Genomic DNA, 57,671 nt, shown 5'->3' on the forward strand with positions numbered 1-57,671 from the left:
CAGGCGAAGTAACGAAGAAAGCGAGCGTTTGTCAACAGTCTGAAAAGAGGAAATATCCTCTTTTTACATTTGTTCAAATATTGACTGAATTCTAGCTTTAATCTCTTCAGGACTTGAACCTTCTATTTGTTCACGTGGTATAAATCCAACAACCTCTTTCCCTTTAAATACAGCCATTGATGGTGAAGATGGTGGGAATTCAGCTAAATATTCTCTTAATGTAGCAGTAGCATCCTTATCTTGTCCTGCAAAAACTGTCATGCAATGAGCTGGTTTATTTTCAGCCTCAACGATTGCTTGTACTGCTGAGGGTCTAGCTAAACCAGCTGCGCATCCACAAACTGAATTAATTACAAAAAAAGCTGTATCATTTAATTGATTCATAAATGATTCTACTTCTTCTCCAGTCGTTAACTCTGTAAAACCATTAGATGTTAGTTCCTCTCTCATTGGTTTTACAATCCCTTTCATATACTCATCGTATGCATTCATTGTTTTGTTTCTCCTTTATCATTTTCTAGTTTCATTCGTTCAGTCATTTGTTTCCATACAGATCCTAATGCTTCTTCGCCATTTTCAATTCTATGTAGTGCAAGTTGAACTTGTAACTTCACTTCGAATTCTGGGTCATCTAAAGCAGCTCTTAATGCTGGAATTGCACTTTCATCTCCAAGTTCAAAAAGAAACATTGCTGCACGCCATCTGACTATTTTACTTGGATCTTTTAATGCTTCAATCATAGCGGGCATTGCCTCTTCAAAACCTAAGTCTGATAGACAGTCTCCAGCAATACGTCGAACACCTACTGCTTTATCATTTAATGCCTCATATAAATATGGTAACACTAATTTAGATTTTAACATACCTAAATAAGCTGTAGCTAATCTTCTTATCGAAACATGCTCATCTTCTAGCGCTATTTTTAACAATGGTAAGTCTTCAATTTTTGGATCGATTTTGACAAACCTTGCATATCTTTTTTTCCAATCTTTTTCTTCAAAAATATCCGCTGTAAATGGTTCAAATTTTGGAACTTCTACTTTCTCTGAAATAGATGAATCATTCGTCAATACTTGATCAACAATATTCTTTATGTCTGTTTCAGTATGTGTTGCAGTCAATTCATCAATAATTTCTTTTTCAATTGTCGCTAATTCTCCATACCTTATTCCATAATCAATCCATTGTCTTTCAAATACAACATTCAACGATGAAGTCGTTAACTTCATGATTGCTTCTTTATAATATGGTGGTAAAGCAGCACGTTGTTCTTCACCATTTACAATTAATTTTAATTGCATTGGAATGTTATGGTACATTTGAACAAATACTTGGACCTCTCCAAAGTGGTTATCAATAACCGCTTCTTCTGAAGTCTCATCGGTAAGCTCTTCTCCAAACACATTGCGGACTTGTAGTAAGATTGTTTGCCAATTTGCATTAGACTTACGATCAATCGCAATAAAATCAGCAACATGATATACACTTTTTATACCTTCTATTGCTAAGATTTCTTTAATGATAATCGGTGCCTTTTCAATATTATCAAGAGAATAATGATTTCTGCTTCCTGATGGCAATTCTTCATCTAATAACACTTTCATTGTATTAGGACTCGGTGTTGGTTCGATTGATTTAATCTTCATTTTAATCTCCTCTTTTTGTTATTTTAATCCATTTTATCAAAAAGAGGAGATTCTCACTATTGTAACGCCTTCACAAATTGTTCAAATTCTTTTAAATTTGCGTTACCTTCATCATGATTTAACTCTTCTATTTGACTTGTAAAGAGATGAAATTTCTCGACTACAATCTCAGTAACATAAACCGGTTTTTCGGTTTCGTTAACATAACTAGAAGTTTTAATAACCCCTGAGATTGATACCTCCATACCTTTTTTGCCTTTGCTCGCAGCGTATTCAGCGATCTGACCCCATAGTTTTACGGAAACATAATTTGTTCTACTTTTCCTCAAATACTCTGAATAGACATTCGTAGCAATATTAATAAAAGTAGTTTTCTTACCGTTTGATGTAGTTTGTAAAATCGGTTGTTTCGTTAATCTACCTACAATCACTACACTATTAATCATTATTACCATCTCCTTTACTTTTTTACTACAATACAAAATTATTGTACGTTCGTAAAAAAGAGAAAACGGTATTTTTAGTAGCTTCTTGAAACAAAATTATCATTATGAAATAAAAATGATTTATTAATTAAGAGTGTAACTTACTTAAAACTCAAAATTAATGTTTTACTTTAAACTTTCAACAAGGTCACTTAAAATCGACCATCGTTCCATCTTAAACTCTAATTGGGCTTCTTTTTCCTCGATTTCTTTAGAAAGTTTAAAAGCCTCTTCAAAATTTGAACCTACTTCAAGAAGTTTTTCATTTAATAATTCGATGTCATTTTCAATTTTCTCGATATCTGACTCGATATTTTCCCACTCTTTTTGTTCTTGATAAGATAATCGTTTTTTCTTTTGTTCTTTTTGATATACAGGTTTTTCAATCGCTACTTTTTCCAACTCTATTTCACGTTTTTCATTTGATAGACGTTCTAAATACTCTGTGTAGCTTTCTAAAGTAGTTGAAACTTTTCCATTTCCTTCAAAAATTAATAATTTATTTGTAACTTTATCAAGGAAATAACGATCATGTGAAACAGTCACTACTACTCCAGAAAAATTCTCTATATAATCTTCTAACACTGTTAATGTATCTATGTCTAAATCATTAGTAGGCTCATCTAGTAATAATAAATTAGGAGCAGTCATTAATAGCTTTAATAAATATAATCTTCTCTTTTCGCCACCAGAAAGCTTCCCTATTTGTACTCCGTGCGAATGTGGAGGGAATAAGAAAGTTTCGAGCATTTGTGAAGCAGAAATCGTTTTTCCATCCGGGGTATGAATGACCTCTGCTTCTTCTTTTATATAATCAATCATCCTCATTGTAGGATTTATATTTTCTTGAATCTGAGTATAATAGGCTACTTTAACTGTTTGCCCAACTTCAATTTCTCCTTCATTAACTTGTTCATCTCCAACAAGCATTTTAAGTAAAGTCGTTTTCCCAGCACCATTTTCGCCAATTATTCCAATGCGATCAGTTTGTAGCAATAGTAAATTAAAATTATCTAAAATCTTTTTCTCGTTAAATGATTTACTAACATGTTTAAATTCTACAACTTTCTTTCCTAAGCGCGTTTGTTGAAAGTTCATTTCCATTTCTGCTTTTTCATTTTGACCAATCTTACCAGAAAGATCCTCAAAACGCTGGATTCGAGCTTTTTGTTTTGTTGTTCTAGCCTTAGCCCCTCTGCGCATCCAGGCTAATTCTCTTCTAAATAAATTGTTTCTTTTTTCGTTAGTTGCAGCTTCTTGTTCTTCTCTAGAAGCTCTTTGTTCAATATAATATTGATAATTTCCTTCATAACGATAAATATTACCGTTTGAAAGTTCTAATAATGCAGTAGTTACTTCGTCTAGGAAATAGCGATCGTGCGTAACAAATAAGACTGCATTTTGAAGTCTTTTTACATATTCTTGTAAAAACACAATACATTCATAGTCCAAATGGTTAGTTGGTTCATCTAATATTAATAAATCACAAGGATGTATTAATGCCTTTGCTAAGGCTACCCTTTTTTTCTGACCTCCAGAAAGCAAAGAAACATCTAAATTTAAATTAGTTAGTCCTAATTTAGATAAGATTGTTTTAGCATTTGCCTCAAGGTCCCAACCATTTGTTGTATCCATTTCCGCCTGTAGTTTTAATAATTCATTCTGTAAGGTTTGATTAGAAGGATCTTCTTGAAGAGATTGTAATGTTTTTTCATAAGATTGTACTAAAACCATTACTTTATCTTCACTCTCAAAAACTGCTTCAAGAATCGTTTGGTTTTTATTAAAATCCTCATGCTGAGGTAAATAACTAATCACATAATCTTTAGGCGTTGTTATTTTTCCGTCATCGGCTGATTCAACACCCGCAATAATTTTTAATAAACTTGATTTTCCGGTACCATTTATACCTAATAAACCAATTTTTTGACCTTCACTTACGGTGAATGAAATTTTATCAAATAAAGTTTTTTCACCATATGTTTTCATTAAATTTTCTACACTTAAAATCTTCATATCTTGAAATTCCACTCTTTCATAAATTGGTCAATAAAATTTTCTACAAATTGATGTCTCTCATTTGCAATTTCATATGCTACTTTTGTATTCATTAAATCTTTCAGTTTTAAGATTTTTTCATAAAAATGATGTAATGACGAACTTTGATCACTTCTATATTCCTCGATCGTCATATTTTCCCTTATTTTAAAATCAGGATTATACATACTACGATTTTTTTTACCTCCGTAGGCAAAAGTTCTAGCTACACCAATTGCACCGATTGCATCCAAACGATCAGCATCTTGCACAATTTTACCTTCTAAAGAAGTTGGAATAACCCCGTTCCCCCCTTTATAGGAGATATTTTCAATTATGTACAATACTTCATTTACTTCTTCGCTATTATTTAAAAGTTCCTTTAGGATATTTTCTAATTGAATTTTTTGTGAAGCTAAATCATCATGTAATTTATCATCGATTACATCATGTACAAGTGCTGCACATTCTACAATAAATACATTGGCATTTTCTTTTTCTGCTATATGGACGGCTAAATTTCTAACACGGTCTATATGATACCAGTCATGACCACTACTATCCCCTTGATGTAGATTACGAACATATTGCTCTAATTGTAAAATGATTTCTTGCTTATTCATACTACGTACCTCCATATATTGACTAGTGATATTATAACATTTTTCTATAATCGTAAAACAATTGAAACCCGCAAATTTTGTAATGAAAAAGACTAAGTGAATGTTATTGTTAAAACTGAACTTCGTAGAAATTAAAATAGTTCAAAATAAAGTATTAGAACTGAGGTTAATTTATTTAAAAGAAATAACCTTAATTTATAACAAATTGAATGGAACGAAAGGATGCTCGACTCCTGTGGGAGATGCGGGAAGGCTGAGACCCCGCAGGAACGAACGTGACGAGGAGGCTCAGGTCTCGCCCCACGGAAAGCGAGCATCCTGTAGTGGAATTCAAGGTCGCATGCTTGATTTAAAACAGATAGAGAGAGAGTAAAAAAACCTTCACAAAAGTGAAGGTTTTATGCTTTTAACAATTTTTCAATTACTGATCTCATTTCTTGTGGGTTCGTTTGAGGAGCAAACCTTTCAATTACTTCACCTTTTTTATCAATGATAAATTTAGTAAAGTTCCATTTAATTGATTTTAATCCCATAATTCCAGGTGCTTCCGCAGATAAATATTTAAATAAAGGGTCTGCTTTTTCGCCATTTACATCAATTTTTCCGAAAACCGGGAATGTAACACCATAATTTAATTCACAAAAGCTTTGAATTTCTTCATTTGAACCAGGCTCTTGATTCATAAATTGATTACATGGGAATCCAAGGATAACTAATCCTTGCTCTTTGTATTCTTCATATAATGCTTGTAAATCTTTATATTGAGGAGTATAACCACATGCACTTGCAGTATTTACAACAATAACCACTTTATTTTCATATTTTGAAAGAGCTATACTTTCGCCTTTGCTATCTTTAACTTGAAAATCATAAATACTCATTTTACATTCCTCCTACTTCCTTATATAGTAATAGTAATTATTTTCCATGAAAAAGTCTAATTCTAAATACCAATTTAATTAAAAAACTCTTCAAACCTATGAATATTTATTTTATAGTAAAATTAAACCAATTTTTCGAGCTTTTTAATCATAAATGGAGGTAGATCATGCAAAATTTAGGATTTAGTACATATTTAATTGATTTATTCGATTTATCATTTCAAGAACGAACAGGTAGTTATTTTATATTAGATAATGATGTAACGATTATTGAAACAAGTGCAAGTCCTTCTCATGAACATTTGTTAAAAGGCTTAAAAGAATTACAAATTCCTTTTGAAAGAATAAAAAATATCATTGTAACTCATATACATTTAGATCATTCAGGTGGCGCTGGCTTATTAATGGAGAAATGTCCTAATGCTACACTTTTTGTACATCCTAAAGGTGCACCTCATTTAGAGGATCCAACAAAACTAATTGCGAGTGCAAAACAAGTTTATGGTGATGATTTTGATCGTTTATTTAATCCTATCCTTCCGATTCAAGCAAGTAGGATTCGTCAAGTTGAAGATGGAGAAGAGCTTCAACTCAGTAAAAATCGTATACTTACATTTTTATATACACCTGGTCATGCAAAGCACCATATTTCTATATTCGATTCAGCTAGTAAGTTTATGTATACTGGGGACACACTTGGCATTTATTATCCTCAACTTCAAAATGAAATTGGAACCTATATTTTACCATCTACATCGCCTAATCAATTTTCATATGAGTCGACGCTTAATTCATTAAGAAAAATTCAAGAATTTAATCCAGATGCTATTTGCTTCGGACATTATGGATTATCGAGTAATACACAATTTATATTTGAATCTCTCATCACTAAGTTAGATCGTTTTATGAATGCTGCTACTCGCATAATCAATGAAAATCAAGGTCAATCATTTAATGAGAAAAGTAAATTGCTTTCTACTACATTATATAATGAAGTAAAGCAAGAACTTCAAAGTAGAAAAATAAGTGATACTCATCCCGTTTATAAAATAATTAAATTGGATTTAGAAGTTTCAGCAATGGGTTTAATCTTTTCTCTTGATCGATAATAAAAAAACTTCAGCCTTTGAGCTGAAGTTTTTTTACGCTATTGGAAACAATCTTGTTAAAAAGTAGAGTGATGTTAATTTCCACTACAGGATGCTCGCTTTCCATGGGGCGAAACCTGAGCCTCCTCGGCAAGCCTGCGGGGTCTTTAGCCTTTCCGCATTTCCCATAGGAGTCGAGCATCCTTTCGTTCCAATCAACTTATTGTTTAAAATTATAAAAAGATGATCTACGTAATGATTTGAGCTTGACGTATTTATAAATATTGCTAATGATATTAACATTTATATTCTTTAATAGAACATCAAAAAATACTAACTTATCATCAATAAAGTTCACTATGACCTTTTTTTATATTGACCGTTATATATTTCAACACTCTGACCTATTTCAATTGAATAAGGTTCTTATATCATTCATTAACTTGTTGAATTCTTCTCGCAAAATCGACAAACTTGAACTTATCAGGACGATGTCTTGATTGGCCATATTGTAATAGTGAACCGTCATCTAAGTAAACGAAAGTATTTACAACAACTACCATATCATATCCATCTAAATCCAAATATTTCTGATCATCCTCTGTGCAAGATTGAACAACGATTTCTTTTTTTGCAAAGCCAATATTTAAATGTAATGTATTTTCAATGTAGTCGAAGATTGATCCTTCACAGATGGCTTTTGTAAGTAATTCAACATATTCAGCATTATAGTACTCTTTATCTAAAATAATCCTTTTTCCATCAATTTTTCTAGCACGAACAACTTTCCAAATAGCTGTTTGATCGTCAATTTGTAATTGTTCCTTTACAAACTTACTAGGTTTTTTCTTTTCAAGAATCTCTACAATTGTTTCTGCTTTTCTACCAATTTGGTTTGATAATTCTTTAAAACTAATTAAACCTGTAACGGGAAAATTAAATTTGGCAGTATCCAAAATAAACGAGCCTTTACCTTTAATCTTATTTATATACCCGTTTTGTTCAAGCATCTGTAATGATTTTCTAATTGTATCTCTGGAAACATCAAATTGTTCCATTAAAGTTTTCTCAGAAGGTATTTTGCTTCCGACAGCAAATATACCCTTTTCGATCTGCTCAATTAGCTTGTGATAGATCGAAATATACTTTGCGTTCATTCTCATCACCTAGAAAAATTTTATTATATTCTCACATTTTTCTCAAGAAGATAACAAACGGACTCGTATGGACGCAGCGTCAATTCATTTAAATTTAGACTAGAATCGTTATAGTTAGATAGTAATATCTTCTTTTCACATCCACTAATGTCAATATGATCTGGCAACTTAAATACAGTATCGTGGCTATAAAAATTATTGATTACTAGTAACAACTGATTTCCTAAACTACGCGTATAAGCAAATATTTGATGATGATCCATTAAAATTGAATCATAAGTACCTTCTGCAATAATTTTATATTCTTTTCTTAGTTTTATTAGTTTTTTATAGTGATTAAACACAGAATCATCTTCATTTAATGCCTTCTCAACGTTTATGTGTCTATAATCTTTGCCTGTTGAAATCCATGGTCTACCTGTAGTGAATCCAGCATTTACTGAATCATTCCATTGCATAGGGGTACGAGAATTATCTCTAGATTTACTTTTTAAAATTGTCATAATCTCGTTTTCTGGAATTCCGTTTTCTTTTAGAATTTTATAGTAATTTAAGCTTTCAACATCTCGATAGTCTTCTATTTGATCAAATTTAGGATTAGGCATCCCTATTTCTTCACCTTGATAAATATACGGTGTCCCTCTTAACAAATGCATTGAAGTAGCTAGCATTTTAGCAGATTCCTTATGGTACTTTTGATCATTTCCTAATCTAGAGACAATTCGTGGTTGATCATGATTACACCAAAATAAAGCATTCCAACCATTCCCTGACTGCATCCCTTTTTGCCATTCATCCAAAATCGTTTTTAACGCTTTAAAATCAAAATCCATTAATGACCATTTTTGTCCATCTTTATAATCAATTTTCAAATGATGGAAGCTAAAGACCATTGATAACTCTTTTTCATCAGGATTGGAGTATTGGATACAATGATCAATTGAAGTTGAGGACATTTCACCAACTGTCATAATCTCTTTGCTTTTTCCGAACGTTTCTTTATTTAATTTCTTTAAATACTCATGTATTTTAGGACCATCTGTATAATATTTTCGACCATCACCAATTTCGTCATCAATAAAGGTTTCAGGCTTTGATATAAGATTGATTACGTCCAAACGGAATCCTTTTACTCCTTTATTGATCCAGAAATTAACGATATCAAATACTTCATTTTGTACATCAATATTTTCCCAGTTCAAATCAGGTTGCGTTTTGTCGAATAAATGTAAATAAAATTCATTTGAATTTTCTACTTTTTCCCATGTAGAACCACCAAATTTGGAAATCCAATTAGTAGGAGCTCGATCATTCTTACCTTCCCTAAAAATATAATAATTTTTATATTTTTCTTCCCCTTTAAGGGCTTTCTTAAACCATTCATGCTCAGAAGATGTATGGTTAAACACCATATCTAGCATTATTTCTATTCCACAACTTTTAGCAGCTTCCACCAATTCATCAAAATCTTCCATTGTTCCATATGCAGGATCAATTTTTCGATAGTCTGCGACATCATAACCATTATCATTTTGAGGAGATACATAAAATGGAGTAAACCAAATGTAGTCGACACCTAATTCTTTTAAGTAATCAAGCTTTTCTGTAACCCCCCTTAAGTCTCCATAACCATCTCCATTTGAATCATAAAAAGACTTAGGATAAATTTGGTATACAACACTGTTCTTAAAATCCTTCATTTTGTTAAACTCCTTGATTGTAAATAATCTGAAAGGAAGGAAAATTACGCTTTCCTTCCTCTTAAATAATTATGATTTTTTTACTAGCAACTTCTTTTTGTTAAAGAGTATTGTTAATACGAACGGAATAACAATAGCAACTAACATAGAGAGAGAAAACATGCCCATATGTTTCGCCTGTATAGATAAAATTGCAGGAAGGCCTCCCACACCGATTGAATTCGCCATTACTCCTGAACCAACTGAAACAATCCCTGCGATTCCAGAACCAATCATCGCCGCTAAGAAAGGATAAGCGTACTTTAAGTTAATCCCAAACATGGCTGGCTCAGTTACCCCTAAGAAACAAGAGATTGCAGCTGGAATTGATACTTGCTTTTCTTCTTCATTTTTACGGTTTAAGTAAATAATTGCTAATACCGCTGATCCTTGTGCAATATTTGACAAGGCAATCATAGGCCAAAGGTTCGTTCCACCAAGCTCACTCATTAATTGAAGATCAATTGCATTTGTCATATGGTGTAGACCTGTTATAACAAGTGGTGCATAGAAGAAACCAAATACTAAAGCGAATAACCATCCAAATGATGAAGTTAATCCTGAATATACTACGTGAGAGATAGCTGAACCGATTTTCCAGCCTATTGGTCCTAATACTACATGTGCGATTAACACAGTTGGTACTAGTGCAAAGAATGGAACAACAATCATCGAAATTGCACTCGGAACAATCTTTCGGATATTTGTCTCTAAAATTGCTAATGTGAAACCTGCTAAAATAGCTGGAATTACTTGAGCTTGGTAACCAATCATGTCGATTTTAGCAAAACCGAAATCCCAGACTGGTGGCACTGCTCCGCCAGCAACTGCATAAGCATTTAATAATTGCGGTGATACAAGTGTTATACCTAGGACAATCCCTAATATTTGAGTAGTACCCATTTTCTTTGTAATTGACCAAGTGATACCAACAGGTAAGAAATGAAAGATTGCTTCTCCAATTAACCATAAAAATGAATGGGTTCCTGCCCAAAACTGTGAGGTTTCAACAAGTGTTTTTGTACCATGGTCTAATAGTTTCATATCCCCAATAATATTACGGAAGCCTAAAATAAGACCCCCTACAACAATTGCGGGAATTAGTGGTGAGAAGATTTCTGCCAAATGTGCAAGCAATCTTTGTAGCCATGTCATATTTTGTCTTGCAGCTACTTTTGCTTCATCTTTTGAAGTTTCCTCTACCCCAGAAATATTAACAAAGTCATTATAGAACATTGATACTTCATTACCGATGATTACTTGGAATTGACCGGCTTGCGTAAAAGTACCTTTTACTATTTTGATTTCTTGAATTTTCTTTTCATCAGCTTTTTTAACATCTTTTAATACAAAACGCATACGTGTTGCACAATGAGTTACGGTTGCGATATTTTCTTTGCCACCAATACTTTCTAGAAGTTGTTTTGCATCTTCACTAAATCGTTTCATAAGTATCCCCCTCCTCTAAAATCGTCTATTTTTCTATTTCTTCTATAACTTTACATCCTGTACGTACAAGATTAGTATATTCTTGTACGTACAGGATTGCAAGCGTTTTTTGAAAACGTTGCCAATTCTTCTATCTTCACTTGATCTTTACGGTCGGTCACTATCTATTCTTTTCGTTTTATTTAGATTACCCATTACAATCAATGGAAAGGACTTTGAAACAAATAAAAACCGTTAATAACCATCCATTCTAGATGTGTTCATTAACGGTTTTTATCAGTTATGACAAAAGTTCCTCTGTAAAATAATCAAGTACCATACACCCTGCACCTTGTGCAACGATATGATAAGCTGTTGTTGATTTAATAATTTTCACAGGACTATTTGGATATTTTTTCATTCTTGATTGTGCTATTTCAGATGCTACATCAAAAAATAACGGTTTCGGAACTAGAGTCCCACCGCATATAACGATATCTGTTCGTACTAAATAGATTAGATTCGTTAAACCAATTCCAAAATAATACGCAGCCTCTTTTATTACTTCTAAACAGAGCGGATCTTCTTTTTCTAATGCTTCAAGCACTTGATGATAACTTATTTCTTCCAAATCATTCACAATATCCTTCAAATAAGAGGTCTCACCACGCTTAATACGCTTAACCACTTCTTCTCGAATAGCTGGTAAACTACTGTAAGCTTGAAGACAACCATACGAACCACATGAACAACGTTGCCCATGAATATCTATAATCATATGTCCGAAAGCATCATCCATTTCATTTTTATTACTGATTAATTTTCCTTGTTGAATCATACCGCATCGTATTCCCATATCACTTGAAACAAAAACAATGTTTTTATTTTCTTTACTATAATTTAGACGGTATTCTGCTAAGGCAGCTAAATTAGTGCCGTTATTAATTAAAACTGGGCATTGGTTTGCTTCACTTAAATAGTCAACAATGTTTAAATCTTCCCATCCACCAGCTACAAATGAATCTGAATTCGTCATTACGCCTTTTTCTTCATCAAATGGGTCTAATATTCCAATACCAATCCCTAATAATCTTTCCCTTTGGATATGATTTCGTGCTAATAGTTCACTTACACTTTTCGTTACAAAATCTATCGTATATTCCCCGGTACTTTGGCTGTCCATTTTTAATTTTTTTGTTTCTAAAATTTTTAAATTTAAATCCAGTAGCAGAACTGTTGTAAATAAATTCGTAATCTCTACACCAATTAAGTAGAATGCAGTTGGATTGATTACATACATTACTGGTCTCCGTCCACCACTTGATTCTCCTAAACCACTATCATATACAAGACCAGCTTGTACTAATTCATCTATTAATCGAACACAAGTTGTATGTTTATAACCAGTCATTTCAGTTAACGAACTAACCTTAATTGGTCCTAACTTTCGAATCAAGCTATATAAAAGCTTCAAACTTTTAGTTTTAGGCGATTGATAGCCCACAAAATCTCTTATCATGGATAGCCTCCAAAACATTTAATCAAACGTGTTTATTTATTATCCAGGTTCAACTTTTTATATTTTATGAATTAAGTATAGCTATTTATACTGTGGTTTTACAATGTTTTTAGTCAATAAGCAAAAACTTTTTACCAAAATGAATTTTAGTTTATTTACAAGCTAGAAAATATCATTTAGACTAAGGATGTAAACAAGCAAACTTTCATCATATTTTTAACTCATTTTAGGAGGAAAAATTAATGCATAAAACTGAACATATTTTAGAAACTAAAGATTTTATTTTAAGTAAAACGAATTACCGTCCTACGGTAGGATTAATATTAGGGTCAGGTTTAGGAACTTTAGCTGATGAAATTGAAAACTCAATTGTAATCCCTTACAGCGAAATCCCTCACTTTGCAAAATCAGAAGCAGTTGGACATGCAAATGAATTAGTAATTGGTGAATTAAAAGGACAAACTGTTGTTGCGATGAAAGGCCGTTTCCATTATTACGAAGGCTTTACTTTAGATGAAGTAACTTTTCCTGTTCGTGTAATGAAAGCTCTTGGTGTTGAAAAATTAATCGTAACAAATGCATGTGGTGCAGTTAATACAAGCTTTAACCCTGGTGACTTAATGTTAATTACTGATCACATTAACTTAGTCGGAACAAATCCTTTAATTGGACCTAATAATCCTGAATTAGGAACTCGCTTCCCAGATGTTTCAGAAGTATATAATAAAGAATTACGTAGTCTTGCTCTAAACGTTGCTGAGAAACAAGATATTAAATTACAACAAGGTGTATATGCTTGGTGGAGTGGTCCTTCATACGAAACGCCTGCAGAAATTCGTATGATCCGTACTCTTGGCGCTGATTCTGTCGGAATGTCAACAGTTCCTGAAGCAATCGTTGCAGTACATGGCAGTATGAAAGTGTTAGGTATCTCATGTCTAACGAACATGGCTTGCGGTATTTTAGATCAACCGTTAAACCATGAAGAAGTAATCGAAGTAGCAAGCATGGTACGTTCTAAATTTGTTAACCTAGTTAAAGGTATACTAGAAGAAATGTAATGATTAAGCTCTGAAAGGTTTATTACCGGAGAAATACTTACAGAGATGGATTAATATGAAACAGTCTGAAAATCAGATAAATAGGACTTTGTCTACACACTAAAGTAAAGAGGATTCCCCTCTTTACTTCTTTTTATTTGATTTTACTGAGTTAGCAATAGCATACACAAAAATAGCATTTTAAAGTGGGGTGTCATTTTGAAGGGAATATTCTATATCATCATAGGCTCTGCCTGTTATGGTGTTTTATCGACTTTTGTTAAATTAGCTTATAATGACGGATTTATTGTAAATGATGTAGTTGGAATTCAAATGTTTATCGGAGCTATTCTACTATGGTCAATCGTGCTGATTAATAAAAGTAGAAAGTCTAAATTAAAAAGTGAACAGTTTATAAAACCGACTAAGAGGGATGTTTTATTGCTTATCGTCTTAGGGTCTACTACCGGTTTAACAGGTATGTTTTATTACTTAGCTTTACAATATATTCAAGCTTCTTTAGCGATTGTATTGATGTTCCAATTCACATGGATCGGTGTTTTATTAGAATCAATATTTAATCGCAAGCTTCCTGAAAAGAGCAAATTACTCTCATTAATTCCACTTCTAATTGGTACGCTATTTGCAACAAATGTATTAACAGAAGGAATTAGTTCATTAAATTGGTTTGGCGTTTTATTTGGCTTACTATCAGCTATTTCATATAGTATTTTCGTTTTACTTAGTGGTAGAGTTGCTTTACGAACAAATCCAATGACCAAAACAGCATTAATGATCACTGGTGGCTTTATAATTTGTGCGATCTTCCTACCGCCTACCTTTTTCACTAATGGACGTTTATTTGTTGAATTGGCGATAAAATATGGTTTAATACTTGGATTTCTTGGACCTTTTTTCTCTACATTAATGTTTTCAAAAGGAGTACCTTTAACAGGCTCAGGTCTTGCTTCAATTTTAGGAGCTGCGGAATTACCTACAGCCACCCTAATGTCAGCTCTTGTATTAAAAGAAACGATTGGAATTTCTCAATATGTAGGGATTATCTTAATACTAATTGGAATTGTTTTACCTGAACTATTGAGAAAAAGGTCACTTCAAACAGCGTAAAATACAGCATTATTTTTCTCTAATAAGGCTTACGCTTTTCATGACAGACTGCCCCATTACACGATTAATATTCTGAATAATAAATTTGATATTCCAAATAATATCTTTGTTATTTCAATGGAGGTGTTTTCATGAAAGTAAGAGATGTTATGTCAAAAAATGTTGAATGTTGTACAAATCAGGATTCTTTACAATCAGTAGCAAGTAAAATGGAGTCATTAAATGTCGGTGCAATTCCAGTTGTTGAAAATGGGCAAGTTGTTGGAATGATCACAGATCGAGATTTAGCTTTACGAGGAATTGGGAATGAAAGCTCAAACGCTTCTCAAGTAATGTCAAATAATATTGTGACAATCGACGGTAATGCAAGCCTTCAAGAGGCATCAAATTTAATGGCTCAACATCAGATTAGAAGATTGCCAGTCGTTGAAAATGGAAATCTTGTTGGTATGCTTTCATTAGGTGATTTAGCTGTTCAACAGCAGTCAGACGAAAGCGCTGGAGAAGCATTGTCACAAATCTCTCAAAACGATATCCAATAATAGAAATAAAGAATGGGACCGAACAACGTTATCCGGTCCCATTCTTTATTTATTCATTTGAGCAAGAAACTCTCCAAGAAGATCATCCATATCTTCTTCTAATTCTTGATTAGAATCAACTACATCCTTACTTGCAGTGTCCCAATCAAATTGATCTAGATCATCATGGTTTGTACTTACTACTTCATCCTCTATATCATCCATTAGATTGCTATTAACGGACTGGTTATTCATATAATTTTTTTCTTCCACTAACTCATGAATGGCTGCAACTTCTTCATTTAAATAAAGCGCCTCATCAATTTCCAATGAATTGCTATTAATGGATGTAAGAAGGGCCGCGGTTCTGACTGGATTCGTTAATAATTGATAGACAATACTCCCTAATAATGCCTCAGAATGTTCATGCTTTAACCAATCTTTTTGAGCCTTACTGAGGCTTTTTGGAAGTGGAATCGTAATTGTTTGCTTTTGTTTTGAAAGAGCTTGATTTACTCCTTCAATAACAAACTCGGCAATTTTACTTGAAAAATTTCTCCTTTCAGATTCCTTCAAATGTTGTAATTGCTTAACGATTTGATCAGGAGTATCTGAAGGAATACGAAAGGTTATGGGTTGCCCCCTCATTATTTCTTTTTCCTTCATAAAATCACCTTATTTCGTTTTAGCTAGTTTTTGTTCTTCAGGCTGTTTTTCTTTTTGAGTTCTTCTATTATAATCTGCAATTAGTTTGAAATATGCATTCGCCATCATCCAAATGCTCTCTTTTTCATCTTCAAAGAAGTCTATATTGTAGCCATCTAGATTATTGTTTAATGTCTTAAGATAGTCCTTTAAGATAAGGGACCCACCACCAATAAAATAGCATATTTCCGTTTGCGAATTCTTTTGCCATATATTACGCAAATGGCGATACTGTTTCTTTGCCAATTCTAAAAGGACTCGATCAACAATATCATGAACGCTTGTCCGACTACCTTTTACCATGATATGGTTGCGGTCACTTTTCTTTGTAATTATTTCAACTACATCTCTACGACTATCTAACTCTATTCCATGCTTTGAACGAATTTCTTCACGAATCGCTTCAAGTGATTCGGCTACTCCTAAATTAAAGCCCTGCGCTTTATCGTCATCTACTTTCCTATTTTTAATAACAGCTATGTCTGTTGATAATCCCCCAATATCTTGGATAAGGATTCTCTTATCAATTAGTGCTTTATTAATAATATTTAGTTCATTATCCATTACTAGATTGATAAAAGCAGCAAATCCTTCTGGATAAACTTTAACCTCTTCAAATCGAATGTTCACCTTTAATCCTTGGTGTTTTGGAGTCACTAGAAACTCCACTTGATGAACTGAGCTTAGTAGTCTCGAGCGGTACCCTACATCCTTACCTTCCTTAACTTCTCTAAGTGGAAGGCCTGTCCCTAAAATATATGTAACATCAATCACATTGTTTGAAGTTTTGTTATTTTTATTTTCATCTCGAGCTGCGTCTAATGCTAATGCAGCAAATAACATAATAAGCGTTTGGTCTTCTTCTGATTTATTGCTTCCCGGGTCTAATTCGGTTGCATTGCTACTTTTTGTTGCCAAATATCCTACCCGATAGATTGCATTATTATCCTTTAAAGTAGGGGAATGCACTCGAATATGAATCCCATCAACCGGATCTTGGTTGTCTAATTCCTCTACCCCAATGATTGGACGATCTTCCGTATCTCTTGCAATAATATTAGGAATATTAATTTCAGCTTCCATTTTCCCAAAAATTCCTTTGAGTGAATCGTTTCCTACATCAATCGCCGCAATACGTGCTTTTACCATCAAAATCATCCCTTTCATTTGTAGGTTCCTATATTTATAGATAATTCTGATAATAGATTATCTAACTTTCCCCTTCAGGTCAATGTTCCCTACAGAACTATTATAAAAATGTAATTAAATTGACATCTTGTATACAAAACCGTAAACACATAAACTTGTGTACAGATTTGTACACTGATGTTTACAAAATGTATACTTGTACACAAAAATGTATACATTTGTTTACAATACGTGTACTTGTACACAAAAATGTATACCGGCTAGTTTAGATTATTTTTCCTTAATACTTTCTTAATAAAGAAGGTTGATTTCCGTTACAGGATGCTTGCTCAAGAGCAGGATCAAGGATTTAAGGAAAAAGATTTAAAAAACATTGGAGAATTTTATTAACCTCTAAATATCTCCTGTCCTCCATGCCTCTCCCTGCATTCCCTGTTCTTCCTGTTCTTCCTGCTCTTCCTTTGATAAAAGACTTGTAATTTTTTACTTTCTTACAAAAGTTTTTGTTCTTTTGTCACGAAACGATTATAATGGGAATGTTGATTGTGCGCTGAACGTACAATCTAATAAAAGATAATTAAATAAAAAAATCCATAAGTTTTTTAACTTATGGTAGAGGTCGCAAACTCCCCTCTACAAAAAAATAAGGCGAAAAACAATATTTGTCGTATTGTTTTTATTTTTGTTATTTGGGATGCCCTCTTCTTTTTAAACATGTAAAGGAGAGAAGAAACATGAAAAATGAAAAAGCAATCGTAGTATTTAGCGGTGGCCAAGACAGTACTACTTGTTTATTCTGGGCTATGCAACAATTTGGTGAAGTTGAAGCTGTGACTTTTAACTACAATCAACGTCATAAACTAGAATTAGACGTAGCTGCAGATATATGTAAGGAATTAAATATTCCTCATCATATTCTTGATATGTCCTTGTTAAATCAGCTTGCTCCAAACGCTTTAACAAGATCGGATATTGATATAACGCATGAAGAAGGCGAATTACCTTCTACATTTGTCGATGGACGAAACTTATTATTCTTATCTTTTGCAGCTGTACTTGCTAAACAAAAAGGCGCAAAGCACATTATTACTGGTGTTTGTGAGACTGACTTTAGCGGATACCCTGACTGCCGAGATATCTTTGTTAAATCATTAAACGTAACTCTTAATCTATCAATGGATTATCCATTTGTTATTCATACTCCACTGATGTGGATTGATAAAGCTGACACTTGGAAATTAGCTGATGAATTAAACGCATTTGAGTTCGTTAAAAATAAAACTCTTACTTGCTACAATGGCATTATTTCTGATGGTTGTGGAGAATGTCCAGCTTGTGAACTTCGTCAAGCTGGTTTAGATCGTTATCTACAATCGAAAGGAGCCTCAGAGCATGTTTGACTTTCGGATTGTAGAGAGACTTCATAAAATTGATGAGCACATCAAAAAAGAAGAGTTAAAATATCATCATAAACGTGTCCTTGTTAATAAAGAATTTACTTTCGATGCTGCACATCATCTTCATTGCTACGAAGGTAAATGTAAGAATTTACATGGACACACATATAAAGTTATTTTTGGTATTAGCGGCTTTGTTGATGAGATTGGTTTAGTCATTGATTTCGGTGATATTAAACAAATTTGGAAAGAAAAAATTGAAATCTATTTAGATCATCGTTATTTAAATGAAATGCTTCCTCCAATGAATACAACAGCTGAAAACATGGTTGTTTGGATTTTTGAGCAAATGGAAAATGCGCTTAAAAATGAAACAAATCCTGACCAAGATATTAGAGTTGAGTTTGTTCGCTTATATGAAACGCCTACAAGCTACGCAGAAGCTCGTAGGGAGTGGATGATCAATGAATAAAATTCCTGTACTTGAGATATTTGGACCAACTGTTCAAGGTGAAGGTATGGCGATTGGTCAAAAAACAATGTTTATTCGTACTGCAGGTTGTGATTATTCATGTAGTTGGTGTGATTCCTCATTCACATGGGACGGTAGTGAAAAAGAAAACATAAAATGGATGACCGCTGAAGAAGTTTGGGAGAGTTTAGTGAATTTAGGTGGTGACACGTTTTCACATATAACGATTTCCGGCGGAAACCCTGCCCTACTTCCTTCTTTAGGGCCTGTAGTTGAGTTTTTAAAAGAGAAAAAAATGACTTTGGCTCTTGAAACCCAAGGAAGTAAATGGCAATCTTGGTTACCTTTTATTGATGAAGTCACACTATCACCTAAACCACCTAGTAGTGGAATGAATACTGACTTTGATCTGTTGGAAAATATTATTCAAAACTTAGAAAACCATCCAAAAGTTTGCTTAAAAGTTGTAATTTTTGATGAAAAAGATTTCGCTTATGCAGAAACTGTTCATCAAAGATTCCCGCAAATCCCGTTCTTTTTACAAGTCGGAAATAGCTGGCTGAACGCGGATAATGAATCATTATTACAACACATGTTAAAACGTTATGAATGGCTTATAGATGAAACAATGAAATCAAATGTGTTTAAAAATGTAAAAGTTTTACCTCAATTACATGCATTTGTTTGGGGAAATAAGAGAGGAGTTTAACTCAAATGGTAGGAAGATCAAAAGGTTCACTTGAAGATGTATCATTACTTGGCAGCAACAATACGAAATATTTATTTGAATATGACCCAGGAATTTTAGAAACATTTGATAATACTCACCCTGACCGTGACTATTTCGTAAAGTTTAATTTCCCAGAATTCACTTCACTTTGTCCAAAAACTGGCCAACCTGACTTTGCGACAATTTATATTAGTTACATTCCTGAGAAAAAAATGGTTGAAAGTAAATCATTAAAGCTATACTTCTTTAGCTTCCGTAATCACGGCGACTTCCATGAGGATTGCATGAATATTATTATGGATGACTTAATTAAATTAATGGATCCTCGTTATATCGAGGTTTGGGGAAAATTCACTCCACGTGGTGGAATCTCAATTGATCCTTATTGCAACTACGGTCGCCCTGGTACAAAATACGAAAAGATGGCTGAACATCGTATGATGAACCATGATTTATATCCAGAAAAAATTGATAATCGATAAAAAGATTAAAGTACACTGTAAATTTTTACAGTGTACTTTTTTAATTGGCTCTGTCTGTTAATGTTAATTATATATATCATAAAAGACATTTTCGAAAAAGATAAGTTTTTACTACCTTCCCTGTCTCCTTGATTCTGCCATTCCTTGAACCTGCTCTTACGCGAGTATCCTGTAACGAAAATCAACCTTCTTTTTTAAAATATCCTTTTCTATACGGTTGTGGCACTCAACCATCTTTTACTTTACAATAAATGGAAAAGAACTAAAAAAAGTGGTGAATACATTTGTTTAAACTATTACTTATAGAAGATGATTCTTCTCTCTTTTCTGAGATTGAAGATCGTTTAACTGGCTGGTCATATGAGGTATATGGGATAACAGACTTTAGTAAAGTAATTCAAGAATTTACAGAGATTAAACCAGACTTAGTCATCATTGATATACAACTCCCGAAATACGATGGTTTTCATTGGTGTCGCATGATTCGTTCTCATTCAAATGTTCCGATTATCTTTTTATCTTCAAGGGACCATCCTTCTGATATGGTTATGTCGATGCAGCTTGGAGCAGATGATTTTGTTCAAAAGCCGTTTCATTTTGACGTTCTAATCGCTAAAATTCAGGCTACTTTACGTCGAGTTTATAACTATAATACTGAAAAAATTGCTCTTAAAACTTGGTGTGGTGCCACAGTTGACTATGAAAAAAATACGGTATCAAATGAAAGTGGATCGATTGAACTCACAAAGAATGAAATTTATATTTTAAAACTATTAATTGAACAAAAGAACAAAATTGTAAGTCGCGAGGAATTAATAAATGGACTTTGGGAAGATAAGCGTTTTATTAGCGATAATACACTAACAGTAAATGTAAATCGTTTACGGAAAAGACTTGATGAAATTGGTTTAGGACAATTTATTGAGACAAAGGTAGGGCAAGGTTATATTGCTCTAGAAGAGGAATTCTGATGATTAAAACCTATCTAATTGAGCGATTTAGTTGGATTCTTTTTTTTCTACTAACACAGGTACTCATAGTATTTGTTTCATTTATTGATTCTTCCATACCTTTAACATCCCTGCTTTATATTGTCTTCTTATCAATATTATTATTTATCATTTTTTTAATTGTTCGGTATCCTAAAGAAACTAGATTCTATAAGAGTCTGATCGATCGTGAAGATGACCTTGATTTGACAGGAATTGTAGATTCCAATAGTCCATTTGAAGAAATTATTGAAAATAGCTTAACAAATCAAACAATCTTATTAAAAAAAATAGCGATTCAGAATCAAACTACCTTAGAAGAAGAAAAAGATGATCTCCTATCGTGGATCCATGAAGTAAAAACACCATTAACTGCAATGCACTTAATGATTGATCGTATGAAGGATGAAAAATTAAAGTCAAATTTAACATTTGAATGGCTGCGTATTCACTTATTACTGGATCAGCAACTCCATCAAAAAAGAATACCTTCTATTGAAAACGACCTTTATATAGAACAAGTTCAGCTTGAAGATGTCATTTTTCCAGAGATTAAAACCTTACAGTCATGGTGTATACATAAAGGAATCGGATTTGATATTGAACTAGAAGAACTAGAAGTATTTAGTGATGCAAAATGGCTTTCCTATATTATAAGACAGCTTTTAACAAATGCAGTGAAATATAGTACATCCTCTGACATTCGTATTACAAGTAAGAAATTAAATGGGCATGTGATTCTAGAAATTGAAGACTTTGGTCGTGGTATTCATTCAAAAGATTTACCACGTATTTTTGAAAAAGGCTTTACTTCTACTACCCAGCATCAAGACAATGCTTCAACTGGGATGGGCTTATATTTAGCACAGAAGGCTGCACAGTCCTTACATATTACGTTTCAAGTAAAGTCGGAAATTGAGAAAGGCTCAATTTTCACGTTAACCTTCCCTATCCGTAATGAATTTGTAAAAATAACAAGCATGTGACAAAATTGTCACATGCTTTTGTTTAATGTTCGGTTAATCAAAGGAAACCGTCTGAGTAACCTTTTATACTAGTTTTATCAAATGAAAATAAAGGGGTGTACGAAGTGAATATTTTAGAAGCAAAGAAAATTCATAAAAGTTACGGAAATAAATTTAATAAACAGGAAGTTTTAAGCGGCATTGATATAAACATCGAAAAAGGTGAATTTGTTAGTATTATGGGTCCATCTGGATCGGGTAAAACAACCTTATTAAACGTTCTATCCTCGATTGATAAGATCAACGGTGGTACGATTGCAATTGAGGGTAAGGATATTACGGATATGAAAGAAAAGCAATTGGCAGAATTTCGCAAACACTATTTAGGCTTTATCTTCCAAGAATACAACTTACTAGATACATTAACTGTAAAAGAGAATATTCTTCTCCCTTTATCAATTACAAAAACTGCACCAAATGAGGCTAATCAAAAATTCGATGTCATTGCGAAAGAACTTGGTATTTATGAATTAAAAGATAAGTATCCAAACGAAATTTCTGGAGGGCAAAAACAGCGTACATCAGCTGCTAGAGCATTTATTCATGAACCTAGTATCATTTTCGCGGATGAACCTACAGGAGCTTTAGATTCAAAGTCTGCATCAGATCTATTAAATAAATTAAGCGAGCTAAATGAAAAAAGAAATGCCACTATTATAATGGTTACACATGATCCAGTAGCAGCAAGCTTTTGTAATCGTGTTGTCTTTATTAAAGATGGACAAATTTATTCCCAACTTCACAAAGGTGATGAAACAAGACAGAATTTCTTTAAAGATATTATGAAAACTCAAGGCGTATTAGGTGGTGTTCACCATGAGCATTAATCACTTGATATTCCGAAATTTAAAAAAGAATTTAAAGAACTATTATCTTTATGTTTTTGCTTTAATTTTTAGTGCAGCCTTGTACTTCTCGTTTGTCACATTACAGTATGATCCATCAATGGATGCTACAAAGGGTTCAATCAAAGGAGCAGCTGCAATTCGCTCGGCGTCCATTTTACTTGTCGCAATTGTTTCGATTTTCCTTTTGTATGCAAATATGATTTTTATTAAAAGAAGAAGTAAGGAAATTGGGTTGTTCCAATTAATCGGAATGACGAAAGACAGGATTTTTCGCATTCTAACGATTGAGAATTTTATTCTTTATTTTACTTCATTGGTCCTTGGTATCTTAGTAGGTTTTTCCATTTCAAGACTAATCATTATGATTTTATATAAAATCACTGGGGTTAAAGCAATTGCTACTTTACATTTTTCTACACAAGCATTAGTACAGACATTAATTGTATTTATTGTGATTTATGCATTTATTATGTTAATGAATTATGGTTTTATTAAAAGACAAACGATTTTATCTTTATTCCGAGTGGTCTCATCGACTGAAGGAAAACTTAGAAAAATGTCTATTTTTGAGATTTCTATTGGGATTTTAGGTATTTTATTAATTCTCTCTGGCTACTTTTTATCATCAAAACTATTTGATGGTGATTTTACGACGGTGACTCAGCTGTTTTCGGCAATGATCTATATTTTAGCATCAGTCATTATTGGAACTTATTTAGTGTATAAAAGTTCAGTTCGTTTTATTTTAAATATCATTCGTAAAAAGAAAAATGGGTATTTGAATATAAATGACGTCCTATCTTTATCTTCAATCATGTTTAGAATGAAGTCTAACGCATTACTACTAACTATTATTACAACCTTGTCAGGTCTAGCTATTGGTTTATTATCTTTAAGTTATATATCTTACTATTCTGCAGAAAAAACGGCGGAAAGCCATGTCCCTGCTAATTTTTTCTTAGGCAATAAGAAAGATTTACAGACCTTCACATCTGCTCTTAATAACAATGGTATAAACTATACTGAAAAACACATCGAAGTTATTCAAGTTAATGTAAATATAAAGAATATACTAGAAAAAGAGCTAGATGGAATGATGAAGGATGCAAATAAGTTCCCACTAGCAGTCGTAAGTGAAAAAGCTGTTAAAGTGAACCTTGCTTCAAATGAAGCGCTATTTACTGGTTATGATGATATCCTTCAAAAATTTATGACATTGAAGGATTCGGGGCAATTAGAATTAACTAGCAACAAGAAAACATTTAAACTAAACTATTTAGGTTTAAAGCGTGAAAAGATTATACCTTCCTACTTTACAAACGGAGGATTTCCTACAGTCATTGTAGACGATCAAGTTTTTAAAACTTTAAAGCAGAATCTTGACTCATCAATTCAAAAAGATACGACTGATTATAATGGCATTAATATAAGTGATGAGAAATTAATCGAAAAAGCAAATAACATTTATGTGGATCATAAGTTCGATGAAAATTATCCTAATGCTTCACGACTTGAAATCGTTAATAGTCAGAAAGCAAATATGGGACTTATTATGTTCATCGTCGGATTTTTAGGATTAACGTTTTTAATAACATCTGGATGCATTTTATATTTTAAACAAATGGATGAAAGTGTTGATGAAAAGCCTAATTATACGATTTTACGTAAACTTGGTTTTTCCCATAGTGATTTATTACGAGGAATTCGTTCTAAGCAACTATTTAACTTCGGGATTCCATTAATAATCGGATTGGTGCATAGTTATTTTGCTGTCCAATCAGGGTGGTTCTTATTTGGTACGGAATTATGGACACCAATGATTATCGTTATGGCTTTATATGCCGTTTTATACTCTGTATTTGGCATATTATCCGTTCTTTATTATAAAAAAGTAATTAAAGAGGCCCTTTAAAATAAGTAAAGGCAAAGTTGAAAAGGATAGGGAAAAACTTTTTATGATTTGATTAACTCTCTTCCCCTACTCTTCTCCTTCCTTATAAATAATAGAAGTTCAAATTGAGCTTCTATTATTTTTTTTGCTTTTTTTGATTTATAATAGCCTTATAAAACTACTTTAAAGGTGGATCTGGATGACGAAAACAATCGTTGAAAAGCTAAACTTAAAAAAATATAAAAAAGCTGCAGTTTTAAACCAACCAAATGATACAAATTATTTCGCCGATTTACCCCATTTTGATACGAATCTACTAAACCATCCTTATGATCTGATATTTGCTTTCGTACTTGATATGGACTCGCTTAAAGAACTTGTATCACAGATTATACCTAATCATTATTTAGACAAAAATGGTTATCTTTTTATTGCTTATCCGAAAAAAGGAAACAAAATATATCCGACTTATATACATCGTGACGATTTATTTGAAGGATTAGGCGCGGATGAAAGTGGCTATATTGGCTCAAGTACAATTAAATTTGCACGTATGGTTGGATTGGATGACGTCTTTACAGTAGTTGGGTTAAAAGACGAATCAAAAACAAGAGCTGCAAATTCATCGAAAGCAAGTCAATGTGTAGATGACTATATTGACTTGATTCCAAATGTTGAAAAGGATTTGGATGATTCTCCTGAATTGCTTACAGTCTATAATTCTCTTACTCCTGGCTATCGTAAAGATTGGGCCCGTCACATATATAGCGCTAAGCAAGAAGCAACGAAAGCAAAAAGGCGCGAAGAAATGAAAATGGCTTTAAGCGCTGGTTATAAAACGATGGATTTATATCGTAGAAGTAAAAAATAAGGTTGAAATGCCAAAATCCACAAGGAATTTCCTTGTGGATTTTCTTCATCTATTAGGCACTCTTTAGCAACAGCGAGTAACTTTACCACCTTTAAAATTAAAGCGTGATTCTTGTGCTTCTATGAAAAACTCTTTTCTAGACTGAACTGGTTGATCAGGGTGATGGCTTTTCATATGTTCAACATATTTTTCATAGCTTGGTACACCTACAAGTAAGCTAATGAACTGTTTGTAATATTTTTTGAACTCCTTTATTTTATAGCGCATAATTATTTGTTTCACTTTCTTCTCGTTTAATATACGGAGTTTCATGTAATTTTACTGGTTTATTGGACAATATATTTATCCAATTTCGAATCGAAGCAATTAATACTAGAAGTACGATGATCATAAACAATCCACAAATCGTTGCATCAATGTAATCATTTAAGATAATCTGGTTCATTTGTGCTTTACTAGCCGCCGGAGCAAGGATTTTGCTAGCATCTAAACCTTCTTTAAAAACCTTAGCATGCGCTAAAAATCCTATTTTTGGTAAGGAATGGAATAGCTTTTGCCAGCCAGCGGTCATCGTAACAACTAGTATCCAAATCGTTGGCAATAGTGTTATCCAAGCATACGCCTTTTTCCCCATTTTCAATAATATCGTTGTACCGAGTAACAATGCAATCGCAGCAAGCATTTGATTGGCGATACCGAACAAAGGCCATAAAGTATTGATTCCTCCAAGTGGATCAATAACTCCTTGATAAAGGAAATATCCCCAGCCGAATACACAAATAGCTGTTGCAATTAGATTAGCAGGAAGCGAATCTGTCTTGCCAAATGGCTTGTATACATTACCTAAGATGTCCTGGGTCATATATCGACCAATACGAGTACCTGCGTCAATTGTCGTTAATATAAATAGCGCCTCAAATAAAATAGCAAAGTGATACCAAAAAGCCATTAATGCCTTTCCGCCAATAACTTTAGAAAAGAGTGCTGCCATACCGATTGCTAAAGTTGGCGCACCTCCAGTACGAGACAGAATTGTTTGCTCTCCTACATCCTTTGCTAACGTGGATAGTTCATTAGGCGTTATTGTAAATCCCCAACTCGAAACTACTTGGGCTACTTGATTTACATCTGTTCCAATGATGGCAGGTGGACTATTAATAGCAAAATAGGCTCCTGGCGTTAATAAACACGCAGCAATCATAGCCATTACAGCAACGAATGACTCCGTTAACATCGCACCATATCCAATGAAACGGGCATGTGTCTCACGCTCAATCATTTTAGGGGTAGTACCAGAAGCAACTAATGAATGGAATCCAGAAACAGATCCACAAGCAATTGTTATAAATAAGAATGGGAATAGATTCCCAGCAAATACTGGACCAGTTCCATCAATAAATTTTGTAACGGCCGGCATTTGTAAGTCTGGTGCTACAATAATAATTCCAATTGCTAAACCTAAAATCGTACCAATCTTTAAAAATGTACTTAAATAATCACGTGGTGCTAATAAAAGCCACACTGGCAGAACTGATGCTATAAATCCATAACCAATTAACATAAGAGCGATTGTTTCACCCTTAAACGTAAACATTGCTGCTAGAGTTGAACTTTCTGCAACGTGTTGTCCAGCGACTAATGAAATTAAAAGTAAAATGACACCTATAAAGGATCCTTCCCCTACACGGCCTGGACGAATATATCGCATATAAATACCCATGAAGAGTGCGATTGGAATAGTCGCTGCAATCGTAAACATTCCCCACGGACTACCTGCAAGCGCTTTTACAACTACTAGTGCTAATACAGCCAATAAAATAACCATAATTCCTAAAATACCTATTAAAGCGATGACCCCAGTTATCGGGCCAATCTCTTCTTTAATCATTTCTCCTAATGATTTACCATTTCTACGCGTCGAAGCAGCTAATATGACAAAATCCTGTACTGCACCAGCAAGTACAACCCCTACAATAATCCAAATTGTTCCAGGTAGATAACCCATTTGCGCAGCTAAAATTGGTCCTACTAATGGTCCTGCACCTGCTATAGCTGCAAAGTGATGACCAAATAATACCCATTTGTTCGTTGGCACAAAGTCTTTACCATCATTATTAATTTCAGCAGGTGTCTTGCGATCTTCATCAAGTTTAAATACTTTTTGTGCAATAAACTTACTGTAAAAACGATAAGCTACCGCATATGTACAAACAGCCGCTGTGAGGAGCCAAATTGCATTAATTGTTTCCCCTCTTTTTAAAGCTAATACAGAAAAACAGAAAGCCCCAAGTATTGAAATTAATCCCCAAACTACTATTGATTTTAAAGATTTCACAAACAAGTACCCTCCTTTTTCTTTTATAAAAGAAAGTATACCACCTATTCAGAATTTTTTGTAAATTACTGGTAAAAAAAGTATAATGACGACATTTATACTGATTTTAAGCTGCGGTCTCTTCAAAAAAATAGACTAAAGTTGTATTGAACTTTTCCATTTAAAAATTTTCAAGGGAAAAATCAACTTTTAGGCATTAGAAGTTTTAAAAGCTAATGAAACACAAAAGAAAACCATCCTATGCATTAAAAAGCAAAAGAATGGTTTTCTTTTATATTTTCAGGCTACTTAACAGGTTGAATAAAATTAATGTCAATCAGTTCACTCAGTCTTTGTAGTTCTTTTTCCCCTAGTAACGTTTTTCCTTCATTTAAGGATGTTAGTGCACTTTCAATTAAAAATTTGCGCGGTGTTTTAGACTGCAATAATTCATTTTGTAAAAAGTCTAGTAACTCATTGTATTTTACTTGTTCATTACTGTTTAACGCAGATTTTTTCATTGTACAAATGATTGTGCAGAGCTTTTGTTGTAGATTTTCTTCGGTCTTTTTTACTGGTAACCATCTATCTAACAATCCTAAGTTGAACAATTGCTCACCAGATTCCTCAACGTCCTCTACGATCTTAATCATTCGTTTTACACTGTAACGGACGACTTGATCCATACTAATATTGATGTCTTTCGCAAGGTCAAAGTATCTCACATTATGGTGGATAATTCCTAAAAACATGATGGCACTATCTAATAAAAAAGCTTTCTTCTCGTGGCCAAAAATGTCTAAAAAACGCGTATATACCCAATTTAATGTTTTGAAATTACCCTCTCTTATGAACTGCTTTATATCCAAGTCATTTATATAAATTACTTCTTCAAATAGAGAAATTAATTTATTATCTCTATTTGCCTCCATTAATAAAGTGATTTGTTTAATGAAAATTTCAATATTCGAAGGACTCTGTCCAATCAATAACTCATTTCTTTCTTGTTCAAGTTTTTTATAAATCATATTAAATAATGCGACTACTAAATCACTTTTTGATGAAAAATAATTATAAAATGTACCTTTAGAAATACCGCTATAGTCTAATATGTCTTGGATAGACGTTGCTTGATATCCTTTTTCTATAAACAATTCATGAGCTATTTTTACAACATGTTGTTTACGATCATTCATATAATCACCTTGGTTCTAGTTAATTACTGCTTAAAAAACATAGTACATTATTTTAGCATTTAAAACTAGTAAATATCTGTTTAGATTATTAAGGATTTCTAATGGTTATTATAATTGCATCTAATGAATGAATGGTATATCATATTATCTTATATAGAATATGGAAATAGAGTTCAAAAATTTGAACTGTAGGTATAAAGGAGGGGGATTCATGGAACATTCCATGAATAAATCGGTTCGCCCACCGTATGGGATCATTACGATTTTAATGACCGGGGCGTTTATTGCTTTCTTAAATAGTACATTACTGAATATTGCATTACCTTCAATTATGAAGGATTTGGACGTTGGTCCATCAACTGTTCAGTGGCTGTCAACTGGATACATGTTAGTCAATGGAATTTTAATTCCAACAACTGCTTTCTTAATTCAAAAACATTCAGTTCGACATCTATTTTTAACAGCACTTTTATTATTTAATATTGGTACATTTACCGCAGGTTTTGCGCATGTCTTTCCTTTATTATTAACAGGGCGTATGGTTCAAGCTTCTGGATCGGCTATTTTAATGCCATTATTAATGAATGTAATGTTAACTAGTTTCCCTGTTGAAAAACGAGGAACGGCAATGGGATTCTTTGGATTAGTTATGATGGGTGCACCAGCAATTGGGCCAACATTATCAGGTTGGTTAATTGAACATTATGACTGGAGAATGCTATTCCATGTAGTTTCTCCTGTTTCTGTAACGATCTTAATCGTGGGCTTCTTTTTATTGAAAGATAAAAAAGGAAAAACAGATAGTCATATCGACCTTTTATCAGTATTATTATCGAGTTTAGGATTTGGTGGATTACTCTATGGTTTTAGTACTTCGGGAACTAAGGGATGGGATAGTCCAGAAGCTTATCTTACTTTAATTGTAGGCGTGGTTTCATTAGTATTATTTATCGTACGCCAGTTAAAACTTGATAAGCCTATGCTTAACTTTACAATCTATCGTTATCCAATGTTTGCATTATCATCAGCGATTTCGATTGTAGTAACAATGGCAATGTACTCTGCTATGATGCTTTTACCAATTTATACTCAAACACTTCGTGGCATTAAACCTTTTGATGCAGGTTTAATGTTACTCCCAGGTGCTCTTTTAATGGCAATCATGTCACCAATTACAGGTAAATTATTCGATAAAATTGGTGGAAGAATATTGGCTGTAACAGGTTTAATTATTATGACGGTTACAACTTTCTTTTTAAGTAAATTAACGATGGATACAACCTATACTCATATCATTGTTCTGTACTCATTGCGTATGTTTGGGATGTCAATGGTAATGATGCCAGTATCTACGAATGGCTTAAATCAGTTGCCTAAACGATTTTATCCTCATGGTACTGCTATGAATAATACATTACAACAAGTGTCAGGTGCGATTGGTACAGCTTTACTAATAACAGTTATGTCGAATCGTACAGAATCAAAAGCTAAAGAGTTAGCTGCGGAAGCGATGAAGCATGTAACTAGTAAGCCTTCACCAGAAATGCTTGCTCAGATTAAACAAGAGATTACAATGAAATCGATGTTAGAAGGAATTAACTTTTCATTCTATGTGACTGTTTTCGTTGCAGCTATTGCACTGGTCCTTGCATTCTTTATTAAACCAGCAAAGCCAGCAGAAGAATCAGTAGAAGAAAATAAAAGTATAAATGCTAATCTTGGGAAAAAATTAGCAGAGAATTAATATAATCAATATGAAAAAAGTTCAACCAGTGGTTGAACTTTTTTTATTAATCGTAAATAAAAATGTCATCTTGAATGATCTGTCCAGTTATATCCTAAAAGCTTCCATTTTTTTATTTACTAATCGGAACAGGCTGAACTTTACAATAACGAACAATTTCATTTTGGTAATCATTTATTTTCCTAAACATTCCAGTGTAAGTGCCATTTATGTATTTATCATCTTCTAATCCCTCGTAGTTAGGGTATTGATAAATTACTTTTCCTAGAGTATCCGTAATATCTTTGTTTTCAGCAATTAAAATATTGATTTTCACTAGCCTAGCTAAATACTCTTGATAGATAAAAGCTTCTTGTAAATGCGATTTAATGCTTTCTTGAAATGTATCCTTTATTAGTAGATTAAGTTTACTTCTCGCAGTAATTGCCTCATTCATAATTGAAGTCCAATTTTCATTAGCATCTTTGTTGTATTCCTCAGTAAAGACAAGTTGGGAGAAGAACGCTGATCTTGCATCATTATATTTAATAAAACCAGTCCACATTATATCATTTTTACAACATTCTATTGCTTTTTTAAATGCGCTTCTTGATTCGTCTAAATACATCTTGTACAGTTCAATCTCTTCTGAAGTTAATTCACCTATCTGAGCAACTATTTTTTTTAGTACTTCCACATCGAAAAAGTCCCTATTTCCTAACTCGAATTTTTGACGGATTATGTACATTGCTTTTTTATTATAAAATAGACCTAAATAGTTGTAATAAACAGTTTGTGTTACTGAATTTTTAATCATTGCTCCCCTAACGTCAAGTAGTGATGAAGCAATCTTATACTGATCTGTATGGATTAATTCTTGATAATTCATAACGCATTTTATTAGTTTTACGGTTTCTTCAATTAAAATTAAGTTTCCGGTACTTACTGCAATTAACGCAACCTTTCTCTTATCAATCGTTCTAAGTAGATTGTTCATTCTCTCTATATTTTCTTTTTGGTGTTTATCTGTTGATTGAAATAGGGAAGGAAAGAATACAATTAAATCAATAAACTCCTGCAGACTTTCAGCAAATTCAATCGCTGATTTTGGCTTCTTTTTAAATTTATTTTCTAGATGATTAAAAATAGCAGTTCCTACATCTTTTGGATCCTGCATATAATACTCTCTCAATAAACTCGTTATTGAAATAACATAATTTTCATTTTCCAATACATTTCCTTCCATTTGTGAAATGGAATTTACACTATCGATTGATACGTATGTTTGAGTTGCAATAATGAATGCAATAAAAGCTAAAACTAAGGAAAGAAACGTAATCGTGAAATTAATGAGATCAGTAGTCGTTTTAAATGGGAAAATCTTAATGCAAATATAGATTGAAAATGATCCTAATATAGCAATTAATATGTAAGGATAATGTAGCTTTGGAAACTTTAATTTAGGTAACTTCATATTTCGCTCCTTTTTTTATTTGTATCGCTCACAAGTTTTCGGTAATTCAATCGTATAATCTCTTATCTTTAAATGACAAGGAAAATTTTAGAAACAGGTTTTTAAAATGAATCTATTAAAAATGAATGTTGATTTCCGTTTCAGGATACTCGCTTTCTTAAGAGCAGGAATAAGGAAATATATAAAAAAACTTTAGTTTATTTTTATTTCCTCTATGTATTTTTCGTCCTAAGCTTTTCAAGCCCTTCCACTCCAATCAACCTCTTTAAATATTCTATATTTTAGATTCCATAAAATCTTCAACAATTAATATTAACAGAACCTAAAAATAAAAAATGGAACCTAAACTATTCAATGTTTAGATTCCACTTTTTTCTATCCTTATTCCTTAAGTTGTTCTACCTTATTCCATTCCGCTTCTTGTAGCGTTCTCCACAAAACTTTCCCACTTGCTGTCGTAGGTAGTTTATCGATAAATTCAACATATCTCGGGTATTTATAACTTGCCATATGTTCTTTTGCCCATTCGATAATATCTTCCTCGTTTACTTTATCTGAATAAATTGGATTCAAAATTACATAGGCCTTTACAGTTTCACCCCTTTTTTCATCAGGCTTACTAACTACACATGCTTGTTGTATAGCTGGATGTTTATAAAGTAAGTTTTCGACTTCTGTTGGCCAGACCTTAAATCCAGAAGCATTAATCATTCTCTTCACTCGATCAACGATAAAATAATACCCTTCTTCATCAAAGCGACCGATATCCCCAGTTCGGAAAAACTGTTTTCCATCTATTTCGATAAAAGCATCATTTGTTTCTTCTGGTCGATTAAAGTACCCTTTAAATACTTGCGGTCCATTAACTACAATTTCCCCTACTTCACCAACATTTAATTGTTTCGTCGTTATTGGGTCGATAATTCGAGCATCTACGTCAAACGACGGGATTCCAAGACATTGAAGCTTTGGTCGATCTGGTGGATTAAAGTGCGTTTGAGCAATTGTTTCTGATAAACCATAGCCTTCTACAAATTTTAGACCCGTAAGTTGAAATAATTGCTCACCTACAGCTTCTGGTAGAGGTGCTCCTCCACCAGCTATATTCTCAAGCGACTTAATATCGTCCGTATTTAATGCTGGGTTTCCAAGAAAATCAATTAGCATCGTGCTAATATTGACCCAATGCGAACACTTATATTTTTCAATTAGTTTGCAAGCATGGTTTCGATTCCATCTCGTTAACATAACCATACTTGATCCTGTAAGAATCGGAGTATGCATACCATGAACCATACCAGTAACATGGAATAGTGGTAAGGTCGAAAAGTTAACTGCATTTGCAGAAATATTCATCCAAACTGCAGACCCTACTACATTCGCTTGAACAGTTTTATGTGTGTGAATACATCCTTTCGGTAATCCTGTCGTTCCTGATGTATAAGGGAGGACTGCGGTATCTTCGGGTTTACCTTCATAACTTGAAGGTGTTAGCTCAGCATGAATCGCATCTTCCCAGTAAAAAATATGATCATTTTCATAGACTTTCTTTGGTGCAATCATTTCCGCCGCTAAGTCCGTAACAAGTGGCATTGCAGGTAAGTATTCTGAATAGGAAGCTACAACTAAATGCTTTAAGCCTGATGTACCTTGTAATGGTTCAATTTGAGGCGATAGCTCTTGACCTATAATTGCCGTTTTTATTTCACAATCATTTATGTAATATTCAAGCTCATGGGTAGTGTTCATCGGATTAATCGGGACAACGATTCCTCTTACCCTTAAAATCGCATAAAAGGCAATCACGTATTGAGGTGAGTTTTGCATGAAAAGCATAACTCGTTCTCCTGGTTCTACTCTTAATTTATGTTCAAGATAACCAGCTAAACAGTCAACCTCCTGAAGCAGCTGCTTATATGTTTTGGATGCTCCATAATACTCTATTGCTGTTTTATTAGGATATCTTTTTGCTGAAACAACTAAGTTATCATAAAGTGTTGCTTCTGGTATAGTTAGAGATTTTGAAACCCTTTTAGGCCAATACGCAAAATGTGATGAACTCATCTTTTTCCCTCCGCTTATTTACCATAATTTTTTATATAATTTTTTAGTACAAACGGTAAAATATTTTTACTACTTAAATGTTAAAAAATTTCATAAAAAACGTTAGAAAGCGCATACAATTTGTTGTATTCGAGAACTATTTAGCTTGTTTAGTTGAATAAAGTTTTTTTATTGAAAGTGATAAACTAAGTGGTCGTCGTTGCAAGGTTTATGTGGAAAATGGTGAATTGTTTATAAAGGCTTAAATTATGCTAAAAATTAAACTTTAGACTCTATTATACTGGATAAGTTCAAATGAATAAATAGTTTTTAGAAAATTTAAAAAACTTTAAATTACGACTGCTCTAGTAAAATAGAAATAGAAAATTCTCTAACTCCATTTTTTCATGTGCTTTTTTTATTGTAAAATTATTTAAAGATCATAACTTAATGTTGTGATGAGAATACAAATGAGGTGTTTGTTTTGAAAGTTGGAATTATCGGTTTAGGTGATATAGCTAAAAAAGCTTATTTGCCAGTCCTTTCTGAAAAAGATGATCTAGAATTAATCCTTTGTACAAGAAACTCGCAAACACTAGACCATCTATCTAAAAAATATCGACTTCAGGAAACGGTTCAAACTGTTGATGAATTAATAGCAAAGAAGATTGACGCAGCGTTTATTTGCACAGCTACTGAAGCCCATTTTGAAATAGCTGAAAAATTATTGTTAAACAATATAAATGTGTACATAGATAAACCAATTTCAATGAAATATCATGAAACTGAACGAATCGTGAATCTAGCAAATCAAAGTGGAAAAATAGCTATGGTTGGTTTTAATAGAAGATTTATTCCAAGAGTAAAAGAGCTTTCGGATTCCGGGAAACCAAGTTTGGTTATCATGCAAAAAAATAGATTCGCTTTCCCTGAACAAACTAGAAGATTTGTCGTAGAAGATTTTATCCATGTAGTAGACACGCTTAGATTTTTAATGGCTACAGATGTTATTGATCTAAAAGTAGATTTCCTACAACGAGATGGTATGCTATATCAACTAGTTATCCAACTCATTGGTGATGGATGTACTGCTATAGGAATTATGAATCGAAACAATGGTGTCACGGAAGAAATCATTGAATATATGACACCTCAGCATAAATTTGTTGTGAGCAGTCTTGTTGAAACAACTCATTATCACAATAAAAATATTTCGGTTAAAAAATTCGGAGATTGGGAATCAACTTTGTATAAACGGGGCTTCTATCAAATAATTGACCATTTTCTTGATTGCATTCAGTCTAATAAAGTACCAAATCCTTCGATAAATGATTCATTCATCACGCATGAAATTTGCGAAAGAATTGTTAAATCGATTGATTCAAATGCTTAATTAAGTATTGCAGTAGATAAAAAAACCCGAATAATAGACTTGTCATTAAACGGTCTATTATTCGGGTTTATTAAGTTATTTATTCTTGTTCAGCCATTGCATCTTTTGGAGTTCCGAAGAAATACGTAAGGACGAAACCGCCAGCATAACCAGCAAGTAATCCAATCAAGTAATGTAGCCACATTCCGTTTGCAATAAGTGGAACTAACGCTACACCTGAAGGACCAATTGCGATGGCACCAACGTTTCCAAACAATCCGATTACTGCACCTCCAATACCACCACCGATACATGCAGTGATAAATGGTCTGCCTAGAGGTAATGTAACACCATAAATTAATGGTTCTCCAATACCTAAAATACCTACTGGAAGAGCCCCTTTAATCATGTTTGATAAAGACTTATTCTTTTTGCATCGTAACCAAAGTGCAAGAGCTGCACCAACTTGCCCAGCACCTGCCATTGCAAGAATTGGTAGTAATTGTGTTGCACCTGTTGTATTAATTAATTCGATATGAATCGGCGTTAATACTTGATGTAAACCTAACATAACAAGTGGTAAGAATCCCATACCTAAGACAAATCCTGCAAAAATACCGCCTTTTGCAATAATCCAGTTAATTGCGCCAATTAAGTTATCTGAAATAAATCCTGCAAATGGCATAATGAAGAAAATTGTAATCAATCCAACTACTAGTAAAGCAATCATCGGTGTAATAATAATATCTAAAGAATCTGGGACAATTTTACGTAATTGTTTTTCTACTAGTGATAATAGGTATACCGCAAGTAGTACCCCAATAATTCCACCTTGTCCAGCAGCTAATGGATCGCCATTAAAAATATTTTTGATTGGTTGTTCAGGAAGCATACCTGTTAATAAAGTTACCCCACCAATAACTCCCCCAAGGGATGGTGTAGCACCAAATTCTTTAGCAGCATTAATACCAACATAAATGGCTAAATATGCGAAGATTGCATTTTTAATTACACCTAAAACTGTAACGTATTGTGACCAAGTTGCACCATCTAAATTTCCTGCTGTTATATTATTTGATAAGATTGAAGCAATACCTGCAATTAAACCTGCTCCAACAAATGCTGGAATTAGTGGAATGAAGATATTACCTACTTTACGTAAGAAATTTTTAAAAGGTGTATTATTTTTCTTTTTTAATTCAGCTTTAATATCTGAACCTTTCTCTTTTAATGCGTCTGATGATGCATCAGCTTTTTTTCCTGTTGAACTATTGTTTAAAAGTCCAAATTGCTCAGCTACTTTTGTTACTGCACCAGGACCTAAAATAATTTGGTACGTCTCATCGTCAACTGTCCCTAACACACCGTTAATCTTTTTAACTTGATCTTCGTTAATTAAACTACGGTCTGCTACATTAACGCGAAGTCTTGTCATACAGTTTGTATAAGAAACTACATTTTCAGTACCACCAATCGCATCGGCTATCTCAGAAGCTATTCTTTGATATTTATCCATCTTGTTTCTCCTCCATCTAATTTATTTTTGTATCGCTTTTCGAACAAATCCTTCTGATTTTTTTAATTGCTCAATCGCTTGCTCATAAGTAAAACCAGTTAGAATCATAACAATCGCTACTTTTGGACTTTGGTTTGCCTTGGTTAAATATTCTTCAGCGATTTCATACGTACAAGAAGTTGCTTCCATTACGATTCGCTTAGAACGCTCTACTAATTTTTCATTAGTCGATTGAACATCAACCATTAAATTACCGTATACTTTTCCAATACCCACCATAGATGCTGTCGATAACATATTACAAACCAATTTTTGAGAAGTACCAGCTTTTAATCTGGTTGACCCAGTTAAAACCTCAGGACCATTCACTACTTCTATTGCAATTTCAGCTTCTTGGCCAATCTTTGAACCTTTATTACAACTAACTGCTACAGTAGAAGCTCCAACTTCTTTGGCATATTTTAAACCGCCGATAACATAAGGAGTGCGTCCGCTTGCTGCAATTCCAACTACAATATCGTTTTTATCTAATTTAGTGTCTTTTAAATCTTGGATTGCAAGCTCTTCGCTATCTTCCGCACCTTCAACTGCTTTAATAAAAGCTTTTTCTCCACCTGCAATTAATCCAACTACTTCTTCTGGATTAGTTCCAAATGTCGGAGGACACTCCACTGCATCTAGCAAACCAATACGTCCACTAGTACCTGCACCTATATAAATTAAGCGACCTCCATTTTTGAAAGCAGTTACAATTTTTTCAACTGCCTTAGAAATATTAGGAATTTCATTTCGAACCGCGGTAGCAACTTTTGCATCTTCTTCATTCATTACAGTTAAAAATTCCTCTATAGACATCTCATCTAAATTCATCGTTTTTTCATTTCTTGTTTCCGTTGTTAAATTCTCAAGCATGGTTATTTCACCTCAAGTAATTATTTTAAAACTTTGTAATTAAATTTAATTTCAACTATATTATAACTATTTTTGAAATAAAATTTCAATCATAAAAATTCATAAGGAATAAATTTCATAATTTATTTCCTCTTTTCGTTAACACAAACGTCATATCTAAACTAAAAAATATGCTTTCTAACAGTACAAATCAAACATTTACTCTAGTCATCCGTATTTTTAATAAAACCCAAATAATGGAATATTTAAAAATTTATTATTAATCTTATAACTTTCTTTTATTTATTAGGACTTTTAATTTTAAATTCAATTTACATTTATAAAACATAATTAATAAACTAATGTGGTATTTTAAACCTATGATAATTTACTTCCTTTACCAAGTTTTATAATCAATCACACTATACTGCAACCTCCAAATGATTAAGGGTATTTATGTCACTTAACTAGGAGTATTTATGAAAAAGCTTTTTCAGTTTTATACTAACTCTACACAATTGGAAAAAAGCATACTTCTCTGCTTTTTATTGCCACCAATAGGTATTTTATCGTTATCAATTATCGGACTTCATACACTTTATTATCAATGGTACATAAAAAAAAGAATCGTTTATTCTTTTAGTTCTTATTTTTTCTTATGTCTATTTTTAGCTACTGTTGGAGCCGCTCTTTCATTTAAAAACGTTTCATATTTATTAATTAGTGTAATGATTCTTGGTTACTGGGGTTTGTATTGCAGAATTTTGATATCAGAGAACAATCAATTATTTCAGAGGTATCAATCTATTATCATTTTCGGGGGCGTTTATAGCTGTGTGATTGGATGGCTGTCTAATTGGATTATGTTCCCTAAAACCTTAGGGTATTTATTGGGTACTGTACTTTTCGGTGAAGTTAAACCTAAAAATTTCAACCGTCTAATTGGCTGTGAGTATAATCCGAATTTTACTGTCTATATTTTGTTGATCGCGATTTCGTTTCTTCTTGCAAAGATGCTTACAAGTTTACAGAAAAAACAACATACAGGATTAATGTGGCAACTTCCTATATTACTCTTACTTAGCTATGGCGTTTTTCAAACAGGTTCTAGAGCCGGCTTCGCAACATTGGTTTTAATTTACTTAATCTTTATTTATCGACTAAATCGAATCATTTTTTTCTTTTGTACATTATTGGGTTTGTCTTTTTCAAAATGGCTGATATCAATCATGCCTAGAGCTGACTCAGTTCTTCAAGCAAGTAAAAATAGGCTAGATATATGGAAAAACGCCTATCTTATATGGAAAAACAACCCTTTGTTTGGTGTGACACCACTTGGTTTTGGACAAGAATATCTATTACAAAATAATCATTATATTCCTCATGCACATAATCTATTACTAGGAATGTTCTCAGAATATGGTTTATTAGGCGGTCTATCTTTTCTAACTCTTGTTAGTATAAACTTTGTAAAATGTACCCAATTGATTTTTTTAACAAGGAAAGGATACTTATATAATAGCTTTTTGCTTTCTCTGCCTATTATTTTGTTTACTGGTTTTTTTGATGAACCATTATTCTCTCCGCAAATAGGATTCTTAACGGTCGTATTGTTTGCATGTTGGGATCGCTACTCTGAGCGTTTATTATTTAATTTAGAAATATCGTCGTTACAAATTAAATACATTAGTATTTATTCGAGTACAGCCAGACTAGTCGTTGGGTTGTATACGATTATTCATTATTTAAAATCAAAATTAATTAGTAACAAGTGGTAAAAACGATCATTTCCCGTTTCATTTACATTGGTACTTTGAAATAAAAACCCCCAACGTTTAGAGATGGGGGTTTCAGTGTGTAGACAAAGTCCTATTTATCTGATTATCAGACTGATTGAAAACGCTTGTCTTTCGAGGCGCGAACCCAGGCGGGGAGCGGAGTTACCCTAAACGGTAATGAGCACCGTAGATAGGCGAAGCAACGAAGAAAGCGAGCGTTTGGCGGGCAGTCTGAAACGTACGAGAACGAACTCTAAATCAGTTATGATACTTTTTTCGTAGCCTTTATTTCCGTGGATGTTTCTCTTTTTGATAAAAATAAATTTAAAATAATAGCAGTTAATGAACCTGTTACGATTCCATTTTGCATTAGCATTTTTAAAAATCCTGGAAGTTGTTCAAACATTTGAGGAAGTGTTGCCGAACCTAATCCTATCGCTATGCTGCAGGCCGCGATAAGTAAATTTTCTCCCTTACCTAAATCAACTTCTGAAAGAATTGATATACCAGCAGCTGCAACAGATCCGAACATTACAATCATTGCTCCACCTAGTACAGCATTAGGAATGACCGTAGTTAATGCCGCTAATTTTGGTAACAAACCGAGAATAACCATGATACCACCTGCAGCATAAATAACTTCTCGTGATTTAACCTTTGTAAGTGAAATTAAACCGACGTTTTGAGAAAAAGCAGTGTATGGGAAAGCATTAAAAATTCCACCAAGCATAATTGCAAGACCTTCTGAACGTAAACCATTTACAATTTGATTCTGCTTAACCTTTTGATTAGTCGCTTTTCCTACCGCAAAGTATACTCCAGTAGATTCCACCATACTTACAATACAAACAATAATCATTGTAACAATTGCAGTAATATCCAATTTTGGTGCCCCGAAATAGAATGGTTGAGCAATGCTAAACCATGAAGCTTCTAACACATTTGTAAAATGGACGATGCCCATCATATATCCAGCTATTGTACCTACAACTAAACCAACAAGTACAGAAATCGTACGTAAAAACCCTCTAGCCCAGCGATTTATTACTAAAATAACTGTAAGTGTAAGAAGAGCTAGCAATAAATTGTGTATTTCCCCAAAGTCTTTGCTCCCTTGTCCTCCCGCTGCATTATTCATCGCAACAGGAATTAGAGAAAGTCCAATAATTGTTACAACTGAACCGGTTACAATCGTTGGGAAAAACTTTAATAGTTTTCCATAAAACGGAGCAGCTAAAATAACAAATATCCCAGATAGAATAATCGCTCCGTAAGCAGTCGGTAAATTTGATGTGGATGCAATTGCAATTATTGGTCCAACCGCGGTAAAAGTGCAACCTAATACGACTGGCAATCTACTACCAAAATACTTCGTTCCCATACTCTGTAAAATCGTTGCAATCCCGCAAGTAAATAGATCCGCTGCAATTAGATACGCAATCTGAGCCGCAGTTAGTTTCAGTGCACCACCAATGATTAGAGGGACGACTACTGCACCTGCATACATAGCCATTACGTGTTGAAAACCTAATGTAAATGCTTTTTGTTTACTTAACAAACTTATCTCTCCCTTACTCTAATTGAACCAATTTATCTTTCAAAACAACGTACGATTATTGCTCCTTTCAGAATATAAAAAAGGACAGGCTCCACTTGAGTTTGTTTCTCTCAAGTGAAACCTGTCCTTCTGGGTTTTTATCCCTAATGGTGTAGCACGAACGATCCTGTGCCCACATCGCTCGGACCTGCCATCTATGCTTAATAGACAAGGATGCGGAACCCTAGATGTGCTTTCACTCATAGTCGGTCGATTATAGTGGTCGTCCGGTAGAAACTTATGGGCCATATTCCCATGATTATATGAGTTTATATATACTTGTACCTTGAATATGTTACACAGGCTACTCAATAATTTCAAGTAGAAAAACGTATAATTTGTCGAAAATGTTCATTCTTATTGAATAAAGAAAACTCGCCGATTGGCGAGTCTTTACGTGGAGACAGAGGCTTAAAAATTGGCAACTATTTCGCCGTTGCTATTTTATACATTGTTCCAGTAGGCAGTAACTTAAATGGAACACCTTTTATTATGTTCTACGCATATATGCTTTTACAGTTAGTGGTGCAAATATTGCTACAATGACAGCAGCACCAATAAGAGAAATGACTAAATCAGATCCTATTGTTTGCGAGTTCGTAAGATTTCTAACCGCGGTAATTAGATGTGAAATTGGGTTAATTTTAACAAATATTTGCAGCCAATTTGGCATAGTATCGACTGGTACGAAGGCATTTGAAAGAAATGTTAGTGGGAAGAGTGCGAGCATCGAGATACCCTGTACACTTGATGCAGTACGAGCAATGACACCAAAGAAAGCAAAAATCCAGCTTATCGCCCATGAACACACAATTACAAGTAGTCCAGCTAAGATTACGTAGCCCAGTCCACCTTCAGGTCGATAGCCCATAATGTATCCCATTGTAAACGTAAGGACTGTAGCAATTGTATATCGAATCGTATCTGCTAACAAAGCTCCTGCAAGTGGCGCAATACGAGCAATTGGTAGTGACTTGAATCGATCAAACACTCCCTTATCCATATCTTCCCGAAGTTGCACACCGGTTACAATCGAAGTAGTGATGACAGTTTGCACTAAAATACCTGGAATAATGACTGGCAAATAACTTTTGACGTCTCCCGAGATTGCCCCTCCAAAAATATACGTAAACATTAACGTGAAAATAATTGGTTGTAGTGTAACATCAAACAATTGCTCAGGTGTACGTTTAATTTTCAGTAGACCACGATAAGCCATTGTAAAAGAGTTTTTTACTGTTTGACTAAAACTAGCTTTATTTTTCAATTCACGATATGCCGCTGGTTTTATTGATGTACTCATACTCTTAGCCCCTCCAAGTCTGACTCTTTTGAATCACTTGCATCAACACTTTTACCAGTAATCGTAAGAAATACTTCATCAAGTGTTGGTTTTTGGACGCTCATTTCTGCTAAATGAATACCAGAATCTCGTAAAGCGATAAGTAAATCAGTTACTTTATCTGCATCAGCCATTGGAGCTGTGATTTTGCCTTCCTCTAACGAAATATTCGACTTCACCTTCAGTACATTTTCAACAGTTAGTTGAGCATTATAAATATCCTCAGAATGTTGGATTTTTAATTGCAATGATGAACTACCTACTGATGATTTCAATTCATCTACAGTACCTTCCGCGACCACATGACCTCGATCAATTACTGCAATTCTGTCAGCTAATTCATCTGCTTCTTGTAAATATTGTGTTGTCAGTAACACAGTTGAGCCACTGTCTACTAATCGACGAATCGTATCCCACATTTGATTACGCGTGCGAGGATCTAAACCAGTGGTAGGTTCATCCAAAAAGATAAGTGGCGGCTGACCAATTAGACTTGCTGCTAAATCTAGTCTACGACGCATCCCACCAGAGAAATTTTTTAATGGTCTTTTTGCAGCTTCAGTTAAGCCAAATTCCTCTAATAATTCAGATGCCTTCTTTTTTGCTTCCGCTCTCCCTAGACCAAGTAGTCTTGAAAAAATGACCAGATTTTCAGTAGCACTAAGAGACTCATCGACAGATGCATACTGTCCAGTCACTCCGATTAATTGACGTACAATCTGAGCTTCTTTCATTACATCGTGTCCAAATATACGCGCATAACCTTCATCTTGTCTCAGTAATGTTGCTAACATTCTAATTGTAGTGGTTTTCCCTGCGCCGTTTGGACCAAGTACACCATAAATACTTCCTGCACGAACGTTTAAATCTACACCATCAACTGCACGATTCTCGCCAAATACTTTAACTAGTCCACGTGCTTCAACTGCCCAATCACCGTTTTCAGGAGTGATTATTCTTTTATTTAAATATTCCAATTTATTTCCTCCTTTTCAACTTATTACACGTTGAATATATCCATAAATTGTGAATTAAGTATGAACTAGATCAATTTAAAAAAAATAACTTCCCTTTTAATAATAAAGGGAAGTTATGCAAATTATTCATTTGTAATAGGCTGATTTAAAAGTAAGAGGTCTGCGTTTATCTCGTGCAAAAATGGACTCACTTCACCTAAACTATATAAATATAGTTGATGCATTGCTCGTGTACAAGCTGTGTAGAATAATCTGCGTAGACTTTCTTCCCCGTACACTTTTGCGGACGCATCGTAAATAATAACTGCGTCGAATTCAATGCCTTTTGCCAAATAGGCCGGAATAATCACAACTCCTTGCTCGTATTCAGCAGAGCCTCTTTTTACAAGCTTAATTCCTTCTACATCTCGTAAAGCTTCATATGCCGCTAAGCTTTCCGCAGCAGATTTGCAGATAACTGCGATCGTATTAAACTGATTGCCCTTTAATTCCTCAATCTTAGAAATAATGTTACTGTGCAAATCATCTTTATTAGACAACTGCGTTAGGACAGGTTTTTTACCTTCGCGATCAAAAGCATTAATCAAATCGCCTCCTGGCACTAGTCGACGAGTGAACTCAACAATCGGTTTTGTCGAGCGATAACTTTGGGTCAAGTTTATGACCCTTGTTTCGTCTGGCCCGTATAATCCTTTAAGCATATTAAAATCAACTATTTCACTGGCATGAGCAAAAATCGCTTGGTTAAAATCCCCTAAAACCGTCATTTTAGCAGATGGAAATAATCGCTTCAGAAACTCAAATTGAAATGGCGAATAGTCTTGCGCTTCGTCTATAAGCATAAATTTAATTGAAACATTTGATTGAAACCCTTGAATTAACTCCTTCAAAAGTAAAAATGGCGTTGCATCTTCGTAATACAGTTTGCCTTCATCAAGCATTTCCATCGTTAAATGACATATGTCTTTCCATTCAGTAGGGGTATCCCCTTTGATCCATTGTTCAATTCTTTTTGAATCGCTAAAGAGCTGTTTGTATATTCCCTTAAAGTCAATAAAGCGAAGCATTCGAGCCCATTCACGCAATGGTTTTAATTTCTTACGAACGATCATTTTACCAAGTATCTTAGTTTCTCTTTCATAATCATCAAAAGATTCTTCTGTAAACCCTTGTTTTTTCTGTAAATATTTATACGCCTTTTGATAGTCTTCTTTGCTAAGTAACTCGATTTCATCTTGTACCCAAGGTTTTTTCAGTTCATTCTTCTCTGTTTCATCTATTTGCTTAAGTAGCCATTCAGTCAACTTCTCCAATCGGTTGCCAAATCGTAAAGTAGTGTCCGTGTTATAAAATCTTTCAGAAATTTGTTTTCCCGTTACAATTGGCTTTCCTCTAAATCTAATACCTTTAAAAATCATGCCTGATTGCTCTAGAGTTTGTCTGTATTCTTTAATTGTTTCAAAGAAGCGTATTGAAGCCTTAAATCGAATACTAGCCGTTCTAGTCTTGTAGGTTGAATCATTTATACCTGTTAGTACATATTCTAGTTGTTCATAATTATCCTCTACTTGAAATGAGTCACTTAACCTATGAACCAAATATTCCTGAAATGTAACTTGTTGCATATTTTCTTCACCTAACTCAGGCAACACCCTAGATACATAATTGTTAAACATTGCATTAGGAGAAAATAGGATAATTTGGTCGGCCTTAATCCAATTTCTGTATTTATAAAGTAAGTAAGCAATCCTCTGTAAAGCAGCTGAGGTCTTACCGCTACCCGCTGCCCCTTGAACAATAAGCAATCTACCTTTGTCATATCGAATGATCTGATTTTGTTCTTTTTGAATGCTGGCTACTATACTCCTCATATGTTTGTTTGTGCCTTTGCCTAGTACATGCTGTAAAATCTCGTCTCCTATCGTTAGGCTAGTATCAAACATTGATTCAATTACACCGTTACGGATAATATATTGCCATTTTTGGTCTAATACACCATGAATCGTACCTTCTTCTGGAGTGTCATATTCAGCTGGACCTGGTGGATAATCATAGTAGACACTTGAAATAGGTGCTCGCCAGTCGTAGATTAAGATATTTTCTCCACTATTGTCCATGAGTGTAGAAACACCAATATAAATACGCTCTAAATCTGTAGTACCTTCTTCTATAAAGTCGATTCGCCCGAAATATGGTACTTCCTTCATGCGGCGTAAAGCAGCCAATCGGTTGGATGCTTGCTTGTGATTGATTTGCCCAATCGCTAATTGTTGTGCTTGTTGTCTTAAACTAATAATCGTTTCAAGATAATCATCAAAACTATCAGTATTTACTTTCACCTCATCCCAAAAGTTTTTACGAACATTGATTACATCATTCCGACGTTGGGTTGTTTCGTCAGCTGATTTGTCGATCTGCTCCGAAATAATCTTTAGTACACCATCTACTCTTTCTTGTTCCTGACGAAGATCTTTGTTCATATCATGCACTCCTTTAAAAGATGAAAATAGGGGTTGACTGAAGTGGATTTGTATAGTACAATTAAAGTAGGGAAAATATGACCACAACAAACAACTTTATATATATACTGTATTAATCTACCACGTTTTTTCATTTAAATCAATAGATCTTTTCGTTAAATACTGTTCTCTTCATCCCTATTAAATCCTTCTTTTACTTACATAACAAATAAAAAGACCCACTAAAAATGCTACTCATTTTAAGTAAGGTCAGACGAGTTATCTTTATAACGAAAGAATTACATTCTGCAAACTAAAGCCTCTTTTTGCAATTTTATTACGATCACACCTTTATTATTATAAAAAAACCACTCTTCATACCAAAAAGTTAAAAATCACACCTTATATACGATTTCTCCGTTAATGAACGTAGCTTGAATATTTAAATTCTCATCGACTAAAACAATATTAGCTTTTTTTTCAGATTCAATACTTCCGACTTCATGATCAATTTTTAGCAATTTTGCTTGATTGAGAGCTACCATTGGTAAAACATCTTCTAGCGGTATCCCTAAAACTTCAATTGTATTTTTCAAACATTCCAGTAAATTAGTCGTACTTCCGGCCAACGAACCCGTTTCGATTGTCCGAGCCACTTTATTTTCCACCTTCACTGTCAATGTCCCCAGTGTGTAGTCTCCATCTGGCAAATCAGCGGCCGCCATTGAATCACTTATTAGGATTATGCGATTTTTCCCTTTTGCCTGATAAAGAAGCTTAATTCCTCCAGGATGAACATGTTGTAAATCAGCAATACATTCACAAAAACATTCATCATTTGTTAAGACTGCTCCTAAACACCCTGGATCACGATGATTAAACCCTCTCATCCCATTAAAAGTGTGTACAGAAATTTTCGCCCCATTTTCAATTGCATTATTTGTTTGTTCATAGTCCGCATTGGTGTGCCCTATTGATACGTGAATTCCTTTTTCAGTTAAAAACTGAATTGCATCAGCAGCATTTTCCTTTTCTGGAGCAATCGTCATTACTTTAATTGTACTGTTTGAGACTTTTATCAGCTCGTTTAGTTCATCTACTGAAAGATCTCGCATGTATTTAACTGGATGTGCTCCACGATGCTCAGGTGTAATATAAGGACCTTCTACATAGGAACCAATAATTTCTGCACCACTGGTCTGACCCATCGCTTCACTAACAATTTTTATAGCCATCTTTATTCTATCGAAATCATGAGTAAGTGTAGTTGGTAAAAATCCAGTAACCCCATGCCGAGCAAGTGCCGTAGACATTTCTTTAAGTGAGTGGATACTTGCATCCATTGTATCGTACCCAGAAATTCCATGAATATGAATGTCTATCATCCCAGGAATAGCTCTATAGCCAGAAAAATCTAGAATCTCACATGAGGGCTTTTTTGTTGTTACATTATTGATTTTTCCGTTTTCAATCACGATATAACCAATATCAATTACTTGCTCAGGTGTATAAACTTTCTTTACCTTTATCGCTTTCATTCAATTCCTTCCCCCTAAGTTAAAAAATCTACTTATCAAATAAACATAGGCAACACCATAATTTGATGCTGCCTGTTTCTTATGGTCATACTTGTAGGTGACTTAATTTCTTTAATGTTAAATGGCAAGCCCCAAATAACCCAGCATCATTTCCTAAGATTGAAGGAAATACCAAAACATCCTGATCCTGATGGTAGATTGGCATAACTTCCTTTTTAATCTCTGCGTTGATATCTTGAATAAATTGGTCAGCCCGTTCGGCAATTCCGCCACCAATAATAATGGCCTCTGGATTTAGGAGATGAACAATATTCGATAATCCTAAACTAATATAATGAATAAATCTTGTGTATACAGCTGATGCAATCGGATCTCCCTTCTCCACCAGCTTCAGAATTTCCTCGCCAGAAATATTTTCTACGTCTTCACCATTTTTTTTCGTTTCTTCTATAAAGTCATTGACGAAAGCAGACGTGGCAGCATATCGTTCATAACAACCTCTCCTACCACAGCCGCATTGGCGTCCACCGTTTACGATTACGGTATGACCTAATTCTCCAGCTAAATAGTTTGAACCATTCACAATATTTCCATCTATGATAATTGTACTTCCTATTCCAGTTCCTAAAGTTAAAAATACGACATTTTTCTTTCCTTGAATTGCACCCCTCCACATTTCACCTAAGCAGGCACTTTTCACATCATTTTCAACACTAACCGGTAGTTTAAAGTGATTAAATAGTATTTCTGACAGTTTCATTCCTGAGTAGCCAGGTAGATTGTTTGAAAATAAAATTTCTCCTTTTTCATGATTTATTAGACCACAAGAAGAGATTCCAATCCCTACGATTAAAAATTCATTTTGAAGGATTTCTATTTTCTCAACAAGAAGTTCAGGAAGAAGCTTTTGGATATCGCTTTTAGGAGTCTCCACTTTATCTTTAAAGAGCATCTGGCCATTACGGTTGATTACCCCGTATTTGATAAATGTGCCCCCAATGTCAAAACAAACAATATAGTCCACCTTTATTCGCCCCCTATTAATTCCTTTACTTTAATGCGAGTATAGAAATCCTGCACTTGTAAAAAATCTATTGATCCTGTTCGTTCTGAAGCTGCATTTGCCATTCCGCAAGCGCATGACCACTTGAATACATCCTCAATTAAATATCCTTTCGAAAAAGCGTACGTGAAGCCGGCGAGCATACTATCTCCTGATCCTACTTGATGAACATTCGTCAAAGTCGGAATAACTGCCTGTAGAACTTTGCTCTTATTTATTAAAAGAGCACCATCTTTACCTAAAGAAAGTAAAACATTTTCGATTCCACTTTGACATATCTCTTGAGCATGCCATATCATTTCCTTTAATGTTGGTTTGTTCAGGCCAACTATTTTACAAAATTCTTCCTTATTCGGTTTAATTAAAAAAGGTTTACCCTTTAAACCTTGGGATAATGACTCTCCACTTGAATCTAATAGAAAATATTTTCCTTTTTGCTTTGTTCGTTCAGCTAGTTTCCGATAAAAATCTACTTCAATTCCATTTGGCAAGCTACCAGAAGCCACGATATATTGATTCGATTGTAGAATAGAATCGAAATTTTTCAAAAATTCTTCTCTTTCATTGTCCAATATGTTAGGACCTTGTTCAAGGATTTCTGTATGACCTTCCTTTGATTCAACTACAAGACAAAACCTTGTTTCACCTTGTATTGTTATAAAACGATTAGTTAATTTCACGGTTTGAAGCTGGTCAGCTATCCACTCACCGCTTTTTCCTCCTAGAAACCCAGTACAAGTAACCTCGGCCCCTAGTTGTGATAATACTCGGGAAACATTTAGTCCTTTTCCACCAGCAGTTTTATCAACAGTTGTAACCCGATTCACACCATCTAACTGAAAAGTTTGAAGACCGTATCTAATATCAATAGCCGGATTTATTGTAATAGTAGCAATCATACACCTAACCCCGATTCACACTGCCACACATTTTCATTTTATCCGCAACTACTCTTTTCATTTCTTTCACCGCATCTTTGAAATAGTATCTCGGATCATTAGCGCTTGGGTGATCTTGTAAGTATCCACGAAGACCTTTAACAAAGGCCATTTTTAATTCCGTGGCAATATTTACTTTGCATATCCCACGTTCAATCGTTTTTTGAACCAATTCATCTGATAAGCCTGAAGCTCCATGAAGAACAAGAGGAATATCAACTTCTTTTTGTATAGCAGCTAAGCGTTCAATATCCAGTTTTGGCTCTCCTTTATAAAGTCCATGTGCCGTACCAATTGCAACAGCCAATGAATCAATTCCTGTACGTGACACAAATTCTTTCGCTTGGGTAGGGTTTGTATAAATCTGATCTTTTTCATCTACTTCTAAGTCATCTTCTACTCCACTAAGTCGGCCAAGTTCTGCTTCCACAGCTACTCCAAATGGTATTGCATACTCTACCACTTCACGAACAATTCGAATATTTTCTTCAAAATCATGATGTGAAGCATCAATCATAACGGATGGGACACCACTTTTAATTAAAGTCTTAATATCTTCTACTTTTTCATGATGATCTAAATGAAAACAGATTGGAATATCATAGGTTTTTTTAGCGGCCTCCATCATACCAATAAAGAAATCTTGACCGATATAACTAATTGTACTTGGTGTAGCAGCAATCATAACAGGTGAGCGAAGTTCTTGAGCTGTTTCTAATACAGTTTTCATTGTTTCAAGATTATGAACATTAAAAGCTGGAACTGCATAACTATTTGACTGTGCATCTAAGAGAATTGAACTTCTTGAAGTAATCATGATTCATTTCCTCCATTTTTCATTTCGTCCATTAAAGGATGGATTGTAACACCTTTGACAACTCTATTAACCACTCCCGATGGTGATGGATTATCAGGGGAAAAACCTAGATTGATAGATTTATACATTGCAAATGTTTGGGCATATAAAATATAAGGAAATGAAAGTAATATATCTTCATTAATATTTGGAAGATCGACGTGGAAGAAAAGATCACTGTAACTTTCGGCTACCTCATCCTTTACAGACGAAATCGCAACTACTTTTCCTCGATTATGTTCTCCATAAATTTCCTCTAAAATATCAAGGTCGTACTGCCTTGTATAAGCGTTACAGGATAAAAAAACAAATACGACTGTTTCTTTATCTAAAATAGACTTAGGACCATGTCTGAATCCTAATGAAGTATCGAATGTAGAAGGAATTGTTCCCCCTGTTAACTCTAGTAATTTTAAAGAGGCTTCTCTTGCCAATCCTTCAAATACCCCAGAACCCAAGTAAACAACTTTTGAGAAATTCGAGGCAGCTAACTCCCTTATACTTTGTTCACTTTTACTTATGATTGAAAGACCTGCTTGAATCAGTTCATCCAGCGTTTTCTCCCACTTATGAATCTGTTCCACGTGAAATAAAAGTAAGACAGATAGCAGCATGGTGGTAAAACTACTTGTCATCGCAAATCCTTGATCATTCGCTTCTTCTGGCATGTAAATGACTAGATGCTTTTTGTCATCCTTCTTTTTTAATGCCAATAGCCCGTCTTGGTTACAAGTAAAAATGATTCCATAAAATTCTGTGATAATTTGTTCACCTAAGTGAATTGCTGCTAAGCTCTCCGGACTATTTCCTGAACGTGCAAAGGAAATCATGATTGTCGGAATGTCCTTGTTTAAGTAAGAATAAGGATTTGAAACTATATTTGTTGTGGCAATACTTTCTACTACTAATTTTTTATTGTTTATAATCTGTTTCAAATGAGGAAGTACTGTATCACCAACAAATGCAGAGGTACCGGCACCTGTTAAAATAATTCGAATTTGCTCATGTTTATTTTCAATTCCTTTTAAAAAGGAAAGAATTCGATCTCGATTAAATAAAAGGATTTCCTTTGTTTCGTTCCATAATCTAGGTTGCTGAGCTATTTCTTTAGCTGTGTGGCTAGCGCCGACATTCATTCTTTCAACTTCATTTGATTTTAATAGCTCCATACTCTTTCCTCCTATCAACTGTTCGTGTCATCATTACCAGTTGAATTAAAATAGATACATTCTGTATCTATTTTAGCTCTACCGTATAAGTAAATTTATCTCCTCTTGCTATGGAGATCGTATACTCAATTACTTTATTTTGATCATACGTAATTCGTTTTAACATTAGGCAAGGAGCACCCTCTATAATATTTAGCATCTCTGCTTCCACGATATTCGCACTAACTGCCATAAAACTTTCTAATGCACTAGAAATCTTCACATTGTATTGTGTACGAAATATTTCATACATCGGTGTATGTTGCAATTCTTGGCTTGAAAGATTTTTAAAATCCTCTGCTGGAACGTAGGATGTTTCATATAACATTGGTTCCTGGTCTGCAAGTCTCAAACGAATAATCTTAAATACTTCTTCTTCCACAGATAGATTCATGGCCTTTGCTACTTTACTATCACAGTTGATCTTTTCGAACGAAACAACTATTGTAGTTGGCGTTTTACCAGCCTTTTTCATTTCCTCTGTAAAACTGTAAAATTTCACAAGACTTTGGTTATATGTTCTTGGTGATACATACGTGCCTTTACCATGAACTTTATAGATATATCCTTGCTTCTCTAGTTCCTGCATAGTTTGCCTTACAGTTGTACGACTGACCTTATATGAATCACATAATTCTCTTTCAGATGGGAGTTGATCATTTTCAGCAAGCTCACCTGATTCAATTTTTTCTAGTAAAATATCCATTAATTGATAATACAACGGAAGTCGGGAATCCTTTTCTACCATGATCTGCTCCTTTGGTGGTATCTTTGTCATAACCAGTTAAATATAAATATATTATACATAAAGTTACCACAATATGTCATAGTTGATTTTTTTTACAGAACTTCCTCTTTCGTCATTTTTAACTCTTTAATATAATCACTTATTGAAACCATTTTTCCTGATACTCTTGACTCTTCAGCTGCATAAGCAATCATATGGCTTTTAGCCGAAACAATCGCTGATGTTAAGGTACTGCTATTCTTAAGATTCACATTATGGATAAAATCAGCCATAATGCTAGTGTCTGCACCCATGTGTCCTCCGTCCACTGTATCAGGATTAATTATTTCCTTCCTTCCTGAGAAGTAGTTGATTTCAATTTGATTTTTAGCATCATTTCCTATAATTTCACCCTTTGTTCCCATAATCTTGAAATTTCTAAAGGTTTCATTCGTAAATGCCGTCATTGTAAACGCAACTGTTACATCATTTTCAAATAATAAATTAACAACTTGGTGGTCAACAACGTCATTATCGCAATGGTATACGCAGCGTCCATATGGGCCATCTTGAATCGCTTTTAATCTACTTTCTAGGCTAGATTCTGCGGAAATCGTATTCGCTGGCCAAACATCACGGTCGTGTAAATACCACTTTGCTGCCGAATATGGACATTCCTTTTCTACCTTACATCCATCCAAACATCGATATGTCGAACCCTCTGGAGCATTTTCCTTTTTAAAATATGTTAAGCTTCCGAATGAGGACACACTCTTACATTCTGTTCCAACTAACCATGCTAACATATCCATATCATGGCAGCTTTTTTGTAAAATCATTGAACTTGATTCCGCTGAATTTCGCCAATTGCCACGTACAAAACTATGGGCTTGATGGAAATAGCCTACATTTTCATTCCATTGAATTGATACGATCTCACCAATTGATTTTCGGTCAACGATTTCTTTTAGTGCTTGATAAAATGGCGCATATCTCATAACATGGCAAACAGTTAATAAGCTATTGTGTTTTTCTGCCGCTTCCGCAATTTCCAATGTCTCAAGTGGTTTTGGTGACATCGGCTTTTCTAGTAAAATACTGTATCCTTTTTCGATTGCTTTCATCACTGGCTTATAATGATCACGGTCTGGGCTACAAATCAATAGAGCCTCACAAAGCTGCTCTTTTTCTAATAGCTCAGTCCAATCTTCAAATCTCATATTTTCAGGAATATGATGAGCTTCTGCAAATTTTTCTCGCTTTTCTTTGTTCGGTTCTGCTACTGCTATAAATTGTATTTCATGAGGATATTCAAGAGCATATGATCCATACGCATAAAACCCTCTGCTTCCTGCACCAATTAAAGCTGCTTTCATAATGTGATTCCTCCAAGCTCTATAAAATTTTTATTTACTTCCTGTTATTGCAATTCCTTCAATGAACTGTTTTTGCAAAATCATAAATAAAATAAGCATTGGTAATATCGCTAAAAAAGAGCCTGCCATCAAAACTGGATAGTTTGTTAAGTATTGACCTTGAAGCGATGATAATCCAACTGATAAAGTCATTGAATCTGGTGAACTATTGACAATCATTGGCCACATCAGTTCATTCCAACTCCATAGTGTTGTAAAAATTCCTAATGCAACCAAACCTGGTTTTGCTAGTGGAAGCATGATTCGCCAATATATTTGAAAATGATTACAGCCATCTAATCTAGCTGCTTCCTCTAATTCCTTTGGTAACCCCATAAAAAATTGGCGTAATAAAAATGTGCCAAACGCGCTAAATAAACCCGGGACCACAACTGCTTGCAACGTATTTAACCATCCTAATTTCACCATAATCATATATTGTGGTAGTAAAAAAACTTGCCCTGGTACCATTAAAACAGATAATGCTATTAAAAAGAGAATATTTCTCCCTGGAAATTCGATTCTCGCGAAGGCATATGCTGCTATAGAACATAGTAACAATTGTCCAACAGTACGAATTACTGTAATAACTAGTGTATTAAACATAAATTTAAAAAACGGAAGTAAATCAAAAACATCTTTATAGTTCACCCATTGAAAATTCTTTGGAATAATCACAGGTGGGACATGGATTGACTCAGCGTAGGTTTTTAGTGAAGTTAGGAACATCCATATAAAAGGGAAGACCATCGCTAAGGATCCAACAATTAAGATGATATGGATTAAGATTGTTTTACTTGAAACAAGCTGTCTCGCTTTTTCCAATGGTTACTCCTCCTTTAATCATAGTGAACCCATTTCTTTTGTAAAACCATTTGAATTGCAGTGATAATCAAGATAATAATTAATAACAAAACTGCTATTGCAGCTGCGTAGCCTTTATCATTTAATACGAATGCATGCTGGTAAAATAAATAAACGATCGATTGCGTCTTTTCCAAGGCCGTACTACTTTTACCAATCATCATGAAAATTAAATCAAACACTTGGAATGCTCCAATAAAAGACATGATTGTAACGAAGAAAATAACCGGGGAAAGTAACGGCAGTGTTATTTTAAAGAAAACCTTGACTGGTCCAGCACCGTCCATCTCCGCTGCTTCGTAATAAGTTTTTGGAATTCCTTGTAGGCCAGAAAGGAAGATGACCATGTTATAGCCAAGTCCACTCCAAATTGCTACTACGATTATTGAGTATAATGCTATTTTCGGATCACTTACCCATTGCGGACCCTTTATTCCAAAAATTGATAATAAATAATTTAATAGCCCATAATCCGAATTATAGAGCCATCTCCATACCATTGCGATCGCAGCAGGCATGGTAATAACCGGTAAAAAGTATAATGTACGATAGATAGACTTTCCCTTTATTTTTTGGTTTAAAAGAACTGCAATAAGAATGGATAGAAAAATACCGATTGGAACTGTAAAAATAATATAAATTCCTGTGTTCTTAAATGACTGCAAGAGGTTTGCATCCTCTAACATCCGTTTATAATTATCTAATCCAGTCCACTCATATTGTCCAAATGCTCCCCATTCAGTAAAACTAAAGTAAATCGTTTGAATGATAGGCCATAAATAGAAAATTGTTAATCCAATCATAGTTGGAGCTATCATCAGATATGCCCAAAAATAATCAGAACGTTTTCTTGTCTTTGCTAAACTCGGTATTTTTAATTTACTCTTTGTTTTCACTTCAACTTGTAGAGGCATTTCTTTCAATGTGCTCACTCCTTTTAAGGAAAATAAAGAGAAGAATAACTTCTCTCATGTCAAAACCTATTGATCGGACTGAGAGAAGATGTAACTTCTCCTTATTTTTTTAGTTCTTAGCTAGTGCCTCGTCTGCCTTTTTCGTTAATTCTTTTACAGCATCTTCAACACTTTCCTCACCGCTCCATGCTTTTTTAAGGATATCTGTTTCATACTGCCAAATTTCTCCCGTATTTTTCACGCTTGGCAGTGGAACTGAATAGTTAACACCATCAATAAAGGCCTTAAGATTTAAATTCGGTACAGATTTTAACCAAGCATCTTGGGTGCCGTTATAAGCAGGAATGACTGTACCTGTTTTTGCATAAACTTCTGCTGCTTCTTTCGAACCTAAGAATTGCACAAATTTCCAAGCAGCTTCTTTATGTTTTGTATTTGCTGCAATAACATTTGCAAGGCCATGGATTGCAACAGCACGTTGTTTCCCTTTTGGTACAACTGCAACATTTAAATCTGGATTTTTCTTATACTCTGGAACCATCCAAGGTCCATCAAACATCATTGCAATTTTTCCTGAAGAGAATAACTCAGATGGTGCTGTTTCCGTCATTTGAGCTTGAGTTGGAGACAATCCTTCTTTAATAAAACTAATGTTATATTTAAGAGCTTCGATTGCTTCCGGTTGATCAAATCCTACAGACTTCCCATCTTTCGAAATGATTTGACCACCATTTTGCCAAATTAAATCATAGTACCCGCCTTGGTTCCCCATTAAAGCGGCATAGCCATAAATTCCTTTATCTTTATTTGTAAGCTTCTTCGCTACTTCCTTTAACTTATTCCAGTCCCAAGTGTCATCTGGATATGGTACACCTGCTTCATCAAAAATCTTTTTGTTATACCATAATCCTGTCGTATCAAAGTCTTTTGGAATGCCATATAACTTTCCATCAACCGTATATAGATCAACTAGTGACTTCGGATAATTGCCTAGGCTATAATTATCTTTTTTAGCTAAATCACTTAGTGGGATAATAACTTTCCCTTCTGCGTATTGGACCACGTGCGGACCATTCATCCATAAAACATCAGGCAGTGCTCCACCTGTTGCAGCTGTTTCTAGCTTTTGGAAATACTGTGCATAAGGCGTAAGTTCAGTTTTTACTTTAATATTTGGATTTTTTTCATTAAATAATTTTATGATTTCTTCAACCGCAGGGACTTGTTTTTTATCCCAAAATCCATAAGTAATTTCAACTTTTCCGTCTTTCGCATCACCCGATGTATCATTGCTACCACAACCCGCTAACCCTAGTAATCCTAAAGTTAAGGTTAAAAGCATAACAAGCCATTTTTTCATCCCATTCCCCTTCTTTCTCTTATAAGTTTTGATAGATTTTCAACCTAATTAGCTTTTTAAGTTATGTCATCATGATGTTATTACCAGTTAGATTGGAAAGGCTTACAAAAAATGTTTTATCTAGTTTACACAAAAGTTTTATCACCCCCCTAATTCACTTTGATAAAACCTTATTAGTAATGATGTCATTACCAGTTGTTGATAGTATATCACCACTTTTTTAATATCTGAACACTTTTTTTGTATTTTTCTAAA

The 57,671-nt window shown here is 34.0% G+C and carries 49 protein-coding genes and 1 riboswitch; of the genes, 16 read left to right on the forward strand and 33 right to left on the reverse strand.

Features of this window, described 5'->3' with window-relative positions; genetic code table 11:
* Positions 1-63: 63 nt before the first annotated feature.
* From B7R67_RS15915 to B7R67_RS15945, 6 genes are all read right to left on the reverse strand, one after another.
* Entirely contained in the window at positions 64-492 is a 429-nt protein-coding gene (locus B7R67_RS15915) for a BrxA/BrxB family bacilliredoxin (RefSeq protein ID WP_088071979.1), read from the reverse strand.
* Positions 489-1,646, reverse strand: coding sequence for a conserved virulence factor C family protein (locus B7R67_RS15920; protein WP_088071980.1), 1,158 nt, complete (start codon positions 1,644-1,646; stop codon positions 489-491). Before B7R67_RS15920 ends, B7R67_RS15915 begins: the two co-directional genes overlap by 4 nt.
* Positions 1,647-1,702: 56 nt before the next feature.
* On the reverse strand, positions 1,703-2,092 hold the full coding sequence (locus B7R67_RS15925; protein WP_158095132.1) for a single-stranded DNA-binding protein: 390 nt from the start codon (positions 2,090-2,092) through the stop codon (positions 1,703-1,705).
* Positions 2,093-2,257: 165 nt separating this feature from the next.
* Positions 2,258-4,147: an ABC-F family ATP-binding cassette domain-containing protein gene (locus B7R67_RS15930; RefSeq protein WP_088071982.1), complete on the reverse strand. Its 1,890-nt coding sequence runs from the start codon at positions 4,145-4,147 to the stop codon at positions 2,258-2,260.
* Positions 4,144-4,791 (reverse strand): HD domain-containing protein, encoded by a 648-nt coding sequence (locus tag B7R67_RS15935; protein ID WP_088071983.1) that lies wholly within the window; start codon positions 4,789-4,791, stop codon positions 4,144-4,146. Before B7R67_RS15935 ends, B7R67_RS15930 begins: the two co-directional genes overlap by 4 nt.
* Before the next feature lie 398 nt (positions 4,792-5,189).
* On the reverse strand, positions 5,190-5,672 hold the full coding sequence (locus B7R67_RS15945; RefSeq protein ID WP_088071985.1) for a glutathione peroxidase: 483 nt from the start codon (positions 5,670-5,672) through the stop codon (positions 5,190-5,192).
* Positions 5,673-5,839: 167 nt separating this feature from the next.
* On the opposite strand from B7R67_RS15945, the gene B7R67_RS15950 reads away from it, so the two are divergent.
* The gene (locus tag B7R67_RS15950; protein ID WP_088071986.1) at positions 5,840-6,781 is read left to right on the forward strand and encodes an MBL fold metallo-hydrolase; all 942 of its coding nucleotides are present in this window, start codon (positions 5,840-5,842) and stop codon (positions 6,779-6,781) included.
* A 410-nt stretch (positions 6,782-7,191) separates the two neighbouring features.
* Here B7R67_RS15950 and treR read toward each other — a convergent pair whose 3' ends face one another.
* The 4 genes from treR to B7R67_RS15970 form a co-directional block, all read right to left on the reverse strand.
* Positions 7,192-7,917, reverse strand: a complete 726-nt coding sequence (gene treR / locus B7R67_RS15955) for a trehalose operon repressor (protein ID WP_088071987.1) — start codon at positions 7,915-7,917, stop codon at positions 7,192-7,194.
* Between the two features lie 23 nt (positions 7,918-7,940).
* The gene (gene treC, locus B7R67_RS15960; RefSeq protein ID WP_088071988.1) at positions 7,941-9,617 is read right to left on the reverse strand and encodes an alpha,alpha-phosphotrehalase; all 1,677 of its coding nucleotides are present in this window, start codon (positions 9,615-9,617) and stop codon (positions 7,941-7,943) included.
* Between the two features lie 69 nt (positions 9,618-9,686).
* Positions 9,687-11,105, reverse strand: coding sequence for a PTS system trehalose-specific EIIBC component (treP, locus tag B7R67_RS15965; RefSeq protein ID WP_088071989.1), 1,419 nt, complete (start codon positions 11,103-11,105; stop codon positions 9,687-9,689).
* Between the two features lie 280 nt (positions 11,106-11,385).
* Positions 11,386-12,603 carry an ROK family transcriptional regulator gene (locus B7R67_RS15970; protein ID WP_088071990.1) on the reverse strand — a complete coding sequence of 406 codons (1,218 nt, stop codon included), beginning with the start codon at positions 12,601-12,603 and terminating at the stop codon, positions 11,386-11,388.
* Positions 12,604-12,845: 242 nt separating this feature from the next.
* Between B7R67_RS15970 and B7R67_RS15975 the strand changes: the two genes are divergently transcribed.
* The 3 genes from B7R67_RS15975 (at position 12,846) to B7R67_RS15985 (ending at position 15,313) form a co-directional block, all read left to right on the forward strand.
* Positions 12,846-13,664 carry a purine-nucleoside phosphorylase gene (locus B7R67_RS15975; protein WP_088071991.1) on the forward strand — a complete coding sequence of 273 codons (819 nt, stop codon included), beginning with the start codon at positions 12,846-12,848 and terminating at the stop codon, positions 13,662-13,664.
* 198 nt (positions 13,665-13,862) lie between these two features.
* Positions 13,863-14,771, forward strand: a complete 909-nt coding sequence (locus tag B7R67_RS15980) for an EamA family transporter (RefSeq protein ID WP_088071992.1) — start codon at positions 13,863-13,865, stop codon at positions 14,769-14,771.
* Positions 14,772-14,902: 131 nt separating this feature from the next.
* Positions 14,903-15,313: a CBS domain-containing protein gene (locus B7R67_RS15985; protein WP_235822187.1), complete on the forward strand. Its 411-nt coding sequence runs from the start codon at positions 14,903-14,905 to the stop codon at positions 15,311-15,313.
* A gap of 45 nt (positions 15,314-15,358) precedes the next feature.
* Here B7R67_RS15985 and B7R67_RS15990 read toward each other — a convergent pair whose 3' ends face one another.
* Together B7R67_RS15990 and B7R67_RS15995 are read right to left on the reverse strand one after the other, a co-directional pair.
* Positions 15,359-15,958, reverse strand: coding sequence for a hypothetical protein (locus B7R67_RS15990; protein WP_088071993.1), 600 nt, complete (start codon positions 15,956-15,958; stop codon positions 15,359-15,361).
* A 9-nt stretch (positions 15,959-15,967) separates the two neighbouring features.
* Complete coding sequence (locus B7R67_RS15995; protein ID WP_088072075.1) at positions 15,968-17,146, reverse strand: ParM/StbA family protein; 1,179 nt, start codon at positions 17,144-17,146, stop codon at positions 15,968-15,970.
* Positions 17,147-17,880: 734 nt separating this feature from the next.
* Here B7R67_RS15995 and queC point away from each other — a divergent pair.
* From queC to B7R67_RS16040, 9 genes are all read left to right on the forward strand, one after another.
* On the forward strand, positions 17,881-18,546 hold the full coding sequence (gene queC, locus B7R67_RS16000) for a 7-cyano-7-deazaguanine synthase QueC (RefSeq protein ID WP_088071994.1): 666 nt from the start codon (positions 17,881-17,883) through the stop codon (positions 18,544-18,546).
* Positions 18,539-19,015 carry a 6-carboxytetrahydropterin synthase QueD gene (gene queD / locus B7R67_RS16005; RefSeq protein ID WP_088071995.1) on the forward strand — a complete coding sequence of 159 codons (477 nt, stop codon included), beginning with the start codon at positions 18,539-18,541 and terminating at the stop codon, positions 19,013-19,015. The genes queC and queD overlap by 8 nt, the downstream gene beginning before the upstream one ends.
* A complete protein-coding gene (queE, locus tag B7R67_RS16010) occupies positions 19,008-19,724 on the forward strand; it encodes a 7-carboxy-7-deazaguanine synthase QueE (RefSeq protein ID WP_088071996.1) in 717 nt (238 codons plus the stop codon). The genes queD and queE overlap by 8 nt, the downstream gene beginning before the upstream one ends.
* A gap of 5 nt (positions 19,725-19,729) precedes the next feature.
* Positions 19,730-20,227: a preQ(1) synthase gene (queF, locus tag B7R67_RS16015; RefSeq protein WP_088012612.1), complete on the forward strand. Its 498-nt coding sequence runs from the start codon at positions 19,730-19,732 to the stop codon at positions 20,225-20,227.
* A 284-nt stretch (positions 20,228-20,511) separates the two neighbouring features.
* Complete coding sequence (locus B7R67_RS16020; RefSeq protein WP_088071997.1) at positions 20,512-21,198, forward strand: response regulator transcription factor; 687 nt, start codon at positions 20,512-20,514, stop codon at positions 21,196-21,198.
* Positions 21,198-22,202 carry a sensor histidine kinase gene (locus B7R67_RS16025; RefSeq protein ID WP_088071998.1) on the forward strand — a complete coding sequence of 335 codons (1,005 nt, stop codon included), beginning with the start codon at positions 21,198-21,200 and terminating at the stop codon, positions 22,200-22,202. Before B7R67_RS16020 ends, B7R67_RS16025 begins: the two co-directional genes overlap by 1 nt.
* 104 nt (positions 22,203-22,306) lie before the next feature.
* Positions 22,307-23,068 carry an ABC transporter ATP-binding protein gene (locus B7R67_RS16030; protein ID WP_088071999.1) on the forward strand — a complete coding sequence of 254 codons (762 nt, stop codon included), beginning with the start codon at positions 22,307-22,309 and terminating at the stop codon, positions 23,066-23,068.
* Positions 23,058-25,001, forward strand: a complete 1,944-nt coding sequence (locus tag B7R67_RS16035) for an FtsX-like permease family protein (RefSeq protein WP_088072000.1) — start codon at positions 23,058-23,060, stop codon at positions 24,999-25,001. Before B7R67_RS16030 ends, B7R67_RS16035 begins: the two co-directional genes overlap by 11 nt.
* A gap of 178 nt (positions 25,002-25,179) precedes the next feature.
* A complete protein-coding gene (locus B7R67_RS16040) occupies positions 25,180-25,851 on the forward strand; it encodes a YdeI/OmpD-associated family protein (RefSeq protein ID WP_088072001.1) in 672 nt (223 codons plus the stop codon).
* A 63-nt stretch (positions 25,852-25,914) separates the two neighbouring features.
* On the opposite strand, the gene B7R67_RS16045 is transcribed toward B7R67_RS16040, so the two are convergent.
* The 3 genes from B7R67_RS16045 to B7R67_RS16055 form a co-directional block, all read right to left on the reverse strand.
* A complete protein-coding gene (locus tag B7R67_RS16045; protein WP_088072002.1) occupies positions 25,915-26,118 on the reverse strand; it encodes a YbdD/YjiX family protein in 204 nt (67 codons plus the stop codon).
* A complete protein-coding gene (locus B7R67_RS16050) occupies positions 26,108-28,186 on the reverse strand; it encodes a carbon starvation CstA family protein (RefSeq protein ID WP_088072003.1) in 2,079 nt (692 codons plus the stop codon). The genes B7R67_RS16045 and B7R67_RS16050 overlap by 11 nt, the downstream gene beginning before the upstream one ends.
* A gap of 284 nt (positions 28,187-28,470) precedes the next feature.
* Positions 28,471-29,361, reverse strand: coding sequence for a TetR/AcrR family transcriptional regulator (locus B7R67_RS16055; protein ID WP_088072004.1), 891 nt, complete (start codon positions 29,359-29,361; stop codon positions 28,471-28,473).
* A gap of 211 nt (positions 29,362-29,572) precedes the next feature.
* On the opposite strand from B7R67_RS16055, the gene B7R67_RS16060 reads away from it, so the two are divergent.
* Complete coding sequence (locus B7R67_RS16060) at positions 29,573-31,105, forward strand: DHA2 family efflux MFS transporter permease subunit (RefSeq protein WP_088072005.1); 1,533 nt, start codon at positions 29,573-29,575, stop codon at positions 31,103-31,105.
* A 112-nt stretch (positions 31,106-31,217) separates the two neighbouring features.
* Here B7R67_RS16060 and B7R67_RS16065 read toward each other — a convergent pair whose 3' ends face one another.
* The gene (locus tag B7R67_RS16065) at positions 31,218-32,558 is read right to left on the reverse strand and encodes a hypothetical protein (protein WP_088072006.1); all 1,341 of its coding nucleotides are present in this window, start codon (positions 32,556-32,558) and stop codon (positions 31,218-31,220) included.
* Positions 32,559-32,939: 381 nt separating this feature from the next.
* The gene (locus B7R67_RS16070) at positions 32,940-34,622 is read right to left on the reverse strand and encodes a long-chain fatty acid--CoA ligase (protein ID WP_088072007.1); all 1,683 of its coding nucleotides are present in this window, start codon (positions 34,620-34,622) and stop codon (positions 32,940-32,942) included.
* A gap of 454 nt (positions 34,623-35,076) precedes the next feature.
* On the opposite strand from B7R67_RS16070, the gene B7R67_RS16075 reads away from it, so the two are divergent.
* The gene (locus B7R67_RS16075; RefSeq protein WP_235822189.1) at positions 35,077-35,994 is read left to right on the forward strand and encodes a Gfo/Idh/MocA family protein; all 918 of its coding nucleotides are present in this window, start codon (positions 35,077-35,079) and stop codon (positions 35,992-35,994) included.
* Positions 35,995-36,073: 79 nt separating this feature from the next.
* Here the strand turns inward: B7R67_RS16075 and B7R67_RS16080 are convergent, their stop codons facing one another.
* Positions 36,074-37,489 (reverse strand): PTS transporter subunit EIIC, encoded by a 1,416-nt coding sequence (locus B7R67_RS16080; protein ID WP_088072009.1) that lies wholly within the window; start codon positions 37,487-37,489, stop codon positions 36,074-36,076.
* 21 nt (positions 37,490-37,510) lie between these two features.
* Complete coding sequence (murQ, locus tag B7R67_RS16085; protein ID WP_088072010.1) at positions 37,511-38,401, reverse strand: N-acetylmuramic acid 6-phosphate etherase; 891 nt, start codon at positions 38,399-38,401, stop codon at positions 37,511-37,513.
* A 458-nt stretch (positions 38,402-38,859) separates the two neighbouring features.
* Here murQ and B7R67_RS16090 point away from each other — a divergent pair, with 458 nt between their 5' ends.
* Entirely contained in the window at positions 38,860-40,158 is a 1,299-nt protein-coding gene (locus tag B7R67_RS16090; RefSeq protein ID WP_088072011.1) for an O-antigen ligase family protein, read from the forward strand.
* Between the two features lie 262 nt (positions 40,159-40,420).
* Here the strand turns inward: B7R67_RS16090 and B7R67_RS16095 are convergent, their stop codons facing one another.
* The 14 genes from B7R67_RS16095 to B7R67_RS16160 all read right to left on the reverse strand — a co-directional run bounded on the left by B7R67_RS16095 (position 40,421) and on the right by B7R67_RS16160 (position 57,416).
* Positions 40,421-41,716: a nucleobase:cation symporter-2 family protein gene (locus tag B7R67_RS16095; protein WP_088072012.1), complete on the reverse strand. Its 1,296-nt coding sequence runs from the start codon at positions 41,714-41,716 to the stop codon at positions 40,421-40,423.
* Between the two features lie 222 nt (positions 41,717-41,938).
* Positions 41,939-42,042, reverse strand: a riboswitch (purine riboswitch).
* A gap of 203 nt (positions 42,043-42,245) precedes the next feature.
* The gene (locus B7R67_RS16100; protein ID WP_088072013.1) at positions 42,246-43,058 is read right to left on the reverse strand and encodes an ABC transporter permease; all 813 of its coding nucleotides are present in this window, start codon (positions 43,056-43,058) and stop codon (positions 42,246-42,248) included.
* Positions 43,055-44,074, reverse strand: coding sequence for an ATP-binding cassette domain-containing protein (locus tag B7R67_RS16105; RefSeq protein ID WP_088072014.1), 1,020 nt, complete (start codon positions 44,072-44,074; stop codon positions 43,055-43,057). The genes B7R67_RS16100 and B7R67_RS16105 overlap by 4 nt, the downstream gene beginning before the upstream one ends.
* 122 nt (positions 44,075-44,196) lie before the next feature.
* Complete coding sequence (gene helD / locus B7R67_RS16110) at positions 44,197-46,554, reverse strand: RNA polymerase recycling motor HelD (protein ID WP_088072015.1); 2,358 nt, start codon at positions 46,552-46,554, stop codon at positions 44,197-44,199.
* Between the two features lie 374 nt (positions 46,555-46,928).
* Entirely contained in the window at positions 46,929-48,071 is a 1,143-nt protein-coding gene (nagA, locus tag B7R67_RS16115; protein WP_088072016.1) for an N-acetylglucosamine-6-phosphate deacetylase, read from the reverse strand.
* 85 nt (positions 48,072-48,156) lie between these two features.
* Positions 48,157-49,095: an ROK family protein gene (locus B7R67_RS16120; RefSeq protein WP_158095133.1), complete on the reverse strand. Its 939-nt coding sequence runs from the start codon at positions 49,093-49,095 to the stop codon at positions 48,157-48,159.
* 2 nt (positions 49,096-49,097) lie between these two features.
* Positions 49,098-50,033, reverse strand: a complete 936-nt coding sequence (pfkB, locus tag B7R67_RS16125) for a 1-phosphofructokinase (RefSeq protein WP_088072018.1) — start codon at positions 50,031-50,033, stop codon at positions 49,098-49,100.
* A 4-nt stretch (positions 50,034-50,037) separates the two neighbouring features.
* Positions 50,038-50,889: a tagatose-bisphosphate aldolase subunit GatY gene (gene gatY, locus B7R67_RS16130; RefSeq protein ID WP_088072019.1), complete on the reverse strand. Its 852-nt coding sequence runs from the start codon at positions 50,887-50,889 to the stop codon at positions 50,038-50,040.
* The gene (locus B7R67_RS16135) at positions 50,886-52,097 is read right to left on the reverse strand and encodes an SIS domain-containing protein (RefSeq protein WP_088072020.1); all 1,212 of its coding nucleotides are present in this window, start codon (positions 52,095-52,097) and stop codon (positions 50,886-50,888) included. The genes gatY and B7R67_RS16135 overlap by 4 nt, the downstream gene beginning before the upstream one ends.
* A gap of 67 nt (positions 52,098-52,164) precedes the next feature.
* Positions 52,165-52,884 carry a GntR family transcriptional regulator gene (locus B7R67_RS16140; RefSeq protein ID WP_088072021.1) on the reverse strand — a complete coding sequence of 240 codons (720 nt, stop codon included), beginning with the start codon at positions 52,882-52,884 and terminating at the stop codon, positions 52,165-52,167.
* Positions 52,885-52,976: 92 nt separating this feature from the next.
* Positions 52,977-54,242 carry a Gfo/Idh/MocA family protein gene (locus B7R67_RS16145; RefSeq protein ID WP_088072022.1) on the reverse strand — a complete coding sequence of 422 codons (1,266 nt, stop codon included), beginning with the start codon at positions 54,240-54,242 and terminating at the stop codon, positions 52,977-52,979.
* A gap of 27 nt (positions 54,243-54,269) precedes the next feature.
* On the reverse strand, positions 54,270-55,028 hold the full coding sequence (locus B7R67_RS16150; protein WP_088072076.1) for a carbohydrate ABC transporter permease: 759 nt from the start codon (positions 55,026-55,028) through the stop codon (positions 54,270-54,272).
* An 89-nt stretch (positions 55,029-55,117) separates the two neighbouring features.
* A complete protein-coding gene (locus B7R67_RS16155; protein WP_167374919.1) occupies positions 55,118-56,056 on the reverse strand; it encodes a carbohydrate ABC transporter permease in 939 nt (312 codons plus the stop codon).
* 109 nt (positions 56,057-56,165) lie between these two features.
* Positions 56,166-57,416, reverse strand: a complete 1,251-nt coding sequence (locus B7R67_RS16160; protein WP_088072024.1) for an ABC transporter substrate-binding protein — start codon at positions 57,414-57,416, stop codon at positions 56,166-56,168.
* Between the last annotated feature and the right edge of the window lie 255 nt (positions 57,417-57,671).

This window comes from Gottfriedia luciferensis (assembly GCF_002156865.1).
GTDB classification, from domain to species: Bacteria; Bacillota; Bacilli; order Bacillales; family Bacillaceae_G; genus Gottfriedia; species Gottfriedia luciferensis.

What these genes read in the sequence shown, in the direction of transcription:
- B7R67_RS15915 (WP_088071979.1), bottom strand. Translation starts at nt 492, where the DNA reads ATGAATGCATACGATGAGTATATGAAAGGGATTGTAAAACCAATGAGA.
- B7R67_RS15920 (WP_088071980.1), bottom strand. Translation starts at nt 1,646, where the DNA reads ATGAAGATTAAATCAATCGAACCAACACCGAGTCCTAATACAATGAAA.
- B7R67_RS15925 (WP_158095132.1), bottom strand. Translation starts at nt 2,092, where the DNA reads ATGATTAATAGTGTAGTGATTGTAGGTAGATTAACGAAACAACCGATT.
- B7R67_RS15930 (WP_088071982.1), bottom strand. Translation starts at nt 4,147, where the DNA reads ATGAAGATTTTAAGTGTAGAAAATTTAATGAAAACATATGGTGAAAAA.
- B7R67_RS15935 (WP_088071983.1), bottom strand. Translation starts at nt 4,791, where the DNA reads ATGAATAAGCAAGAAATCATTTTACAATTAGAGCAATATGTTCGTAAT.
- B7R67_RS15945 (WP_088071985.1), bottom strand. Translation starts at nt 5,672, where the DNA reads ATGAGTATTTATGATTTTCAAGTTAAAGATAGCAAAGGCGAAAGTATA.
- B7R67_RS15950 (WP_088071986.1), top strand. Translation starts at nt 5,840, where the DNA reads ATGCAAAATTTAGGATTTAGTACATATTTAATTGATTTATTCGATTTA.
- treR (WP_088071987.1), bottom strand. Translation starts at nt 7,917, where the DNA reads ATGAACGCAAAGTATATTTCGATCTATCACAAGCTAATTGAGCAGATC.
- treC (WP_088071988.1), bottom strand. Translation starts at nt 9,617, where the DNA reads ATGAAGGATTTTAAGAACAGTGTTGTATACCAAATTTATCCTAAGTCT.
- treP (WP_088071989.1), bottom strand. Translation starts at nt 11,105, where the DNA reads ATGAAACGATTTAGTGAAGATGCAAAACAACTTCTAGAAAGTATTGGT.
- B7R67_RS15970 (WP_088071990.1), bottom strand. Translation starts at nt 12,603, where the DNA reads ATGATAAGAGATTTTGTGGGCTATCAATCGCCTAAAACTAAAAGTTTG.
- B7R67_RS15975 (WP_088071991.1), top strand. Translation starts at nt 12,846, where the DNA reads ATGCATAAAACTGAACATATTTTAGAAACTAAAGATTTTATTTTAAGT.
- B7R67_RS15985 (WP_235822187.1), top strand. Translation starts at nt 14,903, where the DNA reads ATGAAAGTAAGAGATGTTATGTCAAAAAATGTTGAATGTTGTACAAAT.
- B7R67_RS15990 (WP_088071993.1), bottom strand. Translation starts at nt 15,958, where the DNA reads ATGAAGGAAAAAGAAATAATGAGGGGGCAACCCATAACCTTTCGTATT.
- B7R67_RS15995 (WP_088072075.1), bottom strand. Translation starts at nt 17,146, where the DNA reads ATGGTAAAAGCACGTATTGCGGCGATTGATGTAGGAAACGATTCACTC.
- queC (WP_088071994.1), top strand. Translation starts at nt 17,881, where the DNA reads ATGAAAAATGAAAAAGCAATCGTAGTATTTAGCGGTGGCCAAGACAGT.
- queD (WP_088071995.1), top strand. Translation starts at nt 18,539, where the DNA reads ATGTTTGACTTTCGGATTGTAGAGAGACTTCATAAAATTGATGAGCAC.
- queE (WP_088071996.1), top strand. Translation starts at nt 19,008, where the DNA reads ATGAATAAAATTCCTGTACTTGAGATATTTGGACCAACTGTTCAAGGT.
- queF (WP_088012612.1), top strand. Translation starts at nt 19,730, where the DNA reads ATGGTAGGAAGATCAAAAGGTTCACTTGAAGATGTATCATTACTTGGC.
- B7R67_RS16025 (WP_088071998.1), top strand. Translation starts at nt 21,198, where the DNA reads ATGATTAAAACCTATCTAATTGAGCGATTTAGTTGGATTCTTTTTTTT.
- B7R67_RS16035 (WP_088072000.1), top strand. Translation starts at nt 23,058, where the DNA reads ATGAGCATTAATCACTTGATATTCCGAAATTTAAAAAAGAATTTAAAG.
- B7R67_RS16040 (WP_088072001.1), top strand. Translation starts at nt 25,180, where the DNA reads ATGACGAAAACAATCGTTGAAAAGCTAAACTTAAAAAAATATAAAAAA.
- B7R67_RS16045 (WP_088072002.1), bottom strand. Translation starts at nt 26,118, where the DNA reads ATGCGCTATAAAATAAAGGAGTTCAAAAAATATTACAAACAGTTCATT.
- B7R67_RS16055 (WP_088072004.1), bottom strand. Translation starts at nt 29,361, where the DNA reads ATGAATGATCGTAAACAACATGTTGTAAAAATAGCTCATGAATTGTTT.
- B7R67_RS16060 (WP_088072005.1), top strand. Translation starts at nt 29,573, where the DNA reads ATGGAACATTCCATGAATAAATCGGTTCGCCCACCGTATGGGATCATT.
- B7R67_RS16065 (WP_088072006.1), bottom strand. Translation starts at nt 32,558, where the DNA reads ATGAAGTTACCTAAATTAAAGTTTCCAAAGCTACATTATCCTTACATA.
- B7R67_RS16070 (WP_088072007.1), bottom strand. Translation starts at nt 34,622, where the DNA reads ATGAGTTCATCACATTTTGCGTATTGGCCTAAAAGGGTTTCAAAATCT.
- B7R67_RS16080 (WP_088072009.1), bottom strand. Translation starts at nt 37,489, where the DNA reads ATGGATAAATATCAAAGAATAGCTTCTGAGATAGCCGATGCGATTGGT.
- murQ (WP_088072010.1), bottom strand. Translation starts at nt 38,401, where the DNA reads ATGCTTGAGAATTTAACAACGGAAACAAGAAATGAAAAAACGATGAAT.
- B7R67_RS16090 (WP_088072011.1), top strand. Translation starts at nt 38,860, where the DNA reads ATGAAAAAGCTTTTTCAGTTTTATACTAACTCTACACAATTGGAAAAA.
- B7R67_RS16100 (WP_088072013.1), bottom strand. Translation starts at nt 43,058, where the DNA reads ATGAGTACATCAATAAAACCAGCGGCATATCGTGAATTGAAAAATAAA.
- helD (WP_088072015.1), bottom strand. Translation starts at nt 46,554, where the DNA reads ATGAACAAAGATCTTCGTCAGGAACAAGAAAGAGTAGATGGTGTACTA.
- nagA (WP_088072016.1), bottom strand. Translation starts at nt 48,071, where the DNA reads ATGAAAGCGATAAAGGTAAAGAAAGTTTATACACCTGAGCAAGTAATT.
- pfkB (WP_088072018.1), bottom strand. Translation starts at nt 50,033, where the DNA reads ATGATTGCTACTATTACAATAAATCCGGCTATTGATATTAGATACGGT.
- gatY (WP_088072019.1), bottom strand. Translation starts at nt 50,889, where the DNA reads ATGATTACTTCAAGAAGTTCAATTCTCTTAGATGCACAGTCAAATAGT.
- B7R67_RS16135 (WP_088072020.1), bottom strand. Translation starts at nt 52,097, where the DNA reads ATGGAGCTATTAAAATCAAATGAAGTTGAAAGAATGAATGTCGGCGCT.
- B7R67_RS16140 (WP_088072021.1), bottom strand. Translation starts at nt 52,884, where the DNA reads ATGGTAGAAAAGGATTCCCGACTTCCGTTGTATTATCAATTAATGGAT.
- B7R67_RS16150 (WP_088072076.1), bottom strand. Translation starts at nt 55,028, where the DNA reads ATGGTCTTCCCTTTTATATGGATGTTCCTAACTTCACTAAAAACCTAC.
- B7R67_RS16155 (WP_167374919.1), bottom strand. Translation starts at nt 56,056, where the DNA reads ATGCCTCTACAAGTTGAAGTGAAAACAAAGAGTAAATTAAAAATACCG.
- B7R67_RS16160 (WP_088072024.1), bottom strand. Translation starts at nt 57,416, where the DNA reads ATGAAAAAATGGCTTGTTATGCTTTTAACCTTAACTTTAGGATTACTA.